General features: G+C 50.9%; 53 protein-coding genes and 1 pseudogene (1 of these 54 running past the window's edge). 32 read left to right on the forward strand and 22 right to left on the reverse strand.

Going from position 1 to position 57,671, the window contains the following annotated elements; translation table 11 throughout:
- Window positions 1-477: pseudogene (locus AWU77_RS05345) on the reverse strand (hypothetical protein); the annotation flags it as partial.
- Between the two features lie 209 nt (window positions 478-686).
- Window positions 687-1,385, reverse strand: a complete 699-nt coding sequence (locus tag AWU77_RS05350) for a hypothetical protein (RefSeq protein WP_152625283.1) — start codon at window positions 1,383-1,385, stop codon at window positions 687-689.
- Window positions 1,386-1,532: 147 nt separating this feature from the next.
- Here AWU77_RS05350 and hisB point away from each other — a divergent pair, with 147 nt between their 5' ends.
- The 5 genes from hisB to hisF all read left to right on the forward strand — a co-directional run bounded on the left by hisB (window position 1,533) and on the right by hisF (window position 4,683).
- On the forward strand, window positions 1,533-2,126 hold the full coding sequence (hisB, locus tag AWU77_RS05355) for an imidazoleglycerol-phosphate dehydratase HisB (RefSeq protein WP_062060073.1): 594 nt from the start codon (window positions 1,533-1,535) through the stop codon (window positions 2,124-2,126).
- Window positions 2,127-2,128: 2 nt separating this feature from the next.
- Window positions 2,129-2,791 carry an imidazole glycerol phosphate synthase subunit HisH gene (gene hisH, locus AWU77_RS05360; protein ID WP_062060075.1) on the forward strand — a complete coding sequence of 221 codons (663 nt, stop codon included), beginning with the start codon at window positions 2,129-2,131 and terminating at the stop codon, window positions 2,789-2,791.
- Between the two features lie 107 nt (window positions 2,792-2,898).
- Window positions 2,899-3,627 carry a 1-(5-phosphoribosyl)-5-[(5-phosphoribosylamino)methylideneamino]imidazole-4-carboxamide isomerase gene (gene hisA, locus AWU77_RS05365; RefSeq protein ID WP_062060077.1) on the forward strand — a complete coding sequence of 243 codons (729 nt, stop codon included), beginning with the start codon at window positions 2,899-2,901 and terminating at the stop codon, window positions 3,625-3,627.
- 13 nt (window positions 3,628-3,640) lie between these two features.
- Window positions 3,641-3,892, forward strand: a complete 252-nt coding sequence (locus AWU77_RS05370; protein WP_062060079.1) for a DUF2442 domain-containing protein — start codon at window positions 3,641-3,643, stop codon at window positions 3,890-3,892.
- Between the two features lie 17 nt (window positions 3,893-3,909).
- Window positions 3,910-4,683 carry an imidazole glycerol phosphate synthase subunit HisF gene (gene hisF / locus AWU77_RS05375; RefSeq protein ID WP_062060081.1) on the forward strand — a complete coding sequence of 258 codons (774 nt, stop codon included), beginning with the start codon at window positions 3,910-3,912 and terminating at the stop codon, window positions 4,681-4,683.
- Window positions 4,684-4,765: 82 nt separating this feature from the next.
- Here hisF and AWU77_RS05380 read toward each other — a convergent pair whose 3' ends face one another.
- From AWU77_RS05380 to gpmI, 5 genes are all read right to left on the reverse strand, one after another.
- Window positions 4,766-4,990, reverse strand: coding sequence for a DUF6316 family protein (locus tag AWU77_RS05380; RefSeq protein ID WP_062060083.1), 225 nt, complete (start codon window positions 4,988-4,990; stop codon window positions 4,766-4,768).
- A 154-nt stretch (window positions 4,991-5,144) separates the two neighbouring features.
- A complete protein-coding gene (locus AWU77_RS05385) occupies window positions 5,145-6,017 on the reverse strand; it encodes a divergent polysaccharide deacetylase family protein (protein ID WP_238582312.1) in 873 nt (290 codons plus the stop codon).
- A gap of 6 nt (window positions 6,018-6,023) precedes the next feature.
- Entirely contained in the window at window positions 6,024-7,439 is a 1,416-nt protein-coding gene (locus tag AWU77_RS05390; RefSeq protein WP_062060085.1) for a S41 family peptidase, read from the reverse strand.
- Between the two features lie 140 nt (window positions 7,440-7,579).
- On the reverse strand, window positions 7,580-8,755 hold the full coding sequence (locus AWU77_RS05395; protein WP_062060087.1) for a murein hydrolase activator EnvC: 1,176 nt from the start codon (window positions 8,753-8,755) through the stop codon (window positions 7,580-7,582).
- Between the two features lie 121 nt (window positions 8,756-8,876).
- Window positions 8,877-10,421 carry a 2,3-bisphosphoglycerate-independent phosphoglycerate mutase gene (gene gpmI / locus AWU77_RS05400; protein WP_062060090.1) on the reverse strand — a complete coding sequence of 515 codons (1,545 nt, stop codon included), beginning with the start codon at window positions 10,419-10,421 and terminating at the stop codon, window positions 8,877-8,879.
- Window positions 10,422-10,811: 390 nt separating this feature from the next.
- Between gpmI and AWU77_RS05405 the strand changes: the two genes are divergently transcribed.
- From AWU77_RS05405 to AWU77_RS05425, 5 genes are all read left to right on the forward strand, one after another.
- Window positions 10,812-11,225: a rhodanese-like domain-containing protein gene (locus AWU77_RS05405; RefSeq protein WP_084618104.1), complete on the forward strand. Its 414-nt coding sequence runs from the start codon at window positions 10,812-10,814 to the stop codon at window positions 11,223-11,225.
- 37 nt (window positions 11,226-11,262) lie between these two features.
- Window positions 11,263-11,520, forward strand: coding sequence for a glutaredoxin 3 (gene grxC, locus AWU77_RS05410; protein ID WP_062060092.1), 258 nt, complete (start codon window positions 11,263-11,265; stop codon window positions 11,518-11,520).
- Between the two features lie 43 nt (window positions 11,521-11,563).
- The gene (gene secB, locus AWU77_RS05415; protein WP_062060094.1) at window positions 11,564-12,076 is read left to right on the forward strand and encodes a protein-export chaperone SecB; all 513 of its coding nucleotides are present in this window, start codon (window positions 11,564-11,566) and stop codon (window positions 12,074-12,076) included.
- Window positions 12,077-12,240: 164 nt separating this feature from the next.
- Window positions 12,241-13,737, forward strand: a complete 1,497-nt coding sequence (locus tag AWU77_RS05420) for a Ppx/GppA phosphatase family protein (RefSeq protein ID WP_062060095.1) — start codon at window positions 12,241-12,243, stop codon at window positions 13,735-13,737.
- A 47-nt stretch (window positions 13,738-13,784) separates the two neighbouring features.
- On the forward strand, window positions 13,785-14,777 hold the full coding sequence (locus tag AWU77_RS05425; RefSeq protein ID WP_062060097.1) for a hypothetical protein: 993 nt from the start codon (window positions 13,785-13,787) through the stop codon (window positions 14,775-14,777).
- A gap of 63 nt (window positions 14,778-14,840) precedes the next feature.
- On the opposite strand, the gene AWU77_RS05430 is transcribed toward AWU77_RS05425, so the two are convergent.
- From AWU77_RS05430 to AWU77_RS05450, 5 genes are all read right to left on the reverse strand, one after another.
- On the reverse strand, window positions 14,841-17,183 hold the full coding sequence (locus AWU77_RS05430; RefSeq protein ID WP_062060099.1) for a cellulose binding domain-containing protein: 2,343 nt from the start codon (window positions 17,181-17,183) through the stop codon (window positions 14,841-14,843).
- Window positions 17,184-17,505: 322 nt separating this feature from the next.
- Window positions 17,506-17,997: a helix-turn-helix domain-containing protein gene (locus AWU77_RS05435; RefSeq protein ID WP_062060102.1), complete on the reverse strand. Its 492-nt coding sequence runs from the start codon at window positions 17,995-17,997 to the stop codon at window positions 17,506-17,508.
- Window positions 17,998-18,175: 178 nt separating this feature from the next.
- On the reverse strand, window positions 18,176-20,134 hold the full coding sequence (locus tag AWU77_RS05440) for an RNA-binding domain-containing protein (protein WP_062060104.1): 1,959 nt from the start codon (window positions 20,132-20,134) through the stop codon (window positions 18,176-18,178).
- A 21-nt stretch (window positions 20,135-20,155) separates the two neighbouring features.
- Complete coding sequence (gene ppk1 / locus AWU77_RS05445; protein WP_062060108.1) at window positions 20,156-22,219, reverse strand: polyphosphate kinase 1; 2,064 nt, start codon at window positions 22,217-22,219, stop codon at window positions 20,156-20,158.
- Between the two features lie 296 nt (window positions 22,220-22,515).
- Complete coding sequence (locus AWU77_RS05450) at window positions 22,516-22,833, reverse strand: DUF4156 domain-containing protein (protein ID WP_062060110.1); 318 nt, start codon at window positions 22,831-22,833, stop codon at window positions 22,516-22,518.
- Window positions 22,834-23,125: 292 nt separating this feature from the next.
- Here AWU77_RS05450 and AWU77_RS05455 point away from each other — a divergent pair, with 292 nt between their 5' ends.
- The 6 genes from AWU77_RS05455 to AWU77_RS05480 all read left to right on the forward strand — a co-directional run bounded on the left by AWU77_RS05455 (window position 23,126) and on the right by AWU77_RS05480 (window position 32,121).
- Window positions 23,126-25,306, forward strand: coding sequence for a di-heme-cytochrome C peroxidase (locus AWU77_RS05455; RefSeq protein WP_062060112.1), 2,181 nt, complete (start codon window positions 23,126-23,128; stop codon window positions 25,304-25,306).
- Between the two features lie 273 nt (window positions 25,307-25,579).
- Window positions 25,580-27,118 (forward strand): serine hydrolase, encoded by a 1,539-nt coding sequence (locus AWU77_RS05460; protein WP_084618106.1) that lies wholly within the window; start codon window positions 25,580-25,582, stop codon window positions 27,116-27,118.
- A 2-nt stretch (window positions 27,119-27,120) separates the two neighbouring features.
- Window positions 27,121-27,951, forward strand: a complete 831-nt coding sequence (locus AWU77_RS05465) for a CPBP family intramembrane glutamic endopeptidase (protein ID WP_062060114.1) — start codon at window positions 27,121-27,123, stop codon at window positions 27,949-27,951.
- A 198-nt stretch (window positions 27,952-28,149) separates the two neighbouring features.
- Window positions 28,150-28,497 (forward strand): hypothetical protein, encoded by a 348-nt coding sequence (locus AWU77_RS05470; protein WP_062060116.1) that lies wholly within the window; start codon window positions 28,150-28,152, stop codon window positions 28,495-28,497.
- Between the two features lie 103 nt (window positions 28,498-28,600).
- Window positions 28,601-30,829: a DNA helicase II gene (gene uvrD / locus AWU77_RS05475; RefSeq protein ID WP_062060118.1), complete on the forward strand. Its 2,229-nt coding sequence runs from the start codon at window positions 28,601-28,603 to the stop codon at window positions 30,827-30,829.
- A gap of 125 nt (window positions 30,830-30,954) precedes the next feature.
- Window positions 30,955-32,121 carry a TRAP transporter substrate-binding protein gene (locus AWU77_RS05480; protein ID WP_062060120.1) on the forward strand — a complete coding sequence of 389 codons (1,167 nt, stop codon included), beginning with the start codon at window positions 30,955-30,957 and terminating at the stop codon, window positions 32,119-32,121.
- Between the two features lie 39 nt (window positions 32,122-32,160).
- Here the strand turns inward: AWU77_RS05480 and AWU77_RS05485 are convergent, their stop codons facing one another.
- Entirely contained in the window at window positions 32,161-32,403 is a 243-nt protein-coding gene (locus AWU77_RS05485; protein WP_062060122.1) for a hypothetical protein, read from the reverse strand.
- A 216-nt stretch (window positions 32,404-32,619) separates the two neighbouring features.
- On the opposite strand from AWU77_RS05485, the gene gmk reads away from it, so the two are divergent.
- The 6 genes from gmk (at window position 32,620) to AWU77_RS05515 (ending at window position 38,597) form a co-directional block, all read left to right on the forward strand.
- Window positions 32,620-33,237: a guanylate kinase gene (gmk, locus tag AWU77_RS05490; protein ID WP_062060124.1), complete on the forward strand. Its 618-nt coding sequence runs from the start codon at window positions 32,620-32,622 to the stop codon at window positions 33,235-33,237.
- 138 nt (window positions 33,238-33,375) lie between these two features.
- Window positions 33,376-33,627: a DNA-directed RNA polymerase subunit omega gene (gene rpoZ, locus AWU77_RS05495; RefSeq protein ID WP_062060126.1), complete on the forward strand. Its 252-nt coding sequence runs from the start codon at window positions 33,376-33,378 to the stop codon at window positions 33,625-33,627.
- Between the two features lie 75 nt (window positions 33,628-33,702).
- Window positions 33,703-35,817 (forward strand): bifunctional (p)ppGpp synthetase/guanosine-3',5'-bis(diphosphate) 3'-pyrophosphohydrolase, encoded by a 2,115-nt coding sequence (locus AWU77_RS05500; protein WP_062060127.1) that lies wholly within the window; start codon window positions 33,703-33,705, stop codon window positions 35,815-35,817.
- Between the two features lie 191 nt (window positions 35,818-36,008).
- Window positions 36,009-36,392: a RidA family protein gene (locus tag AWU77_RS05505; protein WP_062060128.1), complete on the forward strand. Its 384-nt coding sequence runs from the start codon at window positions 36,009-36,011 to the stop codon at window positions 36,390-36,392.
- Window positions 36,393-36,600: 208 nt separating this feature from the next.
- Window positions 36,601-36,825 (forward strand): hypothetical protein, encoded by a 225-nt coding sequence (locus AWU77_RS05510; protein WP_062060130.1) that lies wholly within the window; start codon window positions 36,601-36,603, stop codon window positions 36,823-36,825.
- The gene (locus tag AWU77_RS05515; protein WP_062060132.1) at window positions 36,822-38,597 is read left to right on the forward strand and encodes a S9 family peptidase; all 1,776 of its coding nucleotides are present in this window, start codon (window positions 36,822-36,824) and stop codon (window positions 38,595-38,597) included. Before AWU77_RS05510 ends, AWU77_RS05515 begins: the two co-directional genes overlap by 4 nt.
- Before the next feature lie 66 nt (window positions 38,598-38,663).
- Here the strand turns inward: AWU77_RS05515 and lpdA are convergent, their stop codons facing one another.
- From lpdA to def, 5 genes are all read right to left on the reverse strand, one after another.
- A complete protein-coding gene (gene lpdA, locus AWU77_RS05520) occupies window positions 38,664-40,085 on the reverse strand; it encodes a dihydrolipoyl dehydrogenase (RefSeq protein WP_062060134.1) in 1,422 nt (473 codons plus the stop codon).
- Between the two features lie 88 nt (window positions 40,086-40,173).
- Entirely contained in the window at window positions 40,174-41,559 is a 1,386-nt protein-coding gene (gene trkA / locus AWU77_RS05525; protein WP_062060136.1) for a Trk system potassium transporter TrkA, read from the reverse strand.
- Window positions 41,560-41,655: 96 nt separating this feature from the next.
- A complete protein-coding gene (gene rsmB / locus AWU77_RS05530) occupies window positions 41,656-42,954 on the reverse strand; it encodes a 16S rRNA (cytosine(967)-C(5))-methyltransferase RsmB (protein ID WP_062060138.1) in 1,299 nt (432 codons plus the stop codon).
- The gene (gene fmt, locus AWU77_RS05535) at window positions 42,948-43,919 is read right to left on the reverse strand and encodes a methionyl-tRNA formyltransferase (protein ID WP_062060147.1); all 972 of its coding nucleotides are present in this window, start codon (window positions 43,917-43,919) and stop codon (window positions 42,948-42,950) included. The genes rsmB and fmt overlap by 7 nt, the downstream gene beginning before the upstream one ends.
- 88 nt (window positions 43,920-44,007) lie before the next feature.
- Window positions 44,008-44,517 carry a peptide deformylase gene (gene def, locus AWU77_RS05540; protein ID WP_062060149.1) on the reverse strand — a complete coding sequence of 170 codons (510 nt, stop codon included), beginning with the start codon at window positions 44,515-44,517 and terminating at the stop codon, window positions 44,008-44,010.
- Between the two features lie 155 nt (window positions 44,518-44,672).
- Here def and AWU77_RS05545 point away from each other — a divergent pair, with 155 nt between their 5' ends.
- The 6 genes from AWU77_RS05545 (at window position 44,673) to AWU77_RS05570 (ending at window position 50,003) form a co-directional block, all read left to right on the forward strand.
- A complete protein-coding gene (locus tag AWU77_RS05545; RefSeq protein ID WP_062060151.1) occupies window positions 44,673-45,728 on the forward strand; it encodes a LysM peptidoglycan-binding domain-containing protein in 1,056 nt (351 codons plus the stop codon).
- A 54-nt stretch (window positions 45,729-45,782) separates the two neighbouring features.
- Entirely contained in the window at window positions 45,783-46,931 is a 1,149-nt protein-coding gene (dprA, locus tag AWU77_RS05550) for a DNA-processing protein DprA (protein ID WP_062060153.1), read from the forward strand.
- Window positions 46,932-47,053: 122 nt separating this feature from the next.
- Entirely contained in the window at window positions 47,054-47,575 is a 522-nt protein-coding gene (locus AWU77_RS05555) for an L-threonylcarbamoyladenylate synthase (RefSeq protein ID WP_238582313.1), read from the forward strand.
- 139 nt (window positions 47,576-47,714) lie between these two features.
- Complete coding sequence (gene hemF, locus AWU77_RS05560; protein WP_062060157.1) at window positions 47,715-48,635, forward strand: oxygen-dependent coproporphyrinogen oxidase; 921 nt, start codon at window positions 47,715-47,717, stop codon at window positions 48,633-48,635.
- A gap of 52 nt (window positions 48,636-48,687) precedes the next feature.
- Complete coding sequence (aroE, locus tag AWU77_RS05565) at window positions 48,688-49,518, forward strand: shikimate dehydrogenase (protein ID WP_062060159.1); 831 nt, start codon at window positions 48,688-48,690, stop codon at window positions 49,516-49,518.
- Window positions 49,519-49,583: 65 nt separating this feature from the next.
- The gene (locus AWU77_RS05570) at window positions 49,584-50,003 is read left to right on the forward strand and encodes a YqaA family protein (RefSeq protein ID WP_062060161.1); all 420 of its coding nucleotides are present in this window, start codon (window positions 49,584-49,586) and stop codon (window positions 50,001-50,003) included.
- 2 nt (window positions 50,004-50,005) lie between these two features.
- Here the strand turns inward: AWU77_RS05570 and AWU77_RS05575 are convergent, their stop codons facing one another.
- The gene (locus AWU77_RS05575; RefSeq protein WP_084618108.1) at window positions 50,006-50,638 is read right to left on the reverse strand and encodes a LysR substrate-binding domain-containing protein; all 633 of its coding nucleotides are present in this window, start codon (window positions 50,636-50,638) and stop codon (window positions 50,006-50,008) included.
- A gap of 228 nt (window positions 50,639-50,866) precedes the next feature.
- Here AWU77_RS05575 and AWU77_RS20690 point away from each other — a divergent pair, with 228 nt between their 5' ends.
- Both AWU77_RS20690 and AWU77_RS20695 read left to right on the forward strand, forming a co-directional pair.
- Window positions 50,867-51,124 (forward strand): pirin family protein, encoded by a 258-nt coding sequence (locus AWU77_RS20690; RefSeq protein WP_238582314.1) that lies wholly within the window; start codon window positions 50,867-50,869, stop codon window positions 51,122-51,124.
- A 60-nt stretch (window positions 51,125-51,184) separates the two neighbouring features.
- Window positions 51,185-51,457 carry a hypothetical protein gene (locus AWU77_RS20695; RefSeq protein WP_238582315.1) on the forward strand — a complete coding sequence of 91 codons (273 nt, stop codon included), beginning with the start codon at window positions 51,185-51,187 and terminating at the stop codon, window positions 51,455-51,457.
- 70 nt (window positions 51,458-51,527) lie between these two features.
- On the opposite strand, the gene AWU77_RS05585 is transcribed toward AWU77_RS20695, so the two are convergent.
- Entirely contained in the window at window positions 51,528-53,987 is a 2,460-nt protein-coding gene (locus tag AWU77_RS05585; RefSeq protein ID WP_193747502.1) for an NPCBM/NEW2 domain-containing protein, read from the reverse strand.
- Between AWU77_RS05585 and AWU77_RS20460 the strand changes: the two genes are divergently transcribed.
- Window positions 53,959-54,255, forward strand: a complete 297-nt coding sequence (locus AWU77_RS20460) for a hypothetical protein (RefSeq protein WP_062060166.1) — start codon at window positions 53,959-53,961, stop codon at window positions 54,253-54,255. The two genes, AWU77_RS05585 and AWU77_RS20460, sit on opposite strands and share 29 nt — an antisense overlap.
- Window positions 54,256-54,429: 174 nt before the next feature.
- On the opposite strand, the gene AWU77_RS05595 is transcribed toward AWU77_RS20460, so the two are convergent.
- Together AWU77_RS05595 and AWU77_RS05600 are read right to left on the reverse strand one after the other, a co-directional pair.
- Window positions 54,430-55,095, reverse strand: a complete 666-nt coding sequence (locus tag AWU77_RS05595; RefSeq protein WP_062060168.1) for a fumarylacetoacetate hydrolase family protein — start codon at window positions 55,093-55,095, stop codon at window positions 54,430-54,432.
- A gap of 17 nt (window positions 55,096-55,112) precedes the next feature.
- Window positions 55,113-55,652: a gamma carbonic anhydrase family protein gene (locus tag AWU77_RS05600; RefSeq protein ID WP_062060170.1), complete on the reverse strand. Its 540-nt coding sequence runs from the start codon at window positions 55,650-55,652 to the stop codon at window positions 55,113-55,115.
- An 83-nt stretch (window positions 55,653-55,735) separates the two neighbouring features.
- On the opposite strand from AWU77_RS05600, the gene prlC reads away from it, so the two are divergent.
- Window positions 55,736-57,671, forward strand: partial view of an oligopeptidase A gene (gene prlC / locus AWU77_RS05605; protein ID WP_062060172.1) — the 5' portion only. The gene runs 137 nt beyond the window's last position; 1,936 of the gene's 2,073 nt are visible here — the first part of the coding sequence; it begins with the start codon at window positions 55,736-55,738; its stop codon lies off the right edge, out of view.

Here is a 57,671-nt window from a genome sequence, read left to right on the forward strand (position 1 = left end):
TGAGCAAGGTAGAAGGAGTGTCACCTGCATTAATCGAAAGAGCAGGAGTAGGAAGCCACTACCTAAACTCGGCGCGCCAGTCTTCGACTCTACCATAAAGCGATCGTTCACCTCTTCTAGCAGGCGATGGGCAAGGTAGGCCTCGTCTAGCAATGCTTCTAATTGGCTGTGTGGGTCGACAATCGAAGGCGGCGACATAAAGTAATCGCTCGCGATTTTTAAAAGGGGCTCAATGTCTTTATCGATTCCCGCCTCTTTGGCCATACTGCGAATGGCGTCGATAAAGTCTGGCACATGTTTAATGTAGCGCACCACAAAATCAGCTAATCCCTTGGTTGCCTGCTGTTCCGGTAATTTGATGGCGTTGTGCAGGCGCTTTTTACGGCACTCGACAAATTCCAGCAATTTTCCAGTCGCAGAGTCTTGCTCCTGCACCTGCTGGATTAGCTGGCGAATAGGGTTTAGGGGGTCGCTCAATCTATTTCTCTGATAGTGGTTATAAGTGATCACATTAGCAGTCCTGCAAGTTGCTGCTGACATTCATAAGTCGCGCTTTAACAGTAAACCATGACTAGGCAAACGCAAGTGAGTCTTAATACCGACTTTTTATAAAAACGCTGGCAATCGATGAAATCGACCTGAGGGATGCTTTTGGCGCCAGCAGGTCGATATCTTCAATATCAATATTAAAATGCGCCAGAGAGTTTCAAGCGGAGGGTGTTATCCAAGTCACCGCTGAAATATTGCTGAAATTGCAGGCTGAGGTCGAGGCTGCCGAGGGTCTGACCTATGCCTAATACGCCGTAAACTCCGCCGTTAATGTCGATATCTTCCGAGTAACAGTTGCTGCAATTACTGATGCTGCGCTCGGACCCCAGAATGCCGCTTACCCCGCCGCGCAGGGTTACAAAGCTCATATTGTTCTGCCCAAAGCGATATTTGGGGCCGTACTCGGCAAACAGCATAAATGCGTTGGCATCGGATTCGGTGTAATCCGTATCGCCCCAGTAGTCTTCAACATATTGGGAAAAAGCAGCGTTGTCGCGATAAAACAAAATGTTGGCACCTAGCACCAGAGTGTTTTCAGTTTTGCTGGAATAGTATTCAGCGGCACCGCCGATTGCGGTGGCAGTGTCTTCAATCCACTGTTCGCTGGCAGCTTGGGTATCGATAGTCACATGATCCACATGGCCGGACCAGCTCCAGCCGGTGTAGTCAGCGTTATTGGGGTTGTTGTTGGCGAATGCAGCCGTTGCGGTGAGCAAGCTGGCGCCAAGCAGGCAGCGGGTGAGCAGGGAGTTGGCCATAGAGTGATCCATCATAATGTATAAAGAGGTTGAAAAGCGGCAGGCAAGATACTGCTCTTGTGCCAGTTTGTAACGCATGAATGAGAATTTTGGGAGAAATTATCTGTATGGCAACTTAACAATCAGCCTAATAGGGCGGCTTTCCGTGAATTTGGCGCCCCGAGTCTATATAATTCGCGCTTTATTATGTGCCGCCGGACATTTTCCGGTTTGATGGAGTTCCGCATGTCAGATCGCATTGCTCAAGTTACCCGCAACACACTGGAAACCAAAATCAGCGTCAGCCTCAATTTAGACGGTGCAGGTAAGGGTGTGTTTAATACTGGTGTGCCCTTTTTGGAGCACATGATGGATCAGATCGCCCGCCACGGCATGATTGATCTGGACGTAACTTGTGATGGCGACACCCATATCGACGATCACCACTCAGTGGAAGACATAGGCATCACCATCGGCCAAGCCATCGCCAAAGCGATTGGCGATAAAAAAGGCATTCGCCGCTACGGCCACTCCTATGTGCCGCTTGATGAGGCGCTGTCCCGCGTAGTCATCGATTTCTCCGGTCGTCCGGGTTTGGTGATGCAGATTCCGTTCACTCAAAAGCGTGTCGGCCAGTTTGATGTGGAGCTGTTTTGGGAGTTCTTCCAAGGCTTTGTCAATCACGCCGGTGTGACCCTGCATGTGGATAACTTGCGCGGCCACAATGCCCACCACCAGATCGAAACCGTGTTCAAAGCCTTTGGCCGCGCCCTGCGTATGGCGCTGGAAAAAGATCCACGTATGGAAGGCATTATGCCGTCCACCAAAGGTAGCCTCTAAGCATGACGTCAGCGGTTAACAAACAAACAGTGGCCGTCATCGACTACGGCATGGGCAATTTGCACTCGGTCAAAAGTGCGCTGGAGCATGTGGCTCCCGAGCAAAACGTGGTGGTGACCTCCGACCCCGCAGTTGTTGCAGCGGCAGATCGGGTGATTTTCCCCGGTGTAGGCGCAATTCGCGACTGCATGGCCGAAATCAACCGCCTGGGTTTTGACCAACTGCTGCGCGAGCAAATCGCCACCGGCAAACCGGTACTGGGGATTTGTGTGGGCATGCAGGCCTTGATGGACTTTAGCGAAGAAAACGGCGGGGTAGATTGCATCGGTATCTTGCCGGGAAAAGTGCGCTTCTTCGGCGAAAACCACACAGATAGCACAGGCGCTCATTTAAAAGTGCCGCACATGGGCTGGAATCAGGTACATCACAATGATCACCCACTCTGGGCCGGTATAGCGCAGGACGAACGCTTCTATTTTGTGCACAGTTATTGTGTTATCACCGAAGATGGCAGCTTGATCGCCGCAACTTGCGACTATGGCATTCAATTCCATGCGGCCTTAACACGCGGTAATTTGTTTGTGGCGCAGTTCCACCCGGAAAAAAGCCATACCGCTGGGCTGCAGCTGTTGAAGAATTTTTTACATTGGGATGGCAAAGCCTGATCCCGCGTAGGTTGGTGGTGAGCTTGCGAACCCCAGCGCTGTTCAAGATGGTCATGTTGGGGTTCGTTCCTCACCCCAACCTACATTCTGTTTAATTGAGATTGAAAATGTTAATTATCCCCGCAATTGATTTGAAAGACGGCCAATGCGTGCGTTTGCGCCAGGGTTTGATGGATGATTCCACCGTGTTCTCCGACGATCCCGTCGCGATGGCAGCACAATGGGTGGAGCAGGGTTGTCGCCGCTTGCATTTGGTGGATCTGAATGGCGCCTTTGAAGGCAAGCCGATGAATGGCGGTGTGGTTACTGCCATCGCCAAAGCCTACCCCAATCTGCCGATCCAAATTGGCGGCGGTATTCGCAATGCGGAAACCATCGAGTACTACCTCAATGCCGGGGTGCAGTATTTGATTATCGGCACCAAAGCGGTAAAAGAGCCGCAATTTGTGACCGATATGTGCAAACAATTCCCCGGCCACATTATTGTCGGCCTGGATGCTAAAGACGGCTGGGTTGCCACCGATGGCTGGGCAGAAGTCTCTAACATTCAAGCCTCTGAACTGGCCAAGCGTTTTGAGCAGGACGGCGTGAGCAGCATCGTCTACACCGACATCGCCCGCGACGGCATGATGCAGGGTGTGAATGTGCAGGCCACAGTGGCCATGGCACAGGCCTCCAGCATCCCGATTATCGCCTCAGGCGGTGTGACCAATATGGATGACATCCGCGCACTTAAAGCCGAAGCGCACAAAGGAATTTGCGGCGCCATCACTGGCCGCGCGATTTACGAAGGCACCTTGACCATGGCGGAAGCGCAGGCTTACTGCGACCAATAAGGGGATTTTATACATGAGCCCGACAGTCTTTAGGGCGGTTGAAGTGACGCATATATCAGCACATGGCGTTTGGCTGTTAGCTCACAACAAAGAGCTGCTGATGACTTACGACGATTTCCCTTGGTTCAAAGATAAATCGGTCGGCGCTATCTTAAATGTGCAAGAACAAAGCCCCGGTCATTTTTATTGGCCCGATATAGATGTGGATCTGACGGAAGAAATGATCGAACACCCAGAACGATTCCCTTTAAAAGCCAACGTTTGATTAGTTAAGAGTTATTTATGGCACTCGCAAAACGCATTATTCCCTGCCTCGATGTCGATAACGGTCGCGTGGTAAAGGGCGTCAATTTTGTCGGTATCCGCGATGCGGGTGATCCGGTGGAGATAGCCAAGCGCTATAACGACGATGGCGCCGATGAAATCACCTTTCTCGATATCACCGCCACCCACGAAGGGCGCGATACCACGGTGCATACGGTGGAGAAAATCGCCAGTGAAGTGTTTATCCCGCTCACCGTTGGCGGCGGTATTCGCACCGTGGATGATATTCGCACCATGCTCAATGCCGGTGCCGATAAAGTCGGCATCAACTCGGCGGCCATCTACAACCCGGAGTTTGTGAAAGCGGCTTCGGATCGTTTTGGTGCCCAGTGCATAGTGGTCGCCATAGACGCGAAAAAAGTCAGTGTGGACGGCGAAGCGCCGCGCTGGGAGATTTTCACCCACGGCGGGCGTAAACCTACCGGCATTAATGCGGTGGAGTGGGCGATCAAAATGGCGGAGTTTGGCGCAGGGGAAATCCTGCTCACCAGTATGGATGGCGACGGCACCAAAAAAGGTTATGACCTGGCGGTAACCCGTGCGATCAGCGATGCGGTGCCGATTCCGGTTATCGCCTCAGGCGGTGTGGGCAACTTGCAGCATTTGTGTGACGGCGTGACGGAAGGCCGCGCCGATGCGGTATTGGCAGCGAGTATTTTCCACTTTCGCGAATACACTGTGCCGCAGGCGAAAGCGTTTATGCGCGCTCAGGGAATTGAGGTGCGGCTGTAAGGCTTGTTGCAAAAACACCCCCGCTGAAATACAAAAAGGGCGCTCTGTGAGCGCCCTTTTTATGCTCGGCCTAAAGCGTACTTCAGGCCGCGCGGTACTGTTTTAGCATGTCCGATACTTTTGGTTCGGATGCTTGAATAAAGTCGATGAATTCACCAACGCCAATTTCAGCGTCGTTGTGGCTATCAAACGGGCCTATATCCACACCCTCGCGGGTGGTGTAGTACCAGTAGCCATCTTTTTGTAGGTAGCGACCATGGCGCGAAGGTACTGAACCCTGTTCGCCTGCTCTGTTTGATGTAGCCATATACAACTCCTCGCGTCTATTCCTGAAAATCGGATCCTTCAGCGGTTGATCAAATATCACCCGTGATGATTATAGACAGCATTGGGAACTACCGGCTAGATTTAGTTGGTCTTTTATATATGCTTTTTTATAACCAAAAGTAAGTATTTTAAATTTAATGCGCCATTTTTAAAGGTTTGAAGACTAAATCCAGAGAAAAAGGATCAATCGGTAGCCAAATTTGTGGCCAGAGACCCATGGGTGGGGCGATACAGCGAGTCTGTTTTGTATTGTTCAGCGGCTGCGCATGTGGCATCAGTTGCGATGCTTTGACCAGCTGAACTTGATAGTGATCCAGCAGCGATTGTAATTGCTCCAACTCATGCAGTGTTTCGGGATAAGGGTGGCCAATGGCGATGGCCGAACCATGTTGCTGTGCCAGTTTGAGGGCGCGAATCAATTGGTATTTGATGTTGCTGGTGGTGCGCTCATCATCCAAAAATACATCGCGCTTGCGGCTGGGCAGATGAATCTTTTCCGCCATAGCTAGCGCTTGAGTTTGGGCGCTGGTGCGGCTATCGACAAAATACAATTGCCGCTGCTGTAGTTCCTCCATCAACCAGCTCATGGGTTCAGCTTGCTCGGTCAGCTGGCTGCCCATGTGATTGTTGAGACCTTTAATATGGGGAATATTGGCTAGGTTTTGGCGCAATACAGCAAGAAATTCACCGCGCTGCATGCCGCTCGTTAATCCACCGCGCCCCAGTGGATAGTTGTGCTGATTGCTCATGGGCGCGTGGAGCATAATCTCTTTGCCGCTGCGATGGGCGCGCTCGGCCAGCTCGATTCCGTGGGGGGTAAAAGGCAGTACGGCGAGGGTGAAATCGCCGCTTAAATCTGCCGTGCGCTTGCCTAGGGTGAGATTGTAGCCAATATCATCGATGATGATTGCCAAACGATTTGAGGCGACCACTGGCAAGCTGAGAAGCGTCGCAACCCAGAGCAAGGTCAGGCCTAACGTCAGGCGATGGGCGCGCGGTTTTAACACGCGACTTTATTCGCTGTCGCCCGTGGTGGACTGTTCTGGCTCAACGGCTATATCAGGTGCTATGGGCGCAACCTCTGTTTTAGCCGAGAGCGGTGAGCTCTGAATAAAAATATGCAGCCCTTTTAACAGGTTCAACGCTTCGTGTAGCTGATTATCTTCTTTGAGTAACTCGGCGCTGCTGATACGTTTTTTGGCGCGATCTTTACTGGTGCTTTCTTTGCCTCCCTTGCTATTGCCGAGGTGGCGGGCGAGATCAGCTTCGGTGGTATTTATGCCCGGTTGAATGGCGGTGACTTGCACCCGTTCTACATCTACATCCGGCTCAATTCCCTGTGCCTGAATTGAGCGGCCATTGGGGGTGTAATAGAGTGCAGTGGTGAGTTTGATCGCGCGGTCATTGCTGATTGGGATCACCGACTGCACTGAGCCTTTGCCAAAACTGCGCGTACCCATGATGACGGCGCGCTTGTGGTCTTGCAGCGCACCGGCGACTATCTCGGACGCAGACGCAGAGCCATCGTTAATTAGCACTACCAGCGGTAAGTTATGGGTGAGATCACCTTCTTCGGCGTTATAGCTGATATTGCTGTTGTCGAGGCGACCTTGGGTGTAAACCACTTGGCCGCCGTCGAGAAAGGCATCGACCACTTCCACCGACGACTGCAACACCCCGCCGGGATTATTGCGCAAATCCAGAATAACGCCTTTGGTTTCAGGGTTTCTTTTTAATTGAGCGCGCAACTTTTTGGCCACATCTTTGCCGGTATCGAGTTGAAATTGGGCGAGGCGAATATAAAAATAATCCTGCTCCAGTACCCGCGTGCGCACACTTTGCACCTTGATGATATCGCGTACCAAGTCAAAATCGATGGGTTGATCAGCGCCGTCGCGCATCACCGTAATTTTGATTGAGCTATTTTTTGGGCCGCGCATCAAATTGATGGCTTTGGTTAAGTCCATGCCTTTGACCGGTTGGTCGTCGATACGGATAACAATATCGCCCGACACTATGCCTGCGCGCGCCGAGGGGCTGTCATCAATTGGGGTAACAACTTTGACAAAACCTTCATCGATACTGACCTCTAAACCGATCCCGCCAAATTCACCGGAAGTGCTGGCTTGCAAGTCGGCAAAGGCTTCTTTATCGAGATAGGCGGAATGGGGATCAAGCTCGGCGATCATGCCTTTGATGGCATATTCGAGTAGTTGGGCATCGTCGATTTGATCGACATAGCCGTTGCGTACATGGTCGTAAACGCGGGTGAAGGTGCGCAGTTCTTCAAGCGGTAACAAACCGGCGTCAGTATTGGCTTTGTTGTCGGCTTGGGCGGGCGCCATGAGTACACTGAACAGCGCGCAGGGAACAGCCAGCCTGATAAAAACAGGTGCTTTAAACGGGAAAGTAAAAGCAGCGCGAAACATAACGTCTCCGATAGCGCAACAACTGAAAAATAAGCGCGACATCAAGGTCGCAATCTGAATGGCTTAGCGGGCGCACACTAAGCTAAACCATAAAAAAATGACAGCCGCCCCAAAAAATAATTCCGGCGCCAGTGTAGGGGTTAACCGCGCGCTAACCAACCACCGGGATCTATAGGCTTACCATTGTGGCGAATTTCAAAATATAAACCGGTTGCCGCCTGACCACCCGAATTGCCGACGTTGGCGATGGCTTCACCGGCGCGCACGGGTTCACCGGCTTTTTTTAATAAACTTTGGTTGTGGGCATAGAGGCTTAAATAACCTTCGCCATGGTCAACAATCACCAGCAGACCGTGGCCGCCAAAATAATCGGCAAAGACAACCCGGCCATGATGCACCGCTATCACCGCATTGCCCATAGGGGCAGCAATATAAGCGCCATTCCAATTCATTTGTCCGGCAATTCGTGCGCTGCCAAAGCGATGAATCATGCTGCCTTGCGTTGGCCAGGGCAAGCGGCCTTTGCGCAGCGAGAATTTTTCGCCGCCTTTGGGCAGGGGCACATAGCTGGGGGAGTTGATGGCGCCGGTGGTGGCGACACGTTTAGTTACTCGTTCTAACAGCGCCTGCAAGCGGCGGCGATCATTGTTGAGCTGGTTGAGTTCCTGACTTTTATTTTTCAGCTGGCTATTCACTTTTGCCAGCGCTTGCTGACGTTGCCCGTGAATGGTTTTGAGCTGCGCGCGCTGGGCATCCAGCTCCGCTTGCATAGTGCCTAATTCAAGCGTTTTTTTTTCTATTTCCGGGGTGAGTGCATCGATGCGGGTGATGGTATCCAAATAAGCTTGCATCTTGCTGGTATGGGCTTCCATGAAGTAACTGTGGTATTTCATGATGCGTGATAACTGATCGGGCGATTCCTGATTTAGCAGTACCTTCACTTCACTCTGCTCGCCGAGTTTGTGCGCCGCGCGCATTTGTTCGGCAATCTGCGCCTGCTGATTTTTGCGCGCCTGCTCTAATTGGCTGCGCTCGTTTTTTAATTGCTCCAGCTCTTTGTTTTGTTCATTGAGCTGCTTGTTGATATCGCTCGCTTTCTTTTGCAGCTCGTTGATTTGTTTTTCCGACTTTTCCAGATCTTTTTGCAAATCTGTACGAGTACCCTGCACATTTTTTAATTCTTGTTGCAGCGCCTCGATTTCTTTTTGCAGTTTTGCCATCTCGGCTTTTTCGTCGGCGAGCGCAAAGGTGGCGATGCTACAGACCAAGCCCGCAAAAATAATTCCGGTAATCGATGCAAACAAACGATTCATCATTGTTATAGATCTGATAGGAAACGTAGGATGGATGGCGCGCTAGCGATACCCATCAACTTTGGTCGTGAATGCCAGGCGGGTATCGCTTGCGCTCCACCCACCCTACACAATTAGGCACACATTAACCGAGGGTAATTAAATTCTTACCGGTCATTTCTGCTGGCTGAGGAATACCCATCAAATGCAACATGGTGGGGGCGACATCGGCCAATGAACCGCCGGGCGCAATAGTGCCCTTGCGTGAACTGCAGAAAATAAATGGCACCGGCAGCGTGGAATGCTGGGTGTGTGGCTGGCCAGTTTCCTCGTCGAACATTTCTTCCACATTGCCGTGGTCGGCGGTAATCAGCGCTTCACCGCCGACTTTTTCTACCGCTGCCAGTACCCGGCCGAGGCAGATGTCGATGGCTTCTACCGCTTTGGTTGCCGCTTCCATAATGCCCGAGTGGCCGACCATATCGCAGTTGGCGTAGTTGCAAATAATCGCATCGTACTTGCCTGACTCAATCGCTTCGACCAGTTTGTCGGTCACAATTGGCGCGTTCATTTCAGGCTGTAAATCGTAAGTTGCGACTTGGGGTGATGGCACAAGAATGCGGTCTTCACCGGGATAAACCACTTCGTTACCGCTGTTAAAGAAGAAGGTGACGTGCGCGTATTTCTCCGTTTCAGCGATACGCAATTGGGTTTTGCCCAGCTGCGATATGTAATCGCCAAAGGAATTGCTCAGGCTCACCGGTGGAAAGGCGATAGGCGCATTGATGCTCGATGCGTATTCAGTGGTTTGCACAAAGTGGGCGATTTCTGGGTGCAGCTCGCGGGCAAAACCGTCGAAGTCCGGGCTGATTAAGGCATTGGTGATTTCGCGTGCGCGATCCGGGCGGAAGTTCATAAAAATCACTGAGTCGCCATCGTTAATAGTGGCGACTTCTTCATCTTCACCGCAAATCACCGTGGCTTTGACAAATTCGTCGTTTTCGTCGCGCGCATAAGCGGCGGCCAAACCTTCAACGGCGGTGTGAGCATCAAATTCAGCATCGCCAGTGACCATCACATCGTAGCAAGCTTGTACGCGATCCCAGCGGTTGTCGCGGTCGAGTGCGTAATAGCGGCCAATAATCGAGGCGATCCGGCCAGCGCCCAATTCTTTGAACAGATCCTGCGCCTTTTGCAGGGATTTTTCCGCACTGCGCGGCGCGGTATCGCGGCCGTCTAAAAAGGCGTGCAGGTATACCTCTTTGGCACCGCGCTGTACCGCCATTTTCATCATGGCGTAGATGTGATCTTCATGGCTGTGCACCCCGCCCTCGGACAGCAAACCGAGAATATGCACGGCTTTGCCAGTGGCGATCGCGCTATCGATGGCTTTTACATAAACCGGATTGGTAAAGAAGTCGCCATCGCTAATGGCTTTATTGATGCGCGTAAAGTTCTGATACACCACGCGGCCAGCGCCAAGGGTCATGTGCCCCACTTCGCTGTTGCCCATTTGCCCTTCGGGCAAACCCACTGCCATGCCGGAGGTTTCGATCAGGCTTTTGGGGTTGTTGGCCCAGAGTTTATCGAATACAGGTTTGTGGGCAGCAGCAATTGCGTTGTACTTGGTTTTTTCAGAGTAACCATAGCCGTCGAGGATCAGCAGAACTACAGGTTTTTTCGCGCTCATAAATCGCTTCCAATGTCGGATGAACATGATTGGTTGATGCCGGCAGCCGCTCGTGGCAGCACAGGGATACAACCTCGTGGGTGATGGTTTGGGTGGAAACCCAAGAATGGCAAGCATTCTAGCGGGTTGGGCGCCTCAACTCTAATGTTTAAACAAAAAAGCAGCGATTGGGATCTGGCTATAGGGTCGATTGCCCGCGCGCAATCCGGCGTCTAACCGTAATAGGCAATCGTGTATACTTCGCCGCCTTATCGCCCGCGCCGGTAGCCCGCGCCGAAAAAGTTGCGGCGGCTTGCATTGAAATCTCTGTGCCTGCCCCCACTTTTGTCCTGGCGGCGCAGTTTCGGGCGGTCTGAGCCCCTTACCGCAAACCATTAAAAGGCAAGTATCGTGGATTTTATCGCATTTGTTTCGCAAGAGTGGCTGCTAGTCACCACCCTGATTGTGTTGATTTACATTTATGTTTGGCGCGACCGTATCAAGAGTGGCCGCCCTGTGTCGCCCCATGAAGTGACCAAGCTGGTGAATGATGGCAATGCCGTGTTGGTGGATTTGCGCGAGAGCGCGGAATTTAAAGCAGGTCACATCGTAGGGGCGCTGAATATCCCTTATGCCAAGCTCAGCAAAGAATCGACTGAAGTGGCCAGCTACAAAGACAAAACCATCATCCTCGTGGATAAACTCGGCCAGCATGCTGGCGCCGTTGGTCGGCTGTTGGGCAAAGAAGGTTTTGATGTGCGCCGTTTAGGCGGTGGCATCGGCGAGTGGCAGGCACAAAATCTGCCACTGGTAAAAGGTAAGTAATCGTTTTAGAACCCATTGTTATTTTTTGGAGTTTGTTATGGCGCACGTGAAAATGTACACCACAGCTGTATGCCCTTTTTGTGTCAATGCGAAAAAATTGCTGGCGCAAAAAGGTGTGGCGGTGGAAGAAATTCGCGTGGATAGCCAACCGCATTTGCGCCAGGAAATGATGGACAAAAGTGGTCAGCGCACAGTTCCACAAATCTGGATTGGCGAGCAGCATGTCGGCGGCTTCACTGATCTTTGGGCGTTGGATAAAGCCGGTAAGTTAGATGCGCTCCTGGCACAAGCCTAAGCGCCTTTTTAAATATTCCTAAACCAGTCAAGTCGAGTTCATTATGACAGAAGAAAATAACCAACAAGATGCTGGCCAAGCAGCTGCTGGCGCTCCGGTATTTGCGATTCAACGTATTTACTTGAAGGATATCTCCTTTGAAACCCCTATGGGTCCAGAGGCATTTACCAAGGCTTACAAGCCTAATATCCAACAGGATTTAAACATCCAAGCCAACCAAATCGAAGACGGTTTGTTTGAAGTGGTATTGTTGCTCACCATTACCGCCCGCATTGAAGATCGCGCGGTATTTTTGGTAGAAGTGAAACAAGCCGGTCTGTTTGCGATCTCTGGTATCGAAGGCCCGGCAGTGACCCAGCTGATCAATACTGCCTGCCCGCAAATTCTGTTCCCCTACGCGCGCGAAGCGGTGGATGGCATTCTCGGTCGCGGCAGCTTCCCTCCACTGATGCTCGCTCCTATCAATTTTGATGCAGTATTTGTGCAAGCGATCACCGCGGCACAACAGCAAGCTCAAGAGCAGGCACAAGCAGAAAAGCCGGAAGTGGTGAACTAATCTAACCGCTGGGTTATATGAAGGTTACCTGAAGGCGATCATTGCGATGATCGCCTTTTTTATTGCGCGCAATTTATCGCTATCCGCCTTGGCACGGAATTTGTCATTGTAATCTCCCCAAAGTCTCGCATAATCAAGCCTGCCGTTCGCTTTGGAATTTTCGCATGTTCAATCTCTCTAGCAATAACCGCAAGACCAGCCATATCGCCGCGATTGATCTCGGCTCTAACAGCTTCCACATGATTGTGGCGCGCTGGGACAATGGCCAGCTCACCCTGCTCGACCGTTTGCGCGAACCTGTGCGTTTAGGCTTCGGGCTGCAGGAAGATCTCAGCTTGAGCGATGACGCGCGCGATCGCGCGCTTGCCTGTCTGGAGCGCTTTGGCGAATGCCTGCGCGGCTATCCCTCGCGCAGCGTGCGAATTGTCGGCACCAAAACCCTGCGCACCGTAAAAGATTCGACTGCGTTTCTGATTGAGGCGGAAAAACGCCTCGGGCATCCGGTGGAAATTATTTCCGGCGATGAAGAGGCGCGCCTGATTTATCTCGGCGTGGCCAACGATATAGCGCCGGACGGCGATAATCGTATCGTGATGGATATAGGCGGCGGCAGCACGGAAGTGATTATCGGCAATGGCATGCAACCGAAATTGAAAGAAAGTTTGAACATGGGCTGCATCGCCATCACCAAAAAGTTTTTTATGGATGGCAAGGTCACCGAAAAATTAATTACCAAAGCGTTGATTGCCTGCTTGCAAGAAATTGAGCCAGTAAAAGAAGAGTTTTTACAAGCTGGCTGGCAACAGGTATTGGGTGCCTCGGGCAGTATTAAAGCGGTCGCCAAAGTCTGTGAAGCCAACGGTTGGAGCGATGGCACTATCACCCTCGAATCGCTCGAAAAAATCATGGCGATTTATTTAGACCACGGCAAATTGGATGCACAAATTGCCGGTTTGTCAGATGATCGCCAACCGGTTTTTCTCGGCGGCGTGATTGTCTTGAGTGCACTCTTTGATGCGCTCGAATTGCGCCAAATGGTCGCCGCCGAATGGGCGCTGCGCGAAGGCCTGTTGTTTGATCAAAAAGGCCGCTTGGAAAATCACGATATTCGCCAGGCGAGTGTCGATGCGCTCGCCGCGCGCTTTCATGTGAATATGGATAAAGCTAAAGCGGTAGAAAAAACCGCGCTCAATTTATTGCAGCAAGTGGCAGAAAGCTGGCAGCTCACCGCTGACGACGCCAGTAAATTACTCGGCTGGGCGGCGCGTTTGTATCAAGTGGGTCTGGACATAGCGCACAACGATTATCACAAACACTCTGCCTACATAGTGCAAAACGTCGATCTCGCCGGATGCTCGCGCGCCGAACAAATCCAACTCGCCGCATTAGTGCTGGCCCATCGTAAACGCTTTCCCAGCAAAAGCTTTCCGCTCGATAATACCGATTTAGTTCGCCTTGCTATGTTATTGCGCCTCGCCGTTATCTTTCATCGCGGCCGGGTTAAATCCGGAATGCCAGCAATTACATTATCGGCCGGAAAAAAACGTGTGGATTTACAGCTGCCCCATGACTGGCTGGAACAGCACCCGCTGACCTGCGCAGACTTGGAAACCGAACAGCGTTATTTGGGGGATATTGGGTATGAATTGACAGTTAATTGATGATTAAAAAGAATTTTTCCATATCGAATAATAGAGCAGGGATTTATATGAAGTCAGGGTTAATTTACACGTTTCGTTTTATTTTATTACTGTTGGCAGTGTGTTTATCAAGTACAGTATTTGCCGCTAATATTGAAAAATTGGCTAAGGGAAAATGGTTGCAGCTCACTAGTGATAATTTTCAAATTATTACTGATTTAAAAGAAAAGAAAGCGCGAATTTTGATTGATGATCTTGAAGCATACCGATATTTTTTGATTGAGTTAATGGGCATGCAATTACAGCCAAACCTTGATCCGCTACAGGTATTGGCATTGGGGTCTGGCTCAAGTTTTAAACATATGGGGTTGCCCAAAACTTGGGCTGGCGTTTTTGTGATTCACCCCGACAGATACTATGCTATCGCCAATGTGGATAATTACTCTGATGATTTGAAAAAGCCGAGTTTTGGCCGTCAGGTTTTATTACATGAATATACGCATTTTGTGCAAAAGTATTCACTCAATCGGGTTCCTCATCCATTATGGGTTCAGGAAGGTAAGGCTGAGTATCTAGGCACGTTTAAATTTGACGGTGACAAAATTTATTTGGGTAATCCCAAAGCCATTATGTTTCGCACCGCAGGACTTTATTCCAATGCAGGGAGATTGCAGATAGATGCTGAAAGCATCATGAAAACCAAAAGTTTGCCCATTCATTCGACCAAAATAAGCGATAGAGTTGTCATTGATCAGTTTTATGCTCGCGCATTTTTTATTATGCATTACATAAACTCTTCACCTGAATTACGGCAGGGTCTAGATGTTTATTTAACTGCAGTAAAAGACGGTAAAAATGAAGATGAGGCGTTAATGCAGGCGTTTGATCGAAATTTTGCTGAGTTTGAAAAAAACGTAACTGATTATGTTCTTAATGGTTTGTGGATGAGAGTTTTATCTCCTAAAGCAGGCAATATTATTTTTCCGGTACCAGAGGTTAAGGTCACCAAGTTGGATGCGGAAACATTCAAGACCAAAGTCGGCTATTTTATTTCTGAATAGAACAGGCGCAATAAAAAAGCCGATGGCAAACCACCATCGGCTTTTTGTTTTTTTGCACACGAATTAATTACACGCCGAACCGCTCACTACAGGAATTTCTGCTGTGCCTGAGTGAGTGCCCTGGAAGCCGAACTCAACCGATTGCCCCGGTTGAATGGTGCTGTTCCAACTCAGGCCAGATGCAGAGTAAGGATTGTTGCCGCTGACCGTTGCATTCCAAGTGCCGCTCAGGCGGGTATTGCCTGCGTAAGTCCAACTCACATTCCAGCCGTTGATTGCGCTGCTGCCTTTGTTGGTGATGCGGATCGCGCCGGTAAACCCCGAACCCCAGTTATTGCTAATCACATAGCTGCAGTTGCCCGCTGCGGTTGCTGTACTGGATGCGACACTGGATGTTGCGCGGCTACTGGCAGGCAATGAGCTGGCCGGAGTCGAGCTGGGCGCAACTGAACTGGCCGGGGTTGAGCTCACAGCGGTGCTGCTGCGCGATGAACTGCTGCTAGACGAGCTGCTAACCGGTACGCTGGCATTGGGGTTGGTGCCGACAAAATACAGGTCGGGTGCTGGTGGTGTTGCCATGCCATCACCGAGGAAAAAGCTGGTGTGTGGCGGTTGGTTGTAGCCCACGTTTTGCCAGGCGATGGCGGTGCGGTATTGGGTGTCGTGCATCAGCGTGCGCAGCTTGTGGCTGGTGACATGGGGGGTGGCAAAAATCAGTAGCTGGCTGTTGTTTTCGTGGCGCCAGATCACCTCTTCGCGCCAGTCACCGAGGATATCAGCGGACAGACCGGGGGTCGCTTTAGTGCCGTTGTTGGAGGCGGCGCCGTAGTTGTAAGCGGTGAGCAGGCGCGAGCTGTTATTGCTGGCGTAATTCCACCTATCGATCATGGTGTTGTTGAGCTGCTCGCGCAGCAGATCGCCATCCCACCAGGCGGCAAAATTAATCGACGCTGGTTTGCTGCTGGTGATCTGGTTGCCGGTCGCACTGTTGATGCCGCCTGCACTCGCCCAGCTTTCAGCACCGGGGGTGCGCGGGTCTATATCCATTATCACGCCGCGGCCAATATCGCCGCCGCCCTGAAAGCTCCAGATAATCTGACCGGTTTTCGCGTCGTGCATTTCCACCCCGTGGTTGCCGTAACTGGAGGGCGACTCATGCACCATAAACACTTCCAGACCGGGGCGATTGGGCAGGAAGTCGGAGAGATGCAGCGCATCGCCGTGACCCAAGCCAGTGGAGTACAACAGAGTGCCGTTGTCGTTGATAGTGGCGGCGCCAAAGACGATTTCGTCTTTGCCGTCCTGATCCACATCGCCCACCGTGAGCGAGTGTGCGCCCTGACCGGCAGCGGCGCCATTGCCGCTGGAGTTACTATCAAAGGTCCAGCGACGGGTGAGCTGGCCGTTGCGCCAATCCCAGGCGACCAGCACGGCGCGGGTGTAGTAGCCGCGGGAAAATATCAAACTGGGGCGGCTGCCGTCCAAATAGGCAACACCGGCAAGGAAACGGTCGACACGGTTGCCGTAGTTATCGCCCCAACTGCTGACGGTACCGCGTGCGGGTAGATAGTCGGTCGTCGCCATTGCCACACCGGTTTGGCCGTTAAAAACAGTGAGATATTCCGGGCCTGAAAGGATATAACCGGCAGAGGTGCGGTAGTCGGTATTGGCATTGCTGCCGCCGAGCACTGTGCCTGCGGCATCGCGGGTGCCCGGCGCGGTTTTCATCGCCACTTCGGCTTTGCCGTCGCCATCCAGGTCGTACACCATAAACTGGGTGTAATGGGCGCCAGCGCGGATGTTTTTGCCCAGGTCGATGCGCCAGAGTTGGGTGCCATCCATCTCATAAGCATCGATAAACACATTGCCGGTATAGCCGGATTGGGAGTTGTCCTTGGCGTTGGATGGATCCCATTTGACGACAATTTCATACTGACCATCGCCATCCAAATCACCCACACTCAGGTCATTCGGCGAATAGGTATAGGCCTCGCCACTCGGTGTAGTACCGCCATTAGGGCGATTGAGGTTAATGGTCAGATAAGGGTTCGCCCAAGTCGCTTTGGCGGCGTTCGCTGCCAGCTCGACGCCATTCACTACTGCACGCACGGTGTAAGCCGCGCTGGTAGTGCCGCTGCTATCCAGAAAGTTGGTGCTATTGGTAATGGGTGATGCAGTGATTTTGCTGCCGTTGCGATAGACGTTAAAGCTCACGTTGGATGGATCATCACCCAGCATGCGCCAGCTGATCAGCACACCGCTGCCAGAGGGCAGCGCAACCACACCTCGGTCGAGGTATTCGGCTTGGCGCGCGGCAAAGCTACTGAAACTGGCGAGGCTGAGGCCGACACAAAAACACGCTAACAGGGTTTTGCGCAGCCGTGGCTGCAAAGAGAATCTGCTCATAGTGGTTATCTCGTTATTCGATGAGTAAGGCAGGCCCGAGCGCCAGACATAGCAAACCTGTCATGCGCGCCGGAGCCGCGTTTATTTGGGTGTTACCGAATGCCGTTAGGTTCAGCTACAACTGATTATTGGAATTATTGTGATTGTTAGCCTGCTGGAGAAAACCGGTACGTTGCCGGAAGCGGGTGAGAGCGATAATATAATAAGTATGATTAATGAAAAACCAGTGGCGTAATTTTAAACGCCAGATTGGCGAAGTTTTTCTCAATTTTGCGACGTGATGGGAGATTTGCTGTTGGGCATTGCTGCCCAACCCAAGGGTTCAGGATGAGTGTGCTGTCCATGCGTTAAATTTATCGCGCAGGCGCAATGAGATAGCGGCAAGGTAGGCCACGAACAAAGCCGAGAAAGCGCTCAAATACAGCGCATCGACGGTGGTTAAACCCAAAAACGGAAACTCTACGCGCGCGACAATAAAGGATGCGGCATAGGCAAAAAGCGCATAGGCAACCAGGAATGCCTCATGCCTTATCAGCTCGGGGCGCCCCAAGCGGCTTAAGGACGGCAGCCCCAGAATAAGCCTTACCCATAATGGTCTCTCGTTATACTCATCTGTTGTGCTGTTCATTGCATATAGCTCCCGTTCCAGTAAGTCGACATTGATAGCAAATGTCGCCGCCAGAGCCCGAAGCGATGCATAACTCACACGATGACCCGCTTCAACACGCTGAATGGTGCGAAGACTTAAATGAGCCGCTTCAGCAAGTTGTTCCTGCGAAATACCCCTATCTTCTCTAAGTTTCCGAATTAGCATGTCTATCTCCGGTTGCGACACCCCCAAACTAGACCACTTAAAGCACTGTCGGTGACGACAGCTGCCGCCAAATTACCCGCCAATTACAGTTTGTAAGCTCACCTTGAGGTTAATTACCAATATGCGTCGACCAGCGTTCTAACAGATCACTTGGGCATCGATGCCTTTTTCACCTTATTTAGGATAAGTGAGGAGGCGTTTCAATTTGTGTAATGTAGGCTTGCTGTGGATGATTGGGTTTAGTTGGGTATTTCAGTTTTAGTTTTTTTTCTTTGATTAAATACTGGAGATGCTTTTTGCGTAGTGATTCGCCGCTACGATTTAGCAATTTTTCCAGCTCTTCAAGTCGCAGGGAGCGCACTGCACATAAATTCACTATTGTGTCTTGTACTTCAGCGGCGGTCGCCTTTTTGCGGCTCGCGATAGGTTTTGCGATTGCGAGCAACTGATTTTCCACAGGTCCGGAGCTCAGCAAAGGTCCGGACTCAAGGTTCGGACCTTTGGCGATTATTCCGGACTCCAATTCGCGATAGGCATCATCCAGGCGTGCTTCGGCCAGAAAATAGACTGTACCACGACCGTTACCTTCTTGATAAATAAGCTTTTTTTCCACTAAATTAGAAAGTATGGCCGATAGGTCACGCGGGTGGATATTCAGTACCGACATCATGCGCGCATGGTCAATTGTGCGTTCAATATGTGCAGTCACTAGTATCAAGCGCTCATTTTCAGAAAGCTTATCAAAACAGTCCGCACCTATCTGTTCTCTCAATTCTGACAATACTTTGTTTGGCACCAAACTTAAGGTATGTAGTTCTAATAAGGTTTGTTCTGAGGGGTCAGATTTTTCTTTCAGTAAGGGTTTGCGCCAATGTTGGCTATTCCAGCCATCAAAAATTTTGGGTAAACCTGAGCCCGCATTTTCTCCCAAGCCCACATAGCGAAACATGTTTTGTATGGCGCGATTGCGGCAGTCGCTGCTGCCACCCATGACCGCTCCCTCGATAGGAACACGCATATTGCCAGGGTTTCTAAAGCCAAACATATCGGGGCGTTTAACGACAAGAATAGAGGCTCTGCCGGTGTAATCCGCATGCACCAAACAGTTCACAAGGGCTTCACGCAGCGCTTTATGTACCAGGGTATCGTCCTGTCGTTGATCGCCTTCCAGTTTGAACGGAACCTTTAAATCAGCAGTAAGTTTGCGGATTACTTTTTGATAAAAATCGAACAGGTTTCCCGACCAGCTGCCGTCGGGCACCAAACGATCAATCCAGCGCGCTTCAGTTTTTGCTTCAGGACGCTCTTGATAGTCGAGCATGTAATTAGGAAAGGCTTCCATAATCGGACGATACTGACCAAACATTAATAACCCTGCACGAGTTAAACCGTTATTGCCTGTTTCCCTGTCTCGACCCCAGGCGCCAATTTGATATAGGAATTCCTGAGCATCAATTTTGTTCCACGGATGGTCTGGTTGGCGGGCGCTATACATATTGCGATAGGCATTAAAACTGTCGATATCTAAATCGCTCATCCCGTAACCTTTCAGAATCTCGGCGTCGCGGCTCTCTTCGATTTGCTCCGCCAACATACGGCGCACAGCTTCGCCACTGAGTTTCATGTCGCCACTATTCAGGCGCTTGAAAGTACCGGTCATGGGATTGTTATTCAGGAATACCGGTTTTTGTTTGCGGTTAGCTTGCGGGACGTGAATTTGAATAAGTGATTTTCCATCCAGTGTAATCACCTTTACCCAGCGCTCGCACAATAGGTTACAGCTAATTTTTTGCGAATTGTTTAGGCCATTCCAGAGTTCATCCAGTACTTTCTGCGTGTTTTCTACACCTTGAAACTCAAAGGTGCGATCTTGTTTTTCCTTAAGCCCAAGAAAAATATCGCCGCCTGCTGTGTTGGCAAATGCGCTGTAGGTCTCCCAGATGTCGTTAGGTAACGCACCTTTACCATCGCGGCCTATAGCGAGTTTGCATTCCACATCAACACTTTCGCGCATGGCGATAATGTCTTCGAGAGATTCAATATTGAGCATAAATAGATTCAGCTGTGCTTTATCGTTGGCGATAAGGTGCACGCTAGCATAGATCCCGCCGTGATGAGTAGGATCTATGCGCAACATCGTGGTTAGGAAGCGATATGATTAACTACCAATATGCGCCGACCAGCGTTCCAGCAGAATGGCTTGGGCGTCTATTGCATCTTCATCCTTTTGGGGATGAGTGGGGGTGTAGCTGCCGTCTTCCTGCAGCAACCAAGCGTGGGTGTTGTCGCGCAGGTAAAGGGCTAGGTCTTCGATAATGCGGTCGCGAATTTTTTTGTGTTTGATCGGGAAACAAGTCTCGACCCGGTGAAACATATTGCGCAGCATCCAGTCTGCACTTGAACAAAATAATTCGGCGTTGCCATTATTTTCGAAATAAAACACGCGGTGATGTTCCAGAAAACGGCCGATGATCGAGCGCACGCGGATATTGTCGGACATGCCTGCCACACCGGGGCGCAGTTGGCAGACGCCGCGCACGATCAAATCGATTTGCACTCCCGCTTGTGACGCGGCATAGAGTTCGTTTACCAATTCTTCATCGTAGAGTGAATTCATTTTGGCAATGATGCGTGCGGGCTTGCCCTGTTCGGCATTTTCTTTTTCGGTGCGGATGCGCTTCACCATGCCTTTGTGCAGGGTGAAGGGGGCGTACAAAAGCGCATCCATTTTGGAGGCTTTGCCCATGCTCGATAATTGCAAAAAGATGCGGTACACATCTTCGCCGATTTCTTTGTCGCAGGTGAGCAAACCGTAGTCGGTGTAGAGCTTGCTGGTGCGCATATGGTAGTTGCCGGTGCCCATGTGCACGTAATAGCGCAGCTTGTCTGCTTCGCGGCGCGCTACCAAAATCATTTTGGCGTGAGTTTTAAAACCTACAACACCGTAAATCACATGAATGCCGTAGCGCTGCAAGCGCTCGGCGAGTGCCACGTTTTGCTCTTCATCAAAACGCGCGCGCAACTCCACAATAGCGGTTACTTCTTTGCCCGCTTTAGCGGCGGCGACTAGTGCATCTACAATCGGGGAATTAGTGCCGGTGCGGTAGAGAGTTTGTTTAATCGCCAATACATGAGGGTCGGCGGCGGCTTCGCGCAAAAAATCCACTACACCTTGAAATGCATCAAAGGGGTGGTGTAGCAGAATATCCTGCTTTTGCAGCACCTCAAAATAAGAATTGGTGCGCTTGGGCAGCTTCGGCATGGCCTGTACAAACGGTTTGAAATAATACTGTTGATCTTTAATAAGATCGAACAAGTCGCCGTAGCGATTCAAATTGACCGGGCCGTTGATGCGGTATAAATCGCGCTCTTTAATTTCACAGCGCTGTAAGAGAAATTGTTCCAGTTCGGCGGGGCAGGAATCGGTCAGCTCTAGCCGCACTTCGTCGCCATATTGGCGATAGGCGAGTTCACCCTGTACCGCGCGCAGTAAGTCTTCAGTCTCTTCTTCGTCGAGAAAAATATCCGAGTTGCGGGTAAGGCGGAACTGATAGCTTTCCATCACCGTCATGCCGACAAAAATTTCGGCCATAAAAAAGTGAATGATGGAGGAGACAAACACAAAACAGCGTCCATTGCTGCTCAACTCGGCGGGCAGTTCAATAATGTGCGGTAGCGAGCGCGGTACTTGCACTATGGCGCGGCCGGAGTTGCGCCCGAAGGCGTCTTTGCCATCCAGCCGGACGATAAAATTCAAACTTTTATTGAGAATGCGTGGAAACGGGTGCGCCGGGTCTAAACCAATCGGACTGAGTACGGGTAATACATCGGATAAAAACACCTGCTTGAGGTGTTGGATTTGCGCCTCTGTCCACTCTTCACGGCGCAGGATATGAATGCCGTGCGCGTGCATTTCCGGCACTATTTCGTTGTTGAGAATGGCATATTGCTCCGCCACTAAGGCGTGGGCGCGCACTGAAATTTCGTTTAGGGTTTGGGTTTGGGTCAAGCCATCCGGCCCCTGGGTGGGCGGTGCGTTGCGCTCCAGAATTTCAACCAGACCGCCGACGCGCACTTCAAAAAACTCATCGAGGTTGGTGGAAAAAATGCCTAAGAAGCGCAGCCGCTCCAGCAGTGGCAAGCTGCGATTGTAAGCTTGATGGAGGACACGTTTGTTAAATTCGAGCAGGCTCAGCTCGCGATTGAAATAGGCGTTAGACACCTTGTACCTCGTTAAACTGATTCGTGTGGAGCAATATCGCGCCAGATTATGGCAATTGTGTGACAGAAATAAGACAGCCAATGCCCAGTGCTAACACTAGCAAAGTTTTAAGCGTAACGGAGACTTAGTCAAACATGGGAAGTAAAGGAGGAGGGATAGGAAATTATTCGCTCCATTAAAGGTATTTAACCCGGTGGAAGGGGAGTCGTCATCCCCGCGCAGCGGGGATCCATAGGTTTTTGAGGGAGATCAAACGCTGGACTCCCGCATGCGGGAGTGACGATACTCTTTTTAGCTTAGTTGCACTTGTACACATCAAAGCTTTGGCGACCATCTTGTACCAAGCTTGCAGGCACTACTGTGTCGCCGCCAAATTGGCTAGCTTCGTTGCGCGCCATATTGGTCAATTCAGTCGCTACCTTTTCTGGTGAACGTTTCATTGAGCCAACAAAGTTGTCTTTTACTTTCACATTCACAGTGCGCACTTTCTCACAGCTACGTACATTGCCGGCATTGGCAACTGCGACACTGGCGCCTTGTTCGCTGACTTTTACCCAGCTGCAGGCGCTGGTCAGGCTGACGATGGCGGCGAGTAAAAGGGTGGTTTTTTTCATGGTAATTCCTCGGTAGTGATCAAGCATAATCAGGGGGGCAAAAAACTCGCGGATACACTAATCCTATGGCGATCCAGTTGCAAGCTGCGGCTAGCCAAGTCTTTTGGTGTAATACGCGGTAATAATTTTTTTTGGTATTCGCGGGCATGAGTAGTATCTTTAGCGAGCGATTACTTACGTTGCAGCGGTTGATTTTGCTGTAACCCCGATAAGGTATCCACCACTATCATTAACTGATCTACCAAAATAAAAAGTTTACCAATAGGAAAACCGCTAAAGAGGAGTTAACCCTATGGGCGCATTCAACGCTGGCCTGTGCAATCTATTGTCCCGACACAATCTGTGGCGGCTGACCAAGCTGCTGATCATTCTCGCCATCCCGTTTGGCATCACCCTGCTAATCGGCAAACTCTACCAAAGTTGGGATGATGACCCGGAGCGCGGCGCCATTGCGATTGAAAACGGCGCTTTTGGCGAGAGCTATTCCACCCCCATTTATTTGGATCAGGGTTGGACCGCCAACGATAGCCTCTGGTACTACAACACCACGCAAGGCTCGGCGTTAATGCCCTACGACTTTTTTATCGCGCTGGAACAGGCGGATTCCAAAGAGCCATTTCGCGCTAACAGCCTTATCGATAAGTATCGCTACCTACCGCAAAAACCCACTTTTTTTAACCCGGACGGTCTGCCGGTGGGTTTTGTAAAAGAGACCTACAAAGGCAATGATTACATAGGTTTTACCTGCGCAGCCTGTCACACCGGGCAGGTGAATTATAAGGGCACGGCACTGCGTATTGATGGTGGCTCATCTATGGCTGATATGGTGGGTTTTCTCACCGAGCTGCAAAAAAGTATGGATATAGCCCTGGCTGACAGCGAAAAAAACCAGCGTTTTGTGGCCAAGGTATTGGAGCTGAATAACACCTATAACAATGCCGAAACCGTGCAGGCTGATCTGCGGCGCTGGGCGCGCAAAATTCGCCTTTACAACAACATTAACGACTCGAAAGTTGCCTATGGTTATGCGCGGCTGGATGCCTTTGGCCGTATTTACAACCGCGTGCTGGAACATGTGATCAGCCGTAATCAAGTGCGCGACGTACTGTTGGGGATGACCAAAGCCGGTGATGCCGAAGCTGATTTGTTGACGCCAACACAGGTAGACAAAGTACTGGAAGGTATCAGCGAAACCATTATTGGCGACCTGCAATTTGCCCAAATCATCGACCGGTTAATGTCCACTAAAGACGGTTACCCCGGGTTGGCGATGAGCGATATGAATCGCATCAAAGCAGAGATATTTAACGAGCCTAACGCGCCGGTGAGCTACCCATTTTTGTGGGACATAGTGCAATCGGATTATGTGCAGTGGAACGGTCTGGCTGCCAATGCCGGGGTTGGCCCACTGGGGCGCAATACCGGTGAAGTGATCGGGGTGTTTGGTATTCTCGATTGGACCGCACACAAGCGCGGCTGGAGTTTGTCATCGTTTATTACCGGGCAAAAAAGTAAGAGTTACCAAATCGACTTCACTTCCTCTATCGACTTGGTAAACCTGTCGCGTCTGGAAACCCATCTCGCCAGCCTCACCTCACCCGTCTGGCCGACGCTGGCAACCGATAACGCCCAGCAAAAAATCGCCAATGAGATTTTTGGCAAATTGCCTGAGTGGCAAATCGATGCCAAAAAAGTGCGCCGTGGCCGTCAACTCTACGCCGAGTATTGCGAGTCCTGCCACGAGGTGATTGACCGCACCGACCACGACCGGATTGTGGTGGCCGATATGTCGAGTCTGGATGTAGTGGGCACCGACCGCGCTATGGCGGAGAACAGCGTCAACTACAAAGGCTACTCCGGCAACTTTAAAAATACCTACCAGAGTGAGAGCGTGGGTTCACTGGTGATAAAAAATCAGGCGCCGGTGGTGCAGATTCTCACGGCTACTACTATGGGTGAAGTCACTACCGCACCGGATCCGGATAAATGGTGGCCGCGCCGCGCGCTGGATTGGCTGTATATGTTGGCGAAATCCTTCTTTGATAATGAAATCAAAGCCAGTGTAAAATCCGGCAACTATCAACCGGATACCACCGCATCGCCCTACCAATCGCTGCTATCCTACAAGGCGCGTTCACTCAATGGCATTTGGGCAACTGCACCTTATTTGCACAACGGTTCAGTACCGAGCATTTATGACCTGTTGTTGCCAGTAAAAGGCGCTAATGACCCGGCTGATGGGCACTATCGCCCGAACGAATTTAAAGTGGGCAGCCGCGAGTTTGATCCGGTCAAAGTGGGCCTGCGCACCGAAGGTTACGAGGGTTTTACCTTCAAAGCCGACAAGCGCGGGGATTACAACAGCGGTCACGAATACGGAACCGCCAATGCACCGGCGGTCAATGGCGTGAAAATGGAGCCACTGACCGAAGAGGAGCGCTGGGATTTGGTTGAGTACATTAAAACCTTGTAGCGATCATTAAATAGATCCGCATGCTGGATTTTTACACCCTGCAGTGTTTTTTTAGGTGAAAGCCTGATTAACACACAAGCCAGAGTGTAATCAAAGGAACGATAACGCCACTTTTTGTCTTATCACCTGTACTGGGAATAGGGCAAAAGTGGCGTTCTTGTATCTGTTGATGCTGGAAAGCATCAAAGATGAGCAGTAAAGATCGCATTTTTTAGTTGCCCCCAATTTTTATGGTCATCACTTACTGACCCTTAACGAGTTAGCTGTTTGGTTATGCGATCAACAATAAGTAGGAATGTTTACTCATGGGTGCGCCTTGTCACCGGCGCTGCTCTAGGGGTATTACTGGTGGTGCCAGTGGTGCAGGCAAACGGCGAAAAACGGGTCACTGTGCCCATCGCCCTGCCGTTTCAACAACAGACTCAACAGCAAGCTAGTGCTGCTGCCAGTTCGCTTGGTGCGGCGCAGAACACCTACGCACCCAAAATCCAGCCGATGACATTTACCCAATCGCCGCCGCCAATTGCGGTGGCGTCGGCGGCCGCTTCCTCCGCTGCTGCAGTTGTCGTCGCCAGTGCCAGCGCTAAGAGTGCTGCAGCAACTGCCGCCGTAGCTGGGGCTGAAAAAAAGGTGGCGGCAGTTAAAGAGGCGCGACCAGCAGCGATCAATATTCCGCAGGTGACTACCGCGCCGATAAAGGCGCCGCGTTATCCGGTTGGGCATCCGGAGGCGTTTGTGCCGGAATTTGAAGACTACGTGGCCCACAAAATCGCCCCCTTTGTCCCGGGTGTGGCGGTGGTGATTGTCTCTGGCGGGCAGATTAAATCCCTCAACGGCTACGGTGTGCGCCGCGCTGGCACCCGCGAAACAGTGACTCCGGACACAGTGTTTCGCCTCGCCTCTTTATCCAAATCCTTTGCGGCAACGGCGGCGAGTGTGTTGGTGAGCGAAGGGCGTATCAGTTGGGACACCCCCGTCACCTCGGTACTGCCTGAAGTGACCTTCAGCAATGCGCGCTACGGCAAGCAGCTCACCTTACGCCATATTCTCTCTCAGTCTTCAGGGTTGCCGCGTCACACTTACAGCCACTATATCGATGCGGGCAAAAGCTTCGCCGATTCAGTCGCGCGCTTGCGCTATGTCAATTTTGTCTGCCCGCCGGGTAAGTGTTTTGCCTATCAGAATGTGTCCTTCAGTTTGGCGGGGGATATGATCAAGAAAAAATCCGGCAAGAGTTTCGAGCAGTACACCGAAGAGAAAGTATTTGATCCGCTGGGTATGCGCACGGCGTCCTATGGTTTGGCCAGCTACAACGCCTCACCCAACCGCGCTGCGCCCCATATCACCAATGGCAAACGCTGGGTGCCTACCGCCGTGGTGGGCAATTGGTATCGCGTGGCACCAGCGGCGGGGGTGAATGCCAGTATTGTCGATATGTCGCGCTTTTTGCTGGCGCAAATGGGCAAACGTCAGGATGTATTGCCGCTTGCGGTACTCAACCCGATCCAGTCGCGGGTGACTAAAAATACCCCGGCGCAAAACTATTATGGCGTGCGCAAAGCGGTGGGTAATACGGCTTACGGCATGGGGTGGCGCGTATTTGATTACGGGCGCTATAAAAACTTTATCCATCACGGTGGCCATGTAAAAGGCTTCCGCACCGAGATGGTGTTTAATCGCGACCTGCAAATCGGCATGGTGTTCTTATCCAACTCCGAAACCCGTCTCGCGCGCGATGTAATCTTTAAATTTATCGATAGCTACGAGCGCGCCCAGGTTGCCGCGCGTGCCGCCGCCAAGAAGAAAAAATAGCGATGAAATTCACCGCCCTTACTGCTGCCTTGCATCCGCGCCAGATTTTGCGCGCGCTCGATGCTATCGACCGGGCGGAGACTTCTTATACGCTGGATCGCCCTGCCGCCCTGCGCCGGGTGATCTGGGTATTGGCCTGCGTGTCGGTGAGTTTGCTGGTACTCCACTACGCCAAGTTCTCGCAAAATCTGCAGTTGTTGTTGGGTTGGTTGGATGCGGGTTACTGGCCGCGCTTACAGGCCAGCGGCTGGTTAGAGCTATGCGGTTATCTCTGGTGGACGCTGTGCCATCTGCTCACCTTTATTGTGTTGCCCTGGCTGGTGATTCGTTATGGCTTCAAACAATCCATGCTGGATTTTGGCTGGCGCTGGAATCAGGTGGGTGAACACTGGCGCGGTTATCTGCTGCTGCTCAGCCCGATTTTGGTGTTTGTGGTGCTGGTAAGTTTTGGTGAAGATTTTGTCAATCACTACCCGTTTTATCGCAACGCCGGGCGCAGCTGGTTGGATTTTCTGCTGTGGGAACTGCTCTATATGAGCCAGTTTGTATTTCTCGAATTTTTCTTTCGCGGGTTTATGGTGAATGCCCTGCGCCCCGCCATTGGCGCCAATGCGATTTGGGTGATGTGTGTACCCTATATGATGATTCACCTGCCCAAGTTGGCGCTGGAAGCAACCGGGGCAATTTTGTTTGGCCTGTTTCTCGGCATACTCGCGCTGCAATCTCGCTCTATTTGGGGCGGTGTTTTGGTGCACGCCGGGGTGGCATTGAGTATGGATATAGCCGCACTGCTGCGTAAACAAGAACTGCCTGGATCGTTTTTTCCCTTCTGATTTTCCTCTTATAACTTTCTGCTAAATGCAATGTTGCGCTGCGCTGGCGGACCCCAGCAAAATCAATGACTTGTCGCTTAAACATACAAATAAGCAAACTAACTGCCGGGATTTTGCCGAAATAGTGAGACTTGAATCACGTATTTTTGCTGCTAGAGTCACAGTTACCCCATAAACATACCCATGTGAGGAAAGGATATGAAACACCTCAATCAGGCGGTAAGCATCAATATTGTATTGGTATTGAGTGCGTTGATGATGGCAGCGGCAGCCAATGCATCCATGCTCGACTGCGGTAAATCCTTAAGGTTGGAATTGGTCGCGAGTGCAGACTGTGTTTTTGTTGAGATGACTGCAGCGGAAGGCAAAGTAACGGTTGGGAATCATAGCGTTTCCGCGCCCGCAACCAACACCCCAGGCGCGGGTTTTCAGGTCAACCAAACGCGTACGGCGAGTGCAATACCTGAATCAGCGCCACTCTTAGTCTTGATCGGTGCATTGCTCGCTGTGTTATTAGTCCGCGCCAAGAGCTACAACACCAAGTAATTTACCCGCAAGATTGCCCCGCTGATCCGCCCAGTAAAAACAAAGATGGCCATATGTATATCTAGCCAGTAAAATTGCCCTTCATTTTTTACTGGCACCGGTTATGGATGTTTCCCTCCTGTTAGATTCTCTCAACGATGCCCAGCGCGCAGCGGTATCCGCCCCCGCCTGCAACCAGTTGATTCTCGCCGGTGCTGGCAGTGGTAAAACCCGCGTATTGGTGCATCGCATTGCCTGGCTGATCCAGGTGGAAAAAGTATCGCCCTACTCGATTATGGCGGTGACCTTTACCAATAAAGCCGCCCGTGAAATGCGCGCGCGGCTGGATGAGTTGTTCGCGCAGAACGGCCAGCACATCAACAGCCGCACCATGTGGGTGGGTACCTTCCACGGCCTTGCCCATCGCCTGCTCAAAGCCCATTGGCAGGATGCAAAACTGCCGCAGAACTTCCAGATTCTGGATAGCGATGACCAGTTGCGGCTGATCAAGCGGGTCTACCAAGCGCTTAATATCGACGAAAACAAATGGCCGCATAAACAGGCGCAGTGGTATATCAACGGGCAAAAAGACGAAGGCCTGCGCCCGCAGCATATTCAGGATTCGGGCGATCCGTTTGTGCGCACTATGCTGCAGATTTATCGCGCCTACGAAGAAGATTGCCAGCGCGGCGGCATGGTGGATTTTGCCGAAATCCTGCTGCGCGCCCACGAACTCTGGCTGCACAAACCGCACATTCTGGAACACTACCAGCAGCGCTTTCCGTTTGTATTGGTCGATGAGTTTCAGGATACCAATAGCGTGCAATACGCCTGGCTGCGGGTGCTCGCCGGTAAAACCGCCTGTGTTTCGGCAGTGGGCGACGACGACCAATCGATCTACGGTTGGCGCGGCGCAAAAATCGAAAACATCCAACGCTTCTCGCAGGATTTTGCCGACACCACCACTTATCGCCTCGAGCAAAACTATCGCTCTACCGGCAATATTCTCAAAGCCGCCAACGCGGTGATCAAACACAACTACGGCCGCCTCGGCAAAGAACTGTGGACAGAAGGCGACAAGGGCGACCCGATTTCGCTCTACGCCGCCTACAACGAGCAGGACGAAGCGCGTTTTATTGTTGAGCGTATTCAGGAGTGGGCGCGCAAAGGCCGCGAGAAGAAAACCATCGCCATTTTGTACCGCTCCAACGCCCAGTCGCGGGTATTGGAAGAGGCGCTGCTGCGCGAGGCGATTCCCTATCGCATCTACGGCGGCCAGCGCTTTTATGATCGCCTCGAAATTAAAAATGCTTTGGCCTACATGCGCCTGATCAGCAATCGCCATGACGATGCCGGTTTTGAGCGGGTTATTAATACCCCCACGCGGGGCATAGGCGGCAAAACGGTTGACGATATCCGCCTGTTTGCGCGCGAACAGGGCTGCTCGCTTTGGGCGGCCGCAGAGCAAATGGTAGCCAAGCGGGTCTTTGCCGCGCGCGCCGGCAACGCGGTGCAATCCTTTTTAAATTTGATTGAAAAGCTCGCACAGGATGCCAACGCGATTGATATCCACGGCGATACCGCCTCGCTCGATATGATTGCCAAACAGGTATTGGATGAAACCGGCTTGCTGGCCTTTCATCAAAATGAAAAAGGTGAAAAAGGTCAGGCGCGTGGCGAAAACTTGCAGGAATTAATTACCGCCTGCCGCGCATTTGATGCCGAAGAAGAGGATGATGACGGCCTCACGCCGCTGCAACAATTTTTAGACACCGCCGCGCTCGACGCCGGTGAAACCCAGGCCGATGAATTTGAAGATGCAGTGCAATTAATGACCCTGCACTCGGCCAAGGGGTTGGAATTTCCACTGGTGTTTTTAGCCGGTGTGGAAGAGGGTTTGTTCCCGCATAAAATGTCGGCGGACGACCCGGATCGATTGGAGGAAGAGCGACGCCTGTGTTACGTGGGCATCACTCGCGCTATGGAAAAGTTATTTATCAGTTACGCTGAAACCCGTCGCTTGTACGGCAATGAAACCTTTAACGCGGTGTCCCGTTTTGTGAAAGAAATTCCTGAAGATTGTATCGAAGAAGTCCGTTTAAAAACCGCGGTTACCCGTCCGGTGAGTTTTAATCGCCCGGCCTTAACCCAAGCCTCCAAACGCGCCCCCATGTACGAAACCGGTGAAGACACCGGCTTCCGCCTCGGCCAGCGCGTCACCCACGCCATGTTTGGCGAAGGCGTGATTTTGCAATTTGAAGGCACCGGCCCCAACGCGGTGATTCAAGTGAAATTCGCCGAAATTGGCATCAAGCGGTTAGTGATGCAATATGCGAAGTTGCAGGGGCTGTAAACCTTAAGGGTGATGAGCCCGCCACTACAAATGTAGCCAAATCAGCTACATTTGTAGCAAATTTGGCTACACAAAAAATACAATAATACGAAGTGCCCAAACGCAGGAGCTACGAATCAAACACCATGAACAATAAATCCATCAATTGGTATCCGCTGGTTATCATCGTTTTGATTGCGCTGTTTGCCGCGACTTTTGCGGCCTTGGTATTGGAGAAATCCAAACCTAAAGGTGCGCTGCAACAAGAGGCGGCAGCTGAACAAGCATCCGCCAGTGTTTCTACCCAACAATACCATTGGAAAATGGTGACTTCCTGGCCGAAAAATACACCCGGTTTAGGGGTGGGTGCGGAAAATATTGCGCGGGTGATTAATGAGATGTCCGGTGGGCGTTTGCAAATTCATGTCTATGGCGCCAATGAATTAGTGCCCGCCATGGGGGTGTTTGATGCGGTGTCGTCCGGCAGTGTGGAGATGGGGCATTCGGGCAGTTATTTTTGGCGCGGCAAAGTGCCCGCGGCACAATTTTTTACCTCTGTACCTTTTGGTATGAACGCGCAGGAACTTTACGGTTGGATCAATCACGGCGGCGGTTTGGAGTTGTGGCGCGAACTTTACGCGCCGTTCAATTTAATCCCCTTTCCGGCGGGCAATACCGGTGTGCAAATGGCGGGGTGGTTTAATCGCGAAATTAATTCTGTTGCGGATTTGCGCGGCTTAAAAATGCGCATCCCCGGTCTGGCCGGTGAAGTGTTTAATATCGCCGGTGGCACCTCGGTGAATATTCCCGGTGGCGAACTTTATACCGCGCTGCAGACCGGTGTAATCGATGCGGCTGAATGGGTCGGGCCGGAAAATGATTTGGCCTTTGGTTTTCAGCAGATCGCTAAATACTACTACTACCCCGGTTGGCATGAGCCGGGGCCGTCGATGGAATTGATCATCAACAAAACCGCGTTTGAAAATTTGCCCAAGGATTTGCAGGCGATTGTGACTTATGCCGCCCGTGCGATGAGTCAGGATATGTTCGACAGCTACACCGCGCACAACAGCCGCGCGTTGAAGGAGTTGGTGGAAAATCAGGGTGTGCAAATTCGCAAATTGCCGGATGAGGTGTTGCAGCGTTTTTATGAAATAGCGCAGCAGGTATACGCGGAGCAGGCGGCCAAAGATCCGCAATTTAAAAAGGTGTACGACTCTTATTCAGCGTTTATGAAAGATTCGGCGGCCTACCAAAAAATTTCTGAGCAGACCTACTACGAAGTGCGCGAACAACAAACGCAACGGCACTAACACGATTAAACGCTCGCGCTTGATGACTCGGGCGCGAGCTTATTGTTCGCTAGGTTCCTCGCCCTTTTGCGCCTCATCTTGAGCGGTAATTTCCACCAGCGTGGCAATACCATTGTTGCGCAACTTGTCCATCAATCGCGCCAGCTTTTCTACCTGGGCGGCATCCAACTGTTCACCGTGAGTAAAACTTAAGCGTTTTTTTGCCACCAGTTCACGCACATAGTCGGGGCGCACGCGCAAACGTTCGGCGGTTTGGGTGATGGAGAGTAATTGGCGCAACATAAATAACTCAAGGGTTGATCTGTGGGTGTGGCTTACTATGCCATATTAATGTGCCTTTATGACCTTTTGCTCGCTCGGCGATGTCATTTCGCGCAGTGAATTCCATCGATTGGTTGCAGAACTTGGGCGCCTTGGCTGTGAGTTCCGGCAAGCTGTGCCATAATTTCCCCCATCAATTGAATGCCGCCTCCACTCACTGCTGATTAAGGTTCTTTCATGGCTAATCTTGGCACCCTCTATACCGTTTCTGCGCCCTCGGGTGCTGGCAAAACCAGTCTGGTCAGCGCGCTGGTGAAATCCAATCCAGAAGTCTGCGTTTCTGTTTCCCATACCACCCGCCCTATGCGCCCCGGTGAAATCGACGGAGTGAATTACCACTTTGTCGATCACTCGACGTTTGAATCTATGCTGGAACAGGGTGCTTTTCTCGAACATGCGCGGGTGTTTAGCAATCTCTACGGCACTTCGCAGCAGTGGGTGGTGGATACGCTTAAGCAGGGTATAGATGTGATTTTGGAAATCGATTGGCAGGGTGCTGCGCAGGTGCGCAAGTTGATGCCGGATACGGTTAGCCTGTTTATCCTGCCGCCGTCACTGGCCTGTTTGCGCCAGCGGTTGACCGGCCGTGGGCAAGATGATGAAGCGGTGATCGATGCACGCATGAGTGAGGCGATTAGCGAGATGTCCCATTATGTCGAGGCGGATTATTTAATCATCAACGACGACTTCACCGTCGCGCTGGCGCAGTTTCAGGCGCTGATTACCAGTCAACATATCCGGCTTGCACGGCAGGCGGAGCGCCATAGTCAGCTACTGAAAGACTTATTGGCTTAAATTTAGTCACGCGCGGTTGGCATAGTTGCTGCTGCTGACGCATAATAGCCGACCGGGCTGCAGCTGAGCTGCATTAACCCCCAAGCGCCTATTTCCCAGCGCCCTAGATCATCCATAGAAAGTAGAGCACACAAAGTTATGGCACGTATTACCGTTGAAGATTGTTTGGATCACGTTGATAACCGTTTTGAGTTGGTAATGGTTGGCAGCAAACGCGCACGTCAATTGGCTATCGGCGGCAAAGATCCACACGTTGCCCCAGAAAATGACAAACCTACCGTTATCGCACTGCGCGAAATCGAAGAAGGTTTTATTGATGCGAGCATCCTGTTGGAAAAAGACACTCTGCCGCAACCTAAGCCAGAGCGTGTGTACGAAAACGATATCTAAGTCGATTTTTTTTCTGCCAGTACCCGCTATCTTCCCCGGCGGGTCTGTTGTCTGGCGTGATTTCTGGAGAGGGACGTGCAAACCATAGAGGCTTTGAGCCACCGGCTTTCGTCTTATCTGGAACCTTCCCAAATTAATTTGGTGAAGCGCGCCTACTTCTACGCCGAACAAGCCCACGACGGCCAAAAACGCCGCAGCGGCGAAGCCTATATCACCCATCCCCTCGCGGTTGCCGACATCCTCGCCACCATGCATATGGACCATCAAAGCCTGATGGCGGCCATGCTGCACGATGTGATTGAAGACACTGGCATCAGCAAAAAAGCCATCGCCGGTCAGTTTGGCGATTCAGTGGCAGATTTGGTGGATGGCGTGAGCAAACTCACCCAGATTGAGTTTGAATCCCACGCGGAAAAACAAGCGGAAAACTTCCAGAAGATGGCCTTGGCCATGGCCAATGACCTGCGTGTGATCTTGGTCAAACTCGCCGACCGATTGCACAACATGCGCACCTTGGGCGCCATGCCGCCCGACAAAAAACGCCGTATCGCCAAAGAAACCCTCGAAATCTACGCGCCGATTGCTCACCGTTTGGGCATGAATGAAGTGCGTTTGGAGTTGGAAGACCGCAGTTTCTACTGCATGTACCCACTGCGCGCGACCCGCTTGCAAGCGGCGTTGAAAACCGCGCGCGGTAATCGCAAGGAATTGGTTGAGCAGATTCAAACCTCCTTTGAAAAGCGCCTGCTCAAAGAAAATATCAACTCAATTGTCATTGGCCGCGAAAAGCATTTGTACAGCATCTACGAAAAGATGCGCCTGAAGAAAAAATTCTTCAAAGAAATTATGGATGTCTACGCCTTCCGCATCATTGTGGACACGGTGGACACCTGTTATCGCGTGCTGGGTGTAGTGCATAACCTGTACAAACCCGTCGCCAGCGAATTTAAAGATTACATCGCCATTCCCAAAGCCAATGGCTATCAATCGCTGCACACTGTGCTGGTGGGTATGCACGGCGTGCCGATTGAGGTGCAAATCCGCACCAAGGAAATGGACGAAATGGCCAACAGCGGTATCGCCGCCCATTTCCTCTATAAATCTAATAGCGATGAACCAATCAACGCCAGCCACAGCCGCGCGCGCCAATGGGTGCAAGGCCTGCTGGAAATGCAGAAAAATGCGGGCAACTCCCTCGAATTTATCGAAAACGTCAAAATTGATCTCTTCCCCGATGAGGTTTATGTATTTACGCCGAAAGGCAAAATTGTCGAGTTGCCCACCGGTGCAACACCGGTCGATTTTGCCTACGCGGTACATACCGATGTGGGTAATACTTGTGTCGCCTGCCGTATCAATGAGCGCATGGCGCCGCTGTCGCAGCCGCTATTGAGCGGCCAAAAGGTGGCGATCATCACCGCACAGGGCGCCCAGCCTAATCCCAACTGGCTCAATTTTGCGGTATCGGCCAAGGCGCGCTCGGCGATTCGTCATTACCTCAAACATCAGCGCCATCACCAGTCAGTTACTCTCGGTAAGCGCATGCTCAGCCGCGCGCTGGCAGAAAACCATATAGATTTGGAGCATTTGAGCGAAGAGCAGCAGCATAAATTGCTGATGGGCGCGCAATTGGAATCCATGGACAAACTCTACGAAGAGATTGGCCTTGGCAACAAAGTGGTTTATTCGCTGATCAAATTGCTGCAGCCAGATGCGGATGTGAAAGGCAGACCCGGTACGCTCAACTCGGCGATTACAATCGATGCCGCCGAAGGCATGATGATCAGCTTCGCGCGCTGCTGCCGCCCAATTCCGGGTGACCCGATTATCGGTCACGTCAGCTCTGGCAAAGGCTTGGTAATCCATCAGGATACCTGCCGCAATATTGCCGAAATCCGCAACTATCCCGACAAAATCAGCCAGGTAAACTGGGCTGCCACAGTCAGTGGTGAGTTTTTGGTGGATGTGCGGGTGGAAGTGGAAAGCGACCGGGGTATTATCGCCACCCTCGCCACTCGGATTACCGAGCAGGGCGCGAGCATCGAACATATCAACGTACACGAGCGCGATGCCCACAACAGTGTGATTCATCTGTGCATCGGCGTGCACAACCGTATCCACCTCGCCAACATCATGCGCCGCATCCGCAACCTGGGTTTTGTGATTCGGGTCAATCGCAGTAAAAACTAATCCCTCCCCCGCCTCCCTTTTTCAAAGGGAGGAGCCTGACTCCCTGTAAATGTGGTTTCGGAGTGAAATATATCCTCCCCCTTTGCCAAAGGGGGATTGAGGGGGATTTTTGAAATAAGAGGATCAAAGGAGATTTTGTTTTATACTCTCGCCCTTCCTTCTTTTGAAAAAACACCGATAAAGGTTCTTCCATGACCAATAAAGCTATTATTCACAGCGATAACGCCCCCGCCGCCATAGGCACCTATTCCCAAGCCGTAAAAGCCAACAATACGGTTTACCTCTCCGGCCAAATTCCGCTCGACCCAAAAACCATGCAAATGGTTGAAGGCGACTTTGCCGCGCAAGCGCATCAGGTATTTAAAAATTTGGCCGCCGTATGCGAAGCCGCCGGCGGCAGTTTGAAGGACATAGTTAAGCTCAACATTTACCTGACTGATTTGGCCAATTTCCCAGTCGTAAATGAAGTGATGGGGCAATACTTTCAGCAACCCTATCCCGCCCGCGCTGCGGTAGGTATCAACCAACTGCCCCGCGCCGCACTGATTGAAGCTGATGGGATTATGGTGATTTAAGCGATCACGCTTTTTTTACTTATAAAAATGCTCGATTCGTCGGGCATTTTTTTTAGGTTTTGATTGCTAACTAGGTATTGAAAACTTGTTGAATAAAGAGAGGTGATTTATTGTAGTTGCGCATGTGATTTTGTCGTTTTTAAAACGCTGAATGGGATTGCATATATAAAAATTAAGTGGGCTATAGCCAGGGTAAAAAGGATTATCTATGAGCTTTTATTTTCGTTATTTATTCATTATGTGCGTTGCTTTGTTTTCGGCAACCAATTCTGCAACAACTCAACTTGCGACAGAAGATTTTTCCCAACTGCCAGATGTGAATCGTTTAGTGTTATCGCCTAATGGCAAGACACTCGCTTATAACGCCCGAATTAATGTTGGCGACATTCAAGGCGTTGGCGTACATGTGTTGGATCTGGCCACAAAAAAATGAAAATTGCCTTGTTCACCGATAACTCTAAATTTTTTATGAGGTGGTTGAGCTGGAAAGATAACAAGACGTTATTGGTTGGTGTATTTAGCCCTTCCGAACGTGACACTGTTGTTAATGCGCAGCGGGTTCGTTTTAAAACCCGTGATTTTCATTTGATGATTATAGATACCGAAACCGGTGAAGTTACTGAGCCGTTTACGCGCACATTTTTGCGCCGTTACAACGTATTGCCACCAATACGTGATTATGTGGTGGACACGTTACCCAATGATCCTGAACATATTTTAATGCAAATGCCAGGAGTGGATATTGGATACTGGCGTGAGCCCATTGTTTACAAAGTGAATATCAAAACACAAAAAGCCAGCGTTTATCATCCCGCGCAAAAAGAAGTAAGTGATTGGATAACCGATCAACACCATCAGGTTAGATTAGGGCATGCCAACGATGATAAAGGGATTCAATCAACAAAAGTGCTAGATGCCAACTCTGGGAACTGGCGAGAGCTGTGGCCATACAGTATTTTTTCTGAAGAGCGAGTAGAAGCCTTGGGATTTGATAAGGATCCCAACGTGCTTTATATCCGCGCCTACCACCAAAAACGTCTGGCAATATTTAAGGTTAATTTGAAAGATCCTGATTTAAAACGGGAATTAGTTCTCGCTGACCCCACCTACGATGTAAAGGGGCACCTGATATATTCGCCATTGAATGATGCAGTTATTGGTGTGACTAGCATGGAGCAAGGTGGAACCTATTTTTTCGATAAAGAATTGCAAACTCTACAAACAAAAATTGATAAAGCAATTCCAGGTAATCGTAATTACATTTATTCGATTACCGATGATCAGCAAAAATTTTTAGTATTCTCCACAAGTAGTACAGATTCAGGTACTTATTATTTAGGGCAAACTAATCCGATTAAATTAGAGGCGGTGGCCTATAGCTACAAAAAATTAGTTCCCGAAGTGCTGAGCAAAACCGAGCAGATCGAATACAAGGCGAGAGATGGGTTGAAAATTGAGGCTTATTTAACCACGCCCAAAAATCAACCTGCCAAAAATTTACCCACGTTGCTATTCCCACACGGCGGGCCAATCTCGCGTGATAATGACGCCTTTGATTATTGGACACAGTTTTTTGTCAATAAAGGCTATGCTGTGCTGCAGATGAACTTCCGTGGTTCCGATGGCCAAGGTATTGAGTTGCGTAATGCTGGCTTGAAAAACTGGGGCAAGGAGATGCAGGATGATATTGAAGACGGTGCGCGAAAATTAATTGCTGATGGCATAGCCGACCCTAATGCCATCGCGATTGTGGGAGCAAGCTATGGTGGTTATGCCGCTTTAATGGGAGTAGTAAAAACTCCGGACTTTTATCGCTGTGCAATCAGCGTCAACGGTGTGTCTAACGTGTTTGACTTGGTAAAAGACAATCGTGCATTTTGGCGCAGTTACAATGTGGTGGACGAACAAATCGGAAATGACAATTCGACGTTGCGCGCAATTTCGCCGGTTAATTTTGCCGATAAAATTAAAGTGCCCGTGTTGTTGGTGCACGGCACTGATGATCGCCAGGTTAAAATACAACAAAGTTATGAAATGCGCGACGCGCTACAAAAAGCTAAAAAAGAAGTGACCTTTTTGGAGTTGCCGAGTGAAGATCATTATTTGTTAAACGAAAAAAATCGTATTGATACTTTCCGTGCGATGGATACATTTTTAGACCAGTGTTTACCGGTTAAAAAAGCAAAAGCTGTAGCAGGTAATTAATGGGATTAACAAAAAAGCCCGAGCAGAATCTTCTGCTCGGGCTTTTTATTTTTCATGATATGGACATTATTTTTTCAGAGTCGCTTTGGGGTTAGGTAAATCGGTAATCGTACCCACGCCCAATTCTGCCGCCAGACCAACCGATTCATGTAAGGTCGGGTGGGCGTGGATGGTGAGGGCTATATCTTCCACGCTGGCGCCAAATTCCAGCGCCAAGGTGAGTTCGCCGAGCAATTCACCCGCGTGTACGCCGACTAACCCTGCGCCGAGCAGGCGATCGGTTTTGGCGTCATAGATAAGTTTGGTTTTGCCTTCGCTGCGGTCGGCGGCTATGGCGCGGCCGCTGGCGGCCCAGGGGAATACGGCGGTTTTGAAATCCAGCCCCTGCTGTTTGGCTTCTTTTTCGGTCAGGCCGACCCAGGCGAGTTCGGGGTTGGTGTAGGCGATGGAGGGAATTGCCATTGGTTCAAACGCGTGTGGATGACCGGCGACACCTTCGGCGGCGGCGTGGCCTTCATGGGTGGCTTTGTGGGCGAGCATGGGCTGGCCGATGATATCGCCAATAGCGTAAATGTGCGGCACATTGGTTTGTAAGAAGGCATTGACCTTGATAAAACCGCGCTCATCCACCTCAACACCGGCTTTTTCTGCGTCGATCAGTTTGCCGTTGGGCACCCGCCCGACTGCCACTAATACGGCGTCAAATTGGCGTGGTTCGGCGGGCGCATTGGCGCCGCTAAAGGCCACTTCGATCGCCTCGGGTTTGGCGCTGACCGCTTCCACCTTGGTGGATAGCAGTACTTCAAACTTGTCTTTGTTGTATTTGCTGTAAACGGCGACCAGGTCTTTATCGGCGGCTGGCACCAGTTGATCGGCAAATTCCACTACAGTGACTTTGCTGCCCAGGGCTTCATACACAGTCGCCATTTCCAATCCGATAATACCGCCGCCAATCACCAATAACCGCGCCGGTACATCGCGCAGTTCAAGCGCGCCGGTAGAATCAAAAATGCGTGGATCTTCGGGGATAAAGGGCAGTTTTACGCTGCGTGAACCAGCGGCGATAATCGCGTGTTCAAAGTCGATCAGGGTAGTTTCGGTACCTGACTCCACCGCCAGTTGGTGATCGCTAACAAACTTGCCATAGCCTGTCACCACGTTGACTTTACGCGCTTTGGCCATGGCATTAACACCGGAAACCAGCTTGCTAACCACGGAATCTTTATAGCCGCGCACCTTGTCGAGGTCGTGGGTAACTGGGCCAAAACTGAGGCCGAGGTTGCCGGCATGGTGGGATTCATTAATCACTTCCGCCACGTGCAGCAGCGCTTTGGAGGGGATGCAGCCTACGTTGAGGCAGACGCCGCCGAGGCTGGAGTAGCGCTCTACCAAGGTCACATCCAGGCCGAGGTCTGCGGCGCGAAAGGCGGCGGAATAGCCGCCGGGGCCACTGCCGAGAACTACCACTTGGGTTTTGATTGTTGCCATCTTGCTTGCTCCTTAACAGGTTAGCTGCCAGGCGCTAGCTCCCGGCATGACTGGGGAAGGGAATCGAACACTATCGGGGGGGATGCTATCAAAAGAAACTGAAACCCACTTGGAAAAGTTTTTCCAAGTCGCGGATATGCTTTTTCTGCAGCAAAAACACAATTACATGGTCGCCGGACTGCACTACTACATCGTCATGGGCGATCACTACTTCGTCGCCATCGGGGCCTTCGCGCACAATCGCGCCGATATTGGCGCCTTCGGGCAGGTCTATGTCTTCCAACGCTTTGCCGACTACTTTGGAGGATTTGGCATCGCCGTGGGCGATAATTTCAATCGCCTCGGCTGCACCCCGGCGCAGTGAGTGAACATTCACTATATCGCCGCGACGCACGTGGGTGAGCAGGCTGCCGATGGTGGTGGTCTGGGGGGAGATGGCGATGTCAATATCGCCGCCCTGCACTACATCTACGTAAGCGGGGTTGTTGATTAGCGTCATCACCTTGCGCGCGCCCAAGCGTTTGGCAAGCATGGAGGACATGATATTGGCTTCGTCGTCGTTGGTAAGCGCGAGGAATACATCGGTATCTTCAATGCTCTCTTCCATCAGCAGGTCTTTGTCGGACGCGCTGCCCTGAATCACAATCGCCCGATCCAGTTGTTCCGATAGGCGGATGGCGCGCGCCTTGTTGTATTCGATCACGCGCACGTTGTAGCGGCCTTCGAGCATCTTGGCGAGGCGCAGGCCGATATTGCCGCCGCCCGCAATAGTGATGCGTTTGTAGGCTACTTCGAGGCGGCGCAACTCGCTCATTACCGCGCGGATATCGGCCTTGGCAGCGATGAAGAAGACTTCGTCATCGGCTTCGATCACCGTATTACCGGTGGGCATAATGGCGCGATTGCGCCGGTAAATGGCGGCAACACGGGTATCGACCGAGGGCATATGCTCGCGTAAAAAACGCAGCTCCTGGCCGACCAGCGGCCCGCCGTGATAGGCCTTAACCGCGACCAGCTGCACCTTGCCATCGGCAAAGTCCAATACCTGCAGGGCACCGGGCTGTTCAATCAGGCGGAAGATATATTCCGATACCAATTGCTCCGGGCTGATAAGTACATCAATCGGAATGGCACCGTTTTCAAACAGCTGTTGGTGCGTGAGGTAAGAGGTGGCGCGCACCCGCGCAATTTTGGTGGGGGTGTGAAACAGGTTCTCGGCAATGGTGCAGGCGATCATATTGATCTCGTCGTTGCTGGTTACCGCGACCAGCATATCGGCGTCTTCCGCGCCCGCTTGCTCCAACACATCCGGGTGCGATGCTTCGCCCGTGACCACACTGATATCCAGCCGGTCGCGCAGCTCGCGCAGGCGCGCTTCGTCGGTATCGATCACGGTGATGTCATTGGATTCGCTCGCCAGATGTTCCGCGAGGCTGCCGCCGACTTGTCCGGCACCGAGGATAATAATTTTCATAGTCTACCCGTTGTGAGTCGCTGTCTAATCCATCGCCAAGTCTAGTGCTAAGTGCAGCAAATTGCCGCTATCGTCGGCTAATGTGAAGAAGTTGTATCAATTTGTTTTGCGCAAACGCGCGTAGTAAAAACCGTCGTGGCCATCCAATTGCGGCAGTAATTGCCTGCCGCAGGGTTGCGCTAAACCCCAATCGACATCGAGTGGGTCGCAGCTTGCATCCTTATTGCGCGTCAAAAAAGCTTCAATAATACGGGTGTTTTCCTTGGGCATAATCGAGCAGGTGGCATAGAGCAAAACGCCGCCGGGTTTGAGCAATGGCCAGAGGTTTTTCAGCAGTTGTTGTTGCAGTTCGCCGAGTTTATCCAGCTCTTCGGGGGTGCGCAGTACTTTAATATCCGGGTGGCGGCGAATAATACCGGTGGCGGAACAGGGCGCGTCGAGCAGTATGCGGTCGTAAAGTTCGCCATCCCACCAGCTGTTGGGTTTGGTGCCATCGCCACATAACACCTCAGCAGTGACACCAAGGCGAGTCAGATTTTCACGCACGCGGGTGAGGCGGCGCTCGTCGGCATCCAGTGCGGTCACCTTCAGGCTGGGTTCTAATTCCAGCAGGTGGCCGGTTTTTCCGCCGGGGGCGCTACAGGCATCCAATACCCGCAAGTTGGGCGACAATTCGAGCAGGTCGCCGCTTAATTGCGCTGCTTCATCCTGCACACTTAGCCAGCCTTCGGTGAAATGGGGCAGTTTGCGCGGGTCACAAGCCTGTTCCAGGGTGATGCCATAAGGGCTGTGTTGGGTGGCTTTGGCGCTAATGTCGAGTTCGCGCAGCAGTTGCAGGTAGTTATCGCGGCTGATTTTTTGGGTGTTCAAACGCAGGCTAAAGGGCGGGTGCTGGTTGTTGGCGGCGATCAATTCATCGAATTGCGCCGGCCAGCATTTGCTCATCATGGCTTCCATCCACGCGGGATGATTGCTGTTAAATGCGCGATTCTCGGCGAGAAAATCGTTAATTCTGCTGCTATCACGCTGAAAACTGCGCAATACACCGTTGACCAGATTGGTCGCCCAGGGCTTTTTAATATGGCGCGTGACTTCAACGGTTTCGCCAATGGCAGCGTGATCGGGAATGCGTGTGTGCAGCAATTGATAGAGGCCGAGCAGCAGCAGCGCCTGAACATCGCCATCTTTGGCGCGCAGGGGTTTATCCAGCAGGCATTCGGTATAGGCCTGCAGTTGCGGGTAAAAACGGCAGGTGCCAAAACACAGTTCTTGCAGTAAAGGGCGATCATTTTCGGCTACTTTCGCCGAAATTGGTGGCAATAAGCTGGATAAAGAACCTTTTGCGGCCAGTATCTGGGCAATTACCTGCGCCGCTGCGGCGCGCACGCTTAACATGCCGGTTGCTCCAGTTGCGCGCCGACCTTAAATAGATCCGGGTGGCCGCGCAGTATATCGCCGATGTTCATCGGTTTTTTGCCGGGTAATTGCAGCTGTTCGAGGATAAGCTGCCCCTGTTTACAGGCGATCCATAGGCCTTGGTGGTCAATTTGGGTGATGCTGCCGGGTGCGGCATTGGCTGTGTTGTCGACCGTTTTAGCCGCCCAGATGCGGATGCGCTGATCGTCGCCCGCGCCTGCCGGTTTGGTGTGTGCGACCGGAAACGGATTGAATGCGCGCACTTTGCGCTCCAGCTCCACTGCGGGCAATTGCCAGTTGAGCGCCGCTTCTTCTTTGCTGAGTTTGGGTGCGTAGTTGCTTAGCTTGTCATCCTGTTTTTCCGGTTTGATGGTGCCCGCTTGAATCAAATCGAGCGCCGCGATAAGTGCGGGTGTGCCGATACTGATGAGCTTATCGTGCAGGCTTCCACCGGTATCGTCGGCTAATATCGGACAACATGTTTTGCTCAGCATATCGCCAGTATCCAGCCCTACATCCATTTGCATAATCGTTACGCCAGTTTCGCTATCACCCGCTTCTATCGCCCGTTGGATGGGAGCGGCACCGCGCCAGCGCGGCAGGATCGAAGCGTGCACATTGATGCAGCCGAGGCGCGGGGCATCCAGTACGACTTTGGGCAGAATCAAGCCGTAGGCGACCACTACCATCAAATCCGCATTCAGCGCGGCCAATTCGGCTACCGCTTCGGGCGCTTTAAAGTTGAGCGGCTGGTAAACCGGAATATCGTGTGCGAGCGCAACCTCTTTTACTGGGCTGGCGCTGAGCTTTTTGCCGCGTCCGGCGGGGCGATCGGGCTGGGAATAAACGGCAATCACCTGATGGCGGCTAGTAAGCAGCGCTTTTAGATGCTCCGCCGCAAAATCGGGGGTGCCGGCAAAAATAATGCGTAAACCTTGGCTCATGAATAACCTGTCGAATTGCAAAGTGTTTAAATCATTGGCAATAGAAAATAAAAAAGGCGCCAGTAGCGCCTTTATCTGCTGCGCACCTCTAGCGCGCTTCAGCCTTGTGTTTTTTCTCTAGTTTGGCGCGAATGCGGGTGCGCTTAAAGGGCGAGATATGATCTACAAACAACTTGCCGTTTAAGTGATCCAGCTCATGCTGGATGCATACTGCAAGCAACCCCTGGGGTTCAATTTCAAACGGTTTTCCGTCGCGATCCAGTGCTTTTACCCGGATATGCTCCGGGCGCACTACCGTTTCATAGAAGCCGGGAACTGACAGGCAGCCTTCATCGTACTCGCTAACACTGTTATCCAGCACTTCGATTTCTGGATTAATGAAGACCAACGGCTGGGATTTATCTTCACTCACGTCTATAACTACTACGCGCTTGTGCACATTCACTTGCGATGCCGCAAGGCCAATGCCGGGGCAGTCGTACATAGTTTCAAACATGTCGTTTATCAGCTGGCGGATTTTATCATCCACTTCTGTGACGGGTTTGGCGACAGTGCGCAGCCGTGGGTCTGGAAATTCAAGGATAGGTAACAAGGCCATAGTGTTTGTGACAAACTTCTAGTAAAAAGGTAATAACCGCTGCTAACATGATGATCGCACAGGATTTATGCGGTGCACACGGAAACAGCATGGGCTTTTAATTAACTATTATACGTCTATCTGCCTCAGGACCGAATAAAACAGGATCGGTTTCTATGAAAAAAATATTACTGGCCGTTGCGGCTGCATCACTCATTAGCTTCTTTTCTTGGGCTGATGATGCACTTCTTAAAACGGGTCACCCCGATGAATACACCGTCAAAAAGGGCGATACCCTCTGGGATATTTCCGCTACCTTTTTGAACAGTCCTTGGCTTTGGCCAGAGATTTGGCATGTTAACCCCCAAATCGAAAACCCGCACCTGATCTTCCCCGGCGATCTGATCCGCTTGGTTTATCTGGATGGGCAGCCTCGTCTCACACTTGAGCGCACCTTGAAAATGGTGCCTGGCGCAGGTGGAGGTATAAATGGCGCGACGAAATTGAGCCCTAGCATTCGGGTGCAACACACTGAAGATGCCATCAGTGCTATCCCGCTGGATAGGATCGAGGCGTTTTTATCGCGCAGCCGAATCGTCAATCCAGGCGAGTTGGAGGCAGGCCCTTATATGCTCGCTGGTCAACAGCAACATTTGATTGTTGGGGCAGGCGATCGCGCTTATGCGCGCGGAAATTTTGATGATCATTACTCTAATTACGGTGTTTATCGCAAAGGCCAAACGTTTAAAGACCCGATCACCAAAGAGTTGCTGGGTATTTATGCGCAAGGTATAGGTACTGTCGCCGTTACCAAAAAAACCGATGATGTTGCAACACTCGATGTTATTCGCACCTATGAGGAGGTTCGCCCCGGTGATAGCTTATTGCCAAGCGAAGATCGCTCGGTGGATTCAGTGTTTTATCCGAGCGCGCCAGATGCAGATATAGAAGCCCAGATCATCGCCGTGGAAGGTGGTGTGACGCAAGTTGGTAAGTTTAATGTAGTGATGATAAATCGCGGTGAGCGTGAGGGTCTGCAAATAGGTAATGTACTGGCGATTTATAAGGCTGGTGAAGTGGTTACCGACCGTGTTAAAGGTGGCAAAGTCGCATTGCCGGATGAGCGTGCAGGCTTGCTGATGGTTTTCCGTACTTTTGAAAAAATGAGTTTTGCGCTGGTGCTTGAGACTGACCGTGCTTTGGCGGTTAACGACAAGGTGCGCAACCCTTAAGTGGTATTGTAGTGGCTGCCCCGCTGTGGGCAGCCAGAATCAAGGATGATAGTTATGCTCTCCCCCCTCGCTGCTACCCTATTGGTGTTACGTCTCCCTGCGATTGGTGTTGCTGGTTACTGGCAGCTGCTTGAGTTATTTGACAGCCCGCTGCAATTGCTCGATCAACCCACGCAATCCTTGCGCTCGCTGCTTAACCCGGCTGCTGCCGACATGCTCAGCCAGTTTCGCACCGATCCTGATACCAGTGACATTGGCCGTAAGTTGGCTGCCGATTTAGCCTACATCGAATCCCAGCCTGACCTGCATTGCCTCACCTATGATGACCCTCTCTACCCGCGGTTGCTGCGTGAAATTCCGCGCCCGCCACCGCTGCTGTTTGTGCGCGGTGAACCTGCCTGCCTCAGTTTGCCGCAGTTGGCAATTGTCGGTAGCCGCAACCCTAGCGGCGGCGGCAGCGAAAATGCGGAGCGGTTTGCGCACTATCTTGCCGAGCGCGGTTTTGCAATCACCAGTGGTTTGGCGCTGGGGATAGACGCGGCGGCGCATCGCGGCGCGCTGCGGGCAGGTGGGAAAACCATCGCGGTGATGGGCACCGGTATCGATTTGATCTACCCATCCCGCCACCGCCCGTTGGCGCAGGAAATTATTGCCAGTGGCGGCGCTCTAGTTAGTGAGTTTCCGTTGGGAACAAGTTCACAGGCCAGCAACTTCCCTCAGCGCAATCGTATTATTAGCGGTTTGAGCGGTGGTACCTTGGTGGTGGAGGCGGCGGTACAAAGTGGCTCATTAATCACCGCTTCCTACGCACTGCAACATGACCGCGAAGTGTTTGCGATTCCCGGTTCTATCCACAATCCGCTGGCGCGGGGTTGTCACCAATTGATTCGCCAAGGCGCGACTTTGGTGGAAACCGCGCAGGATATAGTCGATCAACTGGCCGGATTGCTCAGCTATAAACGCCAAGAGGTGAGATCCGCCAAAACAGTGCAGCCGGAATTGTTTGATAAGTCCGTGAATGCGGAAATCGAACTCGGCGCTGATGAACAGAAATTATTACAGGCCCTGGGTTACGATCCGCTGCCGGTGGATTTACTGGCTGAGCGCACTGGCTTGGATGTGGGCAATTTATCGGCGCAGCTCATCGGCTTGGAAATCAAAGGTTTGATTCAACAGGTTGGCGCCTGCTATCAGCGGGTATAGCCAATACGGATGAATTCTTGAGCTTGTGCTATAGCTGGGGTAGATTGGCTGTAACTTGATAATAGGTATGGCTCATGATCGATTGGTCGCGTAATCCCCGCATACAATTCGCAGCAAGACAAATGAAACTAGGCGGAGTGATTGCCTACCCCACCGAGGCAGTGTGGGGTTTAGGCTGTAACCCCTTTGACGAAGGGGCGGTATTGGAGCTGTTGGCCTTGAAGAGCCGCCCAATAGAAAAAGGCCTTATTCTGATCGCCGCCGATATCAAAATGTTTGCCCCCTTTCTTGATGAGTTGGATGATTTGCAGCGCCAGCGATTAAAAAACTCCTGGCCCGGCCCCCATACCTGGCTGGTGCCCAATAATGGTTTAGTGCCCTATTGGATTAGCGGCAGTTTTAGCAGCGTGGCGCTGCGGGTAACTGATCACCCGGTGGCAGCGGGGCTATCGCGCGCATTTGGCGGGCCTTTGGTCTCCACCTCCTGCAATCCCCAAGGTTTAGCGCCCGCCACCAGTATCCATCAGGTGCGCCGCTATTTTAGCGGAGAATTGGATGCGATCACCTCCGGCCAAGTCGGCAAGCGCACCGCCCCCTCTGAAATCCGTGATTTGCTCACCGGTGAGATCATTCGCCCCGGTTGATTGGTGCTTAACCCAGGTCAAATCCTGTGAACTAGTTTTCCCCTTTCACTTCTGGCCGCGTAGAATGGCGGCCTTTCTGATTTCATCCTTCACTCATCTATTGCTGCAACACGCGGATGCCGCACTTTGAGGAACTTTTATGACTGCTTCACATGGGCCCGATAAGGCCGCCGTCAAAGCATACCTGCTCGACTTACAAGATCGCATCTGCCAAGCACTGGCCGCTGAAGATGGCGGTGCCGAGTTTATGGAAGACTCCTGGACGCGCGCTGAAGGTGGCGGTGGTCGTTCGCGGGTATTAACTAACGGCGCGGTGATCGAAAAAGGCGGCGTTAATTTTTCCCATGTGTACGGCACTCAAATGCCCGCTTCGGCGACTGCACATCGCCCCGAGTTAGCAGGGCGCGCGTTTGAAGCCATGGGGGTGTCGCTGGTGATTCATCCGCACAATCCTTATGTGCCTACCAGCCATGCCAATGTGCGTTTTTTTATCGCCGAGAAAGAAGGTGCAGCGCCGGTCTGGTGGTTCGGCGGCGGTTACGATTTAACGCCCTATTACGGCAATGAAGCCGATGTGGTGCACTGGCATCAGACCGCAAAAAATGCCTGCGATCCACTTGGCGAGCACCTCTATCCCAGATTTAAAAAATGGTGCGACGAGTATTTTTATTTAAAACACCGCGATGAAGCGCGCGGTGTGGGTGGACTATTTTTTGATGACTACAACGCCGAAAGTTTTGACCACAGTTTTGCTCTGATGCGCGCCGTAGGCGATAGCTATGTGCCCGCCTATCAGCCGATTGTCAACGCGCGTAAAGGCATGGCATTTACGGAACGCGAGCGCGATTTCCAACTCTATCGCCGCGGCCGCTATGTGGAATTTAATTTGGTTTATGACCGCGGCACTTTATTTGGTTTGCAAACCGGTGGCCGTACTGAATCGATCTTAATGTCGTTGCCGCCATTAGTGCGCTGGGAATACAACTGGCAACCAGACGCCGGCACCGCTGAAGCACAGCTGTACGAAAAGTTTTTGCCGCACCGCGACTGGCTGAAATAAATAGGTAGTTAGTATTTCATTATTGTTTTTCGTTTTATTTGTTGGATAACCCATGACTGATTTATACGCCTTGTTTGGCAACCCGATTGTGCAAAGCAAATCGCCCCATATCCATCGCCAGTTTGCCGAGCAAACCGGGCAGGATATGCATTACACCAAACAACTAGTGGCTATCGGAGAGTTTGAACAGGCAGCACAGGATTTTTTTGCTCAAGGCGGCAAAGGATTAAATATCACCGTGCCATTTAAATTAAACGCATTTGAATTTGCGCAAAAACGCACTGCGCGTGCAGAGCGTGCCGGTGCCGTGAACACGCTTGCGATGTTAAGTGATGGCAGCATCCTTGGCGATAATACGGATGGCATTGGCATGATTCACGATATGCACAATCTCGGTTGGGAATTGGAAGGTAAACGTGTATTGATTTTGGGCGCAGGTGGTGCTGTGCGCGGTATTTTGCAGCCGCTGCTAGAAGAAAATCCGGCACAAATTGTAATTGCTAACCGCACCTTCAGCAAAGCCGAAGAGCTCGCCAAAAATTTCCATGATATGGGTGATGTACAAGCAAAAACGTTTGAACAATTGGCCGGCGAAACTTTTGATTTGGTAATCAATGGCACTTCGGCAAGTATGCAAGGTGAGTTGCCGCCACTGCCAGATAACTTACTGTCCGCTAACGCCAATTGTTACGACATGATGTACGGTGCCGAGCCAACAATTTTTCTGCGCTGGGCGCAAGAGCACGGCGCTGTACAAGTTGCCGATGGTTTGGGCATGTTAATCGGCCAAGCTGCGGAAGCATTCTACTTGTGGCGACAAATTCGCCCCGAAGTAGTGCCGGTTATCAGCGCAATGCGTCGTCAGATTTCCGAGAAAAAATAAACACTCTTGTGCGCCTACATAAAATGTGGGCGCATCTTCCGCATTAATTATTCCTCTGTGGCGCCATGATTTATCTCTCGCTGTTTTTTACCGCATTGATTGCCGCCACACTTTTCCCGCTCTCATCTGAAGCACTGCTCGTTGCACTGCTCTATCAACACTATTCCCCATTATTACTGTGGTTGGTGGCGACCAGCGGCAATACGCTTGGCTCCTGTATCAATTGGTATTTGGGCAAAGAGTGCCTGCGCTGGCAGGATAAAAATTGGTTTCCAGTGAACCCAACACAATTAGCGCGTGCGCAACAACAGTTTCAACGCTATGGCTTGTGGTCGTTATTGTTTGCGTGGGTGCCAGTTGTTGGCGACCCGCTGACATTGATTGCGGGTGTGATGCGCATTTCGTTTTGGAAATTTGCCGCACTCGTCGCGCTCGGTAAAGCAGTGCGTTATGGGTTGATTATTTATATCGCTTTGTGCGCTTAGTCTTAGTGTAGGTTTAACCAAGATGAACTCGAACAAGACTCGATAAACCAGTGTAAGGCCTTTCCTTGGTTGCCTTTATACCACGCCAAATAAAGTGGAATATTCGGCCGCGGCACAGTGCAATTAAGTACCACTAAATCGCCCTGTTGAATTTCGTGTTGAATAAGATGCGTGGGCAAAAAACCTACGCAGACCCCCATCACTTGTGCGTGAATTTTTGCAGCAGCGTTTGCGACGCGAATAATCTGGCGGCTCTCCAATAAACCCGAAGAGCGAGCGGGGACGCTGAGCGATGAATCGGCCATAACAATCGTAGGAAACGCACTAATAGCGGCGGCATCCACAGGCTCTTTGTGTAAACAAAGTGGGTGACCCCGTGCAACGGCAAAAACAAATTCCACGTCGTCTATTAATTTATGCTCAAAAATCCCCTTGGGTATATCCCCGCTGGCGCCCAGCGTCAAATCACAGCGCCCTGCAATTAATGCATCCCAAGTTCCGTCCAACACTTCTTCACTGATGGTGATGGCGACACGTTTATCGAGTTGATTGAACGCCTTGATCTGTTGTAGCAGTGGCGCCAGAGGCAATATTGCATCCATCGCGATACGCAATTGTGTCTCCCAGCCTGTCATCTCTGGTGGTGGTCGTGCAAGTGCCGACAATTGGATCGCAAATAAAATTTAAACCGGAATTGAATGCAAGCTAACAAACTGACACATGGCGCTTTAATAAAAGCGCCGCAAAAAATGAGGTGACCTATGATCAGTATCAGACGCAGCAACCAGCGTGGCAGTGCCAACTTCGGCTGGCTCAATAGCAAGCATACCTTTTCATTCGGCAATTATTACGATGAATAGCAAATGGGATTTTCGGCACTGCGGGTGATTAATGATGACCGTGTTGCCGCCGATTCCGGTTTTGATACCCATGGCCACCGCGATATGGAAATTATTAGCTATGTACTTGAGGGAGAAATTGCCCATAAAGATAGTGCAGTCAATGTGGCGACTTTACCGCCCGGTGAATTCCAATTGATGTCGACAGGCAGTGGTATTCGCCATAGCGAATTTGATCCGTCGCAAACCAAAGAGGTGCACTTTTTGCAAATCTGGATTTAACCAAATGTTTATGGTCAAGCGCCGGGTTATCAACAAAAGGATTTTGGTAGTAAAAAAGATTTGACCTTAGCCATAAGCCCGGATGGTGAAGCAGGTAGCTTGGTTATCAAGCAGGATGCGCGTTTGTATCAACTGCTACTCGATGCAAATACCAGTGCTGAATTACCAGTTTCCAAAAAGCGTAATTATTACGTGCATGTTATCAACGGCGAGTTGGAAATTGACGGAGACCTTATCACGCCAGGTGACGGTGCGAAAATCGAACACGTTAATAGTTTGGTGATGATTGCGCAGCAAAAAGCAGTAAAGGAGCTGGTATTTGATTTGCCATAAAATAATGAGTTGTTAAAAAGGGTCATCATTTTATGATGACCCTTTTTAACATTTAATGAGGAAATTACCGCTAGCGCGATAATCTGGGTTCTACCCAAACACTCCAATCACTGTTAGTGCTACCCATATCAAGAAACTCCAATGTCAGCTGGTCAACATTCGACACATTGATGGATGGTAATTTCTGTAGGCCATCGCGTGCATCGAATGCGGTAGATCGATACAATTCAATGCCATCTCCTATAATGCGAGCGGCTACCAATCCCCACTGGCTATCGTCTTTAATGAACGCACTGGTATCGAAGGTTTTCCATTTTTTATTGAGTTGATAAGTGATTTTGGATGGTGCATGTGCGTAAATGCTTTTGTCGTTACAGGTATTTTCGATTTTCACAATATTGGTATCTAACTCTCCCCAACCTACGCTGACACTTTTGCGTGTCGCTTCCCAAAGAAATAGTTCAGATTTTGTAGTTGGCATGTCAGAGGGATCCTTGAAATTGAACGTTAAACTCCTACGTTGAAACATGGATTCTATCTGCTGGCGTTCTGAGTAGGTATGCAGCAGCTCCCAGCCATCCAAACCGGTATAGGATTTTAATTCCCGCCACCAAGCGCGATACTGATCATAATCACTTCCCCAGTTAGTTGGCCAGCTTCTACCTTCAATTTCAGTTTTGTAGGGCGACCACCGGTCATGCATTATTTGTTTAAAAGAGGCCCATTTTTGATCGGCGGGCAATAATTTTTGGAATTCAAATAATTTTGGCACTAGTGCGCCAGGATCTGAAAAGCACCCACGAAAACGGTTTCGTTCGTTTTCCATCCACTGGTCAACTGTGACAAAATTTGAGTCTGCAGTACGTAATAAATTGCGCTTATCCATTGCATAGGCTTGTAGCAACACAGGTAAATGTGCATCAAAACTGGAGCCGGGGAAATCGAAACTGTGCTCCAGCTCATGCACCATTACTCCGCCGACGATATTATGTGACGCCCACACACTCTTTAAAAAATCAGTGGTCAATAAATCAGGTGTTTTTAAAATCATACCGTTATAGTTGGTGCCCATCGCAAACACACTCCAATTGCGCGGCATAAAAATATTTTCTTTTTGGCATTCTGCGTAGGCGTACTTCCCTGAAAGCTCGCGCATGTCAGCAGCAGCTTGTGCAACACGCGAAAAATATTGATGAGTTGCTGCATAACCACCTGTGCGTTCTACAACCTCGTTGTAAATATTTGCGCTCAGATTGGGGAATTCAAACTGTGTAACTGTGTGGTCATTGAGCTCTATCAAACGTAAATTGTCGATTTGGAATTTACCTGTGTATTCACCCATGTGCGCATGGATATCGACAATACCGTGAAATGGAACAATAAAATCTACCGCTACCTCGCGCCATTGCGTTGGGTCGCGTGGATCAATTCCCTGCTCAGAAGCATCGCCATGCACACCAACTCGTAGTCGTGCCAATTTCCAGGATCTACTATCCCCCATTCCCGATGTCATAGGCAGGTTATTGGGTGGATTTAGCAGTCGAACACGCGCGCGAACTTCATAAGCTTTGTAAGGAATAAGATGAATATTGGTAAACCACTCAGCAAAGCGCGCGCTGCTGCTGGTTTCAATTTGCAACACTAAGCCTTGAGCACTGCCATCATCTACGGTGGTCAGCGTGAGTTGAGCGTTGCCATCCGATTTTTTTAACCAGTGGTTGGTTGCACCCGAATTATCTTCGCTAACAAATCTGTCGCGCGGAACAAATGAAATTTGCTTGCGTGCGATTAAATTGCCCGATGTAGCGGTCACTTCCAGGGTATGGCGTGCATAACTGTTGGCAGCAACACCTATATTTGCACTTTGGTAAAAACGATAACTGTTTTCGCTGGGGTTATTTACCTGCGCAAGTTGTTCGCGTACTTGATCAAGATTATTCCATGACCCATTAATGGTTTCCCGCTGTAACCTACCAGATGCTGTTAGCTCGTCGGGCTTCGAATATACCGTATCGGGAATTTCTTCCCAGCTACTGCTACCTGGCTGTTGCCAGAGTAAACTGTAATGGCCTTGCGAGTTGGATTTTATATAAAAAAACTCAATGGGATAAGCTTGCCCTGCTTGCAATTCAATCCATTCACTTTGTTGTTGTGGAACGTTGAAATATCCGGCTTTATCCACTTTGTTATTTGAATGCGTGAGTTTTTCATTCACCCCGTTTTTATTTAAATAGAATTCGTGACTGGTATCGGCGGCAACCAAGAAACGGTATAAACCGCTGCGCGGGGGATAAATTTTTCCGCTCAATCGTGAGCCAAAAAATGATGGATGGCATTCCGCGCTGATAGTGGAAGAATCCCAGATAAACCCGAACGCATCTCGACGTTGATAATTACCGTCTTCAATTAGGCGCCACTGATACTTCCAATCGGACCCTTCACTCATGCTTGCCCACAAATAAACGGGTTCATTGATAAAAGCATGTTGTACCGCACCGGTAATGGTCAATGTTCCATTAAAACTGCTCATTGCTAAGGAGCTTACTACAGCGGACGAAGAGCTACTGTGCGAAGAGCTGGATATATTGCTCGATGAGGACTCGACAGTGGAAGATTTAGCTGCACTGACGGAGTCTTCGTTGGAGGATGAACGCGAACTGGGCTCGAATGAATGTGTTGATGATGAAAAATCAGAGCTTGTAGCTAATGATAAGGAACTGGCGGCATTGGACGCATCTGTACTAGACAGGGCCGTACTGGATATCGTATTGCTAAGTGGGGAAGAAGATGGGCTGTGACTGGGGGATGTAGTTGAACCACCTCCTCCACATGCGGTAAGTCCAAGTAAAATACTGGTACACATTAAAGCTTTTGTTGAGAAAATAAGTTTTTTGCTGCTGATAAATAAATTTTCCATGTCGCTTCCTAAGTGACGCAAGTGGTCCATTGGTAAAAGTTATGATTTAAATTCTCTAAGCGATTTTAATTGACAAATTTAGTGGCCAGCTTTCCAAGTTCCCCACTAATTCATCGCCCCGCTGTACTGGCCCGACACCAGCCGGTGTCCCAGTAAAAATCAAATCGCCCGCTTCCAATTTAATATAGCGCGATACTTCGGCGATTAAATCGGGAATCGCCCACACCATATCGCGCCAGTTGCCGCGCTGTACTTCGGTGCCGTTGCAGGTTAATACCAAATCGCCGAATTGTTGCAAATCATCAAGCGTGCCGCGTTGAATGGCGGTGCAGGGGGCGGAGCCGTCAAAGCCTTTGGCTAGCTCCCAAGGGCGACCTGCTTTTTTCGCTTCTTTTTGAATGTCGCGACAGGTCATATCCAAACCGACAGCATAACCGCATACATATTCAGCGGCCTGTGTGGCGGGAATTTGCGTGCCGGATTTGCCAATTGCAATTACCAATTCGATTTCATATTCAACCTGTTGCGAAAAATGCGGGTAAATAAAATCGTCGCCATTTTGCGCCAATGCACTTTGCGGTTTAAAAAAGAAAAACGGCGGCTCACGTTCAGGGTCGTGACCCATTTCGCGCGCGTGTTCAGCGTAGTTGCGGCCAATACAAATAATTTTGTTAACTGAAAAGCGATCACCCGTGTTAACAATAGGCAGTGAATGATTCATGGGCACTCCGGAATAATTTATTGGTTCTCTTGTATATAAGTATCTTTAAGTTTGACGTAATTATTGGCTGAGTAGAGAAAAAAGCTGCGCTCGGAATCTTTGAGCGGGCGGATTTGTTTTACCGGCGTGCCCATATACATAAAACCCGATTCAAGCCGCTTGCCCGGTGGCACCAGCGAACCTGCACCAATTACTACTTCATCTTCCACTATGGCGCCATCGAGAATAGTAGAGCCAATTCCCACCAAAACCCGGTTGCCAATGGTGCAGCCGTGTAAACACACCGAGTGACCCACAGTTACATCGTCGCCAATTATGAGCGGGTGGCCGGCGGGGTTGTAATCGCTGGCGTGGGTGATGTGCAGTACCGAGCCATCTTGCACGCTGGTGCGCGCACCTATGCGAATGCGGTGCATATCGCCGCGAATGACTACACAGGGCCAGACGGACGCGTCATCACCCAAGACTACATCGCCAATTACCACCGCTGATTCATCGACAAACACCCGCGCGCCTAATTGTGGGCAGTGGCCTTGGTAATTTCGAATTGCGCCCATAGATATACTCCTCAAATCCCAACTGAATTGTGGGTGTATGATACGCCAAACCCCGCCTGATTTTCGCCACACGGAGCCACCGCATGAGCAACCCGCTGTTAGCCAACCACACTTTGCCGCCTTTTTCTGCCATCACCGCCGCACAGGTAACCCCTGCGATTAGCGAACTGATCGAGCAGGGGCGCGCGCAACTTGCACACATACTCGCCGACTTACCCAACCCAAGTTGGGAAACACTTGTTGTGCCCCTAGAAGCGCAGGGCGATAAATTAGACCAAGCTTGGGCGCCGGTGAGCCATTTAAATTCCGTCGCTAATAACGATGAGATGCGCAAAGCCTATACCGAAAGTGTTGCGCTGCTAACTGATTATTCAACCGAGTTCAGCCAAAACGAAGCGCTCTACAAAGCCTACCAACAGCTGGCCGACAGCAATGAATTTACGCAGTTAACACAAGCGCAACAGCAGACAATTAACAATGCGCTGCGCGATTTTCGGTTAGGCGGTGTTGCGTTAAATGCAGAAGACAAACAACGGTTTGGCGCTATCCAAAAACGTTTGTCCGAACTCTCCACCCAATTCTCCAACAATGTATTGGATGCAACCCAAGCCTGGTACAAACAATTTGATAGTGCTGAAGCATTGGCTGGCTTGCCCGAATCGGCGCTAGCGCAAGCTGCACAAGCCGCCGCGCAAAAAGAGTTATCCGGTTATGTGATTACCCTCGATTTCCCGTCCTACTACGCGGTCATCATGTATGCCGACAATCGCGCTCTGCGCGAAGAAATTTACACCGCCTATGTCACCCGTGCCTCGGCGTTGGGTAAAAAAGCCGACGGTAGTTCAGCAGCAGAATTTGATAACAGCGCGCTGATTGCCGAGACATTGGCGCTGCGCCATGAGCTGGCGCAACTGTTAGGTTTTGCCAATTACGCGGAGCGCTCGCTGGCGAGCAAGATGGCGGAATCAACCGAGCAAGTGCTGCAGTTTTTAACCGAGCTTGCACAAAAATCCAAACCCTACGCTGAGCGCGATTACGCCGAGCTGCGTGAGTTTGCCGCGCGCAATGGCTGCGCCGATCTACAAGCTTGGGATTCAACCTACTACAGCGAAAAATTGCGTGTAGAAAAATATTCCGTTTCGCAAGAAGAGTTGCGCCCTTATTTTCCGGCAGAAAAAGTCATCGCCGGTATGTTTGAAGTAGTGCAGCGGTTGTTTGGCATTCAGGTAAAACAAATCGCCGAGTTTGATACTTATCACCCCGACGTGCGTTTTTATCACATCGAAAAAAATGGTGCGCAGTTGGCGAGTTTTTATCTGGATTTGTTTGCGCGCGATAAAAAGAAGGGCGGCGCCTGGATGGCTGACTGCCGCGTGCGCCGTAAAACTGAAACTGGTGTGCAATTGCCCGTGGCCTTTTTAACCTGCAATTTCACCCCGCCAGTAGGCACTACACCTTCGCTGCTCACGCACGATGAGGTCACCACTCTGTTCCACGAATTTGGTCATGGCTTGCACCATATGCTCACGCAAATTGATGTGGCAGCAGTGAGCGGCATTAATGGCGTAGCTTGGGATGCAGTGGAATTGCCCAGTCAATTTATGGAAAACTGGTGCTGGGAGCCAGAGGCGATTCCATTAATTTCCGGCCACTACCAAACTGGTGAGCCGTTACCGCAACATTTGTTAGATAAAATGCTCGCCGCAAAAAATTTCCAATCTGGCCTGCAAATGATTCGTCAGATTGAATTTTCGCTATTCGATTTCCGCCTGCATGCCGAATACAATCCAACTGCGCCGCAAACCGCTCAGGAAGTATTGAATCAAGTGCGCGACCAGGTTGCAGTCATCAAACCACCGGCCTTCAATCGTTTTGAAAATAGTTTCAGTCATATTTTTGCCGGTGGTTACGCGGCGGGTTATTACAGCTACAAATGGGCAGAAGTATTATCGGCCGATGCCTATTCGCGTTTTGAAGAAGAAGGTATTTTTAACGCGCAAACTGGCGAACGTTTTTTAA

The organism is Cellvibrio sp. OA-2007 (assembly GCF_000953825.1).
Taxonomy (GTDB): Bacteria; Pseudomonadota; Gammaproteobacteria; order Pseudomonadales; family Cellvibrionaceae; genus Cellvibrio.

What these genes read in the sequence shown, in the direction of transcription:
- aroE (WP_062060159.1), top strand. Translation starts at nt 48,688, where the DNA reads ATGACTGATTTATACGCCTTGTTTGGCAACCCGATTGTGCAAAGCAAA.
- AWU77_RS05485 (WP_062060122.1), bottom strand. Translation starts at nt 32,403, where the DNA reads ATGTTGCGCCAATTACTCTCCATCACCCAAACCGCCGAACGTTTGCGC.
- AWU77_RS05515 (WP_062060132.1), top strand. Translation starts at nt 36,822, where the DNA reads ATGAAAATTGCCTTGTTCACCGATAACTCTAAATTTTTTATGAGGTGG.
- rpoZ (WP_062060126.1), top strand. Translation starts at nt 33,376, where the DNA reads ATGGCACGTATTACCGTTGAAGATTGTTTGGATCACGTTGATAACCGT.
- trkA (WP_062060136.1), bottom strand. Translation starts at nt 41,559, where the DNA reads ATGAAAATTATTATCCTCGGTGCCGGACAAGTCGGCGGCAGCCTCGCG.
- def (WP_062060149.1), bottom strand. Translation starts at nt 44,517, where the DNA reads ATGGCCTTGTTACCTATCCTTGAATTTCCAGACCCACGGCTGCGCACT.
- dprA (WP_062060153.1), top strand. Translation starts at nt 45,783, where the DNA reads ATGCTCTCCCCCCTCGCTGCTACCCTATTGGTGTTACGTCTCCCTGCG.
- uvrD (WP_062060118.1), top strand. Translation starts at nt 28,601, where the DNA reads ATGGATGTTTCCCTCCTGTTAGATTCTCTCAACGATGCCCAGCGCGCA.
- AWU77_RS05425 (WP_062060097.1), top strand. Translation starts at nt 13,785, where the DNA reads ATGAAGTCAGGGTTAATTTACACGTTTCGTTTTATTTTATTACTGTTG.
- AWU77_RS05545 (WP_062060151.1), top strand. Translation starts at nt 44,673, where the DNA reads ATGAAAAAAATATTACTGGCCGTTGCGGCTGCATCACTCATTAGCTTC.
- AWU77_RS05575 (WP_084618108.1), bottom strand. Translation starts at nt 50,638, where the DNA reads ATGACAGGCTGGGAGACACAATTGCGTATCGCGATGGATGCAATATTG.
- AWU77_RS05595 (WP_062060168.1), bottom strand. Translation starts at nt 55,095, where the DNA reads ATGAATCATTCACTGCCTATTGTTAACACGGGTGATCGCTTTTCAGTT.
- hemF (WP_062060157.1), top strand. Translation starts at nt 47,715, where the DNA reads ATGACTGCTTCACATGGGCCCGATAAGGCCGCCGTCAAAGCATACCTG.
- fmt (WP_062060147.1), bottom strand. Translation starts at nt 43,919, where the DNA reads ATGAGCCAAGGTTTACGCATTATTTTTGCCGGCACCCCCGATTTTGCG.
- grxC (WP_062060092.1), top strand. Translation starts at nt 11,263, where the DNA reads ATGGCGCACGTGAAAATGTACACCACAGCTGTATGCCCTTTTTGTGTC.
- AWU77_RS05600 (WP_062060170.1), bottom strand. Translation starts at nt 55,652, where the DNA reads ATGGGCGCAATTCGAAATTACCAAGGCCACTGCCCACAATTAGGCGCG.
- AWU77_RS05370 (WP_062060079.1), top strand. Translation starts at nt 3,641, where the DNA reads ATGAGCCCGACAGTCTTTAGGGCGGTTGAAGTGACGCATATATCAGCA.
- rsmB (WP_062060138.1), bottom strand. Translation starts at nt 42,954, where the DNA reads ATGTTAAGCGTGCGCGCCGCAGCGGCGCAGGTAATTGCCCAGATACTG.
- AWU77_RS05430 (WP_062060099.1), bottom strand. Translation starts at nt 17,183, where the DNA reads ATGAGCAGATTCTCTTTGCAGCCACGGCTGCGCAAAACCCTGTTAGCG.
- AWU77_RS05465 (WP_062060114.1), top strand. Translation starts at nt 27,121, where the DNA reads ATGAAATTCACCGCCCTTACTGCTGCCTTGCATCCGCGCCAGATTTTG.
- AWU77_RS05460 (WP_084618106.1), top strand. Translation starts at nt 25,580, where the DNA reads ATGCGATCAACAATAAGTAGGAATGTTTACTCATGGGTGCGCCTTGTC.
- hisA (WP_062060077.1), top strand. Translation starts at nt 2,899, where the DNA reads ATGTTAATTATCCCCGCAATTGATTTGAAAGACGGCCAATGCGTGCGT.
- AWU77_RS20690 (WP_238582314.1), top strand. Translation starts at nt 50,867, where the DNA reads ATGGGATTTTCGGCACTGCGGGTGATTAATGATGACCGTGTTGCCGCC.
- AWU77_RS05440 (WP_062060104.1), bottom strand. Translation starts at nt 20,134, where the DNA reads ATGTTGCGCATAGATCCTACTCATCACGGCGGGATCTATGCTAGCGTG.
- AWU77_RS05555 (WP_238582313.1), top strand. Translation starts at nt 47,054, where the DNA reads ATGAAACTAGGCGGAGTGATTGCCTACCCCACCGAGGCAGTGTGGGGT.
- hisF (WP_062060081.1), top strand. Translation starts at nt 3,910, where the DNA reads ATGGCACTCGCAAAACGCATTATTCCCTGCCTCGATGTCGATAACGGT.
- AWU77_RS05510 (WP_062060130.1), top strand. Translation starts at nt 36,601, where the DNA reads ATGAGCTTTTATTTTCGTTATTTATTCATTATGTGCGTTGCTTTGTTT.
- AWU77_RS05455 (WP_062060112.1), top strand. Translation starts at nt 23,126, where the DNA reads ATGGGCGCATTCAACGCTGGCCTGTGCAATCTATTGTCCCGACACAAT.
- AWU77_RS05350 (WP_152625283.1), bottom strand. Translation starts at nt 1,385, where the DNA reads ATGCGTTACAAACTGGCACAAGAGCAGTATCTTGCCTGCCGCTTTTCA.
- AWU77_RS05380 (WP_062060083.1), bottom strand. Translation starts at nt 4,990, where the DNA reads ATGGCTACATCAAACAGAGCAGGCGAACAGGGTTCAGTACCTTCGCGC.
- gpmI (WP_062060090.1), bottom strand. Translation starts at nt 10,421, where the DNA reads ATGAGCGCGAAAAAACCTGTAGTTCTGCTGATCCTCGACGGCTATGGT.
- AWU77_RS05505 (WP_062060128.1), top strand. Translation starts at nt 36,009, where the DNA reads ATGACCAATAAAGCTATTATTCACAGCGATAACGCCCCCGCCGCCATA.
- AWU77_RS05480 (WP_062060120.1), top strand. Translation starts at nt 30,955, where the DNA reads ATGAACAATAAATCCATCAATTGGTATCCGCTGGTTATCATCGTTTTG.
- AWU77_RS05395 (WP_062060087.1), bottom strand. Translation starts at nt 8,755, where the DNA reads ATGATGAATCGTTTGTTTGCATCGATTACCGGAATTATTTTTGCGGGC.
- lpdA (WP_062060134.1), bottom strand. Translation starts at nt 40,085, where the DNA reads ATGGCAACAATCAAAACCCAAGTGGTAGTTCTCGGCAGTGGCCCCGGC.
- AWU77_RS05435 (WP_062060102.1), bottom strand. Translation starts at nt 17,997, where the DNA reads ATGCTAATTCGGAAACTTAGAGAAGATAGGGGTATTTCGCAGGAACAA.
- gmk (WP_062060124.1), top strand. Translation starts at nt 32,620, where the DNA reads ATGGCTAATCTTGGCACCCTCTATACCGTTTCTGCGCCCTCGGGTGCT.
- AWU77_RS05585 (WP_193747502.1), bottom strand. Translation starts at nt 53,987, where the DNA reads ATGAGCAGTTTTAATGGAACATTGACCATTACCGGTGCGGTACAACAT.
- hisH (WP_062060075.1), top strand. Translation starts at nt 2,129, where the DNA reads ATGACGTCAGCGGTTAACAAACAAACAGTGGCCGTCATCGACTACGGC.
- AWU77_RS05470 (WP_062060116.1), top strand. Translation starts at nt 28,150, where the DNA reads ATGAAACACCTCAATCAGGCGGTAAGCATCAATATTGTATTGGTATTG.
- AWU77_RS05390 (WP_062060085.1), bottom strand. Translation starts at nt 7,439, where the DNA reads ATGTTTCGCGCTGCTTTTACTTTCCCGTTTAAAGCACCTGTTTTTATC.
- hisB (WP_062060073.1), top strand. Translation starts at nt 1,533, where the DNA reads ATGTCAGATCGCATTGCTCAAGTTACCCGCAACACACTGGAAACCAAA.
- AWU77_RS05570 (WP_062060161.1), top strand. Translation starts at nt 49,584, where the DNA reads ATGATTTATCTCTCGCTGTTTTTTACCGCATTGATTGCCGCCACACTT.
- secB (WP_062060094.1), top strand. Translation starts at nt 11,564, where the DNA reads ATGACAGAAGAAAATAACCAACAAGATGCTGGCCAAGCAGCTGCTGGC.
- AWU77_RS20460 (WP_062060166.1), top strand. Translation starts at nt 53,959, where the DNA reads ATGGTCAATGTTCCATTAAAACTGCTCATTGCTAAGGAGCTTACTACA.
- AWU77_RS05420 (WP_062060095.1), top strand. Translation starts at nt 12,241, where the DNA reads ATGTTCAATCTCTCTAGCAATAACCGCAAGACCAGCCATATCGCCGCG.
- AWU77_RS05450 (WP_062060110.1), bottom strand. Translation starts at nt 22,833, where the DNA reads ATGAAAAAAACCACCCTTTTACTCGCCGCCATCGTCAGCCTGACCAGC.